46 protein-coding genes and 2 tRNA genes (1 of these 48 cut by a window edge) are annotated in these 57,671 nt (G+C 49.4%); 27 read left to right on the top strand and 21 right to left on the bottom strand.

Features of this window, described 5'->3' with window-relative positions:
• The first annotated feature begins 304 nt into the window (after nucleotides 1-304).
• The 14 genes from J3P35_RS21345 to J3P35_RS21280 all read left to right on the top strand — a co-directional run bounded on the left by J3P35_RS21345 (nucleotide 305) and on the right by J3P35_RS21280 (nucleotide 14,129).
• Nucleotides 305-688 carry an NADH-quinone oxidoreductase subunit A gene (locus J3P35_RS21345; protein ID WP_210466734.1) on the top strand — a complete coding sequence of 128 codons (384 nt, stop codon included), beginning with the start codon at nucleotides 305-307 and terminating at the stop codon, nucleotides 686-688.
• Nucleotides 689-791: 103 nt separating this feature from the next.
• Nucleotides 792-1,346, top strand: coding sequence for an NADH-quinone oxidoreductase subunit B (locus J3P35_RS21340; RefSeq protein ID WP_062543819.1), 555 nt, complete (start codon nucleotides 792-794; stop codon nucleotides 1,344-1,346).
• Nucleotides 1,347-1,349: 3 nt separating this feature from the next.
• Nucleotides 1,350-1,856, top strand: a complete 507-nt coding sequence (locus J3P35_RS21335; protein ID WP_210466733.1) for an NADH-quinone oxidoreductase subunit C — start codon at nucleotides 1,350-1,352, stop codon at nucleotides 1,854-1,856.
• Nucleotides 1,857-1,928: 72 nt separating this feature from the next.
• A complete protein-coding gene (gene nuoD, locus J3P35_RS21330; RefSeq protein WP_210466732.1) occupies nucleotides 1,929-3,143 on the top strand; it encodes an NADH dehydrogenase (quinone) subunit D in 1,215 nt (404 codons plus the stop codon).
• 121 nt (nucleotides 3,144-3,264) lie between these two features.
• Nucleotides 3,265-3,756, top strand: coding sequence for an NADH-quinone oxidoreductase subunit NuoE family protein (locus tag J3P35_RS21325; RefSeq protein ID WP_246850403.1), 492 nt, complete (start codon nucleotides 3,265-3,267; stop codon nucleotides 3,754-3,756).
• The gene (gene nuoF, locus J3P35_RS21320; RefSeq protein WP_149092016.1) at nucleotides 3,738-5,081 is read left to right on the top strand and encodes an NADH-quinone oxidoreductase subunit NuoF; all 1,344 of its coding nucleotides are present in this window, start codon (nucleotides 3,738-3,740) and stop codon (nucleotides 5,079-5,081) included. The genes J3P35_RS21325 and nuoF overlap by 19 nt, the downstream gene beginning before the upstream one ends.
• A gap of 350 nt (nucleotides 5,082-5,431) precedes the next feature.
• Nucleotides 5,432-6,436 carry a 2Fe-2S iron-sulfur cluster-binding protein gene (locus J3P35_RS21315; protein WP_210466730.1) on the top strand — a complete coding sequence of 335 codons (1,005 nt, stop codon included), beginning with the start codon at nucleotides 5,432-5,434 and terminating at the stop codon, nucleotides 6,434-6,436.
• Nucleotides 6,436-7,491 (top strand): NADH-quinone oxidoreductase subunit NuoH, encoded by a 1,056-nt coding sequence (gene nuoH, locus J3P35_RS21310; protein ID WP_210466729.1) that lies wholly within the window; start codon nucleotides 6,436-6,438, stop codon nucleotides 7,489-7,491. Before J3P35_RS21315 ends, nuoH begins: the two co-directional genes overlap by 1 nt.
• A 108-nt stretch (nucleotides 7,492-7,599) precedes the next feature.
• On the top strand, nucleotides 7,600-8,061 hold the full coding sequence (locus J3P35_RS21305) for a NuoI/complex I 23 kDa subunit family protein (RefSeq protein WP_210466728.1): 462 nt from the start codon (nucleotides 7,600-7,602) through the stop codon (nucleotides 8,059-8,061).
• Nucleotides 8,062-8,096: 35 nt separating this feature from the next.
• Nucleotides 8,097-8,612: an NADH-quinone oxidoreductase subunit J family protein gene (locus tag J3P35_RS21300; RefSeq protein ID WP_062543827.1), complete on the top strand. Its 516-nt coding sequence runs from the start codon at nucleotides 8,097-8,099 to the stop codon at nucleotides 8,610-8,612.
• Nucleotides 8,613-8,907: 295 nt separating this feature from the next.
• On the top strand, nucleotides 8,908-9,237 hold the full coding sequence (nuoK, locus tag J3P35_RS21295) for an NADH-quinone oxidoreductase subunit NuoK (RefSeq protein ID WP_062543829.1): 330 nt from the start codon (nucleotides 8,908-8,910) through the stop codon (nucleotides 9,235-9,237).
• A 59-nt stretch (nucleotides 9,238-9,296) separates the two neighbouring features.
• The gene (gene nuoL / locus J3P35_RS21290; protein WP_210466727.1) at nucleotides 9,297-11,252 is read left to right on the top strand and encodes an NADH-quinone oxidoreductase subunit L; all 1,956 of its coding nucleotides are present in this window, start codon (nucleotides 9,297-9,299) and stop codon (nucleotides 11,250-11,252) included.
• Between the two features lie 11 nt (nucleotides 11,253-11,263).
• Nucleotides 11,264-12,712 carry a complex I subunit 4 family protein gene (locus J3P35_RS21285; RefSeq protein ID WP_210466726.1) on the top strand — a complete coding sequence of 483 codons (1,449 nt, stop codon included), beginning with the start codon at nucleotides 11,264-11,266 and terminating at the stop codon, nucleotides 12,710-12,712.
• 40 nt (nucleotides 12,713-12,752) lie between these two features.
• A complete protein-coding gene (locus J3P35_RS21280; protein ID WP_210466725.1) occupies nucleotides 12,753-14,129 on the top strand; it encodes an NADH-quinone oxidoreductase subunit N in 1,377 nt (458 codons plus the stop codon).
• A 354-nt stretch (nucleotides 14,130-14,483) separates the two neighbouring features.
• Here the strand turns inward: J3P35_RS21280 and J3P35_RS21275 are convergent, their stop codons facing one another.
• The 6 genes from J3P35_RS21275 to aspS all read right to left on the bottom strand — a co-directional run bounded on the left by J3P35_RS21275 (nucleotide 14,484) and on the right by aspS (nucleotide 20,145).
• The gene (locus J3P35_RS21275) at nucleotides 14,484-15,212 is read right to left on the bottom strand and encodes a DUF2625 domain-containing protein (RefSeq protein WP_210466724.1); all 729 of its coding nucleotides are present in this window, start codon (nucleotides 15,210-15,212) and stop codon (nucleotides 14,484-14,486) included.
• A gap of 83 nt (nucleotides 15,213-15,295) precedes the next feature.
• Nucleotides 15,296-16,012 carry a LytR/AlgR family response regulator transcription factor gene (locus J3P35_RS21270; RefSeq protein WP_210466723.1) on the bottom strand — a complete coding sequence of 239 codons (717 nt, stop codon included), beginning with the start codon at nucleotides 16,010-16,012 and terminating at the stop codon, nucleotides 15,296-15,298.
• Nucleotides 15,993-16,556, bottom strand: coding sequence for a sensor histidine kinase (locus tag J3P35_RS21265; protein WP_210466810.1), 564 nt, complete (start codon nucleotides 16,554-16,556; stop codon nucleotides 15,993-15,995). Before J3P35_RS21265 ends, J3P35_RS21270 begins: the two co-directional genes overlap by 20 nt.
• A gap of 3 nt (nucleotides 16,557-16,559) precedes the next feature.
• Nucleotides 16,560-17,051 carry a hypothetical protein gene (locus tag J3P35_RS21260; RefSeq protein WP_210466722.1) on the bottom strand — a complete coding sequence of 164 codons (492 nt, stop codon included), beginning with the start codon at nucleotides 17,049-17,051 and terminating at the stop codon, nucleotides 16,560-16,562.
• A gap of 14 nt (nucleotides 17,052-17,065) precedes the next feature.
• A complete protein-coding gene (locus tag J3P35_RS21255; RefSeq protein WP_210466721.1) occupies nucleotides 17,066-17,932 on the bottom strand; it encodes an alpha/beta fold hydrolase in 867 nt (288 codons plus the stop codon).
• 458 nt (nucleotides 17,933-18,390) lie between these two features.
• Nucleotides 18,391-20,145: an aspartate--tRNA ligase gene (gene aspS, locus J3P35_RS21250; RefSeq protein WP_210466720.1), complete on the bottom strand. Its 1,755-nt coding sequence runs from the start codon at nucleotides 20,143-20,145 to the stop codon at nucleotides 18,391-18,393.
• A 420-nt stretch (nucleotides 20,146-20,565) separates the two neighbouring features.
• Between aspS and J3P35_RS21245 the strand changes: the two genes are divergently transcribed.
• The 6 genes from J3P35_RS21245 to J3P35_RS21220 all read left to right on the top strand — a co-directional run bounded on the left by J3P35_RS21245 (nucleotide 20,566) and on the right by J3P35_RS21220 (nucleotide 30,837).
• Nucleotides 20,566-23,049 carry a TonB-dependent receptor gene (locus J3P35_RS21245; RefSeq protein ID WP_210466719.1) on the top strand — a complete coding sequence of 828 codons (2,484 nt, stop codon included), beginning with the start codon at nucleotides 20,566-20,568 and terminating at the stop codon, nucleotides 23,047-23,049.
• A gap of 397 nt (nucleotides 23,050-23,446) precedes the next feature.
• Nucleotides 23,447-24,103, top strand: coding sequence for a hypothetical protein (locus J3P35_RS21240; RefSeq protein WP_210466718.1), 657 nt, complete (start codon nucleotides 23,447-23,449; stop codon nucleotides 24,101-24,103).
• Between the two features lie 247 nt (nucleotides 24,104-24,350).
• Nucleotides 24,351-25,265: an ABC transporter ATP-binding protein gene (locus tag J3P35_RS21235; RefSeq protein WP_210466717.1), complete on the top strand. Its 915-nt coding sequence runs from the start codon at nucleotides 24,351-24,353 to the stop codon at nucleotides 25,263-25,265.
• A 48-nt stretch (nucleotides 25,266-25,313) separates the two neighbouring features.
• Nucleotides 25,314-28,943, top strand: a complete 3,630-nt coding sequence (locus tag J3P35_RS21230; protein WP_210466716.1) for an ABC transporter permease/M1 family aminopeptidase — start codon at nucleotides 25,314-25,316, stop codon at nucleotides 28,941-28,943.
• Between the two features lie 770 nt (nucleotides 28,944-29,713).
• The gene (locus tag J3P35_RS21225) at nucleotides 29,714-30,331 is read left to right on the top strand and encodes a tetratricopeptide repeat protein (protein WP_210466715.1); all 618 of its coding nucleotides are present in this window, start codon (nucleotides 29,714-29,716) and stop codon (nucleotides 30,329-30,331) included.
• Between the two features lie 113 nt (nucleotides 30,332-30,444).
• Nucleotides 30,445-30,837, top strand: a complete 393-nt coding sequence (locus tag J3P35_RS21220) for a hypothetical protein (RefSeq protein WP_210466714.1) — start codon at nucleotides 30,445-30,447, stop codon at nucleotides 30,835-30,837.
• 94 nt (nucleotides 30,838-30,931) lie between these two features.
• Here the strand turns inward: J3P35_RS21220 and J3P35_RS21215 are convergent, their stop codons facing one another.
• Nucleotides 30,932-31,477 carry an RNA methyltransferase gene (locus J3P35_RS21215; RefSeq protein ID WP_210466713.1) on the bottom strand — a complete coding sequence of 182 codons (546 nt, stop codon included), beginning with the start codon at nucleotides 31,475-31,477 and terminating at the stop codon, nucleotides 30,932-30,934.
• Between the two features lie 262 nt (nucleotides 31,478-31,739).
• Between J3P35_RS21215 and mutS the strand changes: the two genes are divergently transcribed.
• The 4 genes from mutS (at nucleotide 31,740) to J3P35_RS21195 (ending at nucleotide 36,364) form a co-directional block, all read left to right on the top strand.
• Nucleotides 31,740-34,379 carry a DNA mismatch repair protein MutS gene (gene mutS / locus J3P35_RS21210; protein WP_394371302.1) on the top strand — a complete coding sequence of 880 codons (2,640 nt, stop codon included), beginning with the start codon at nucleotides 31,740-31,742 and terminating at the stop codon, nucleotides 34,377-34,379.
• Between the two features lie 506 nt (nucleotides 34,380-34,885).
• A tRNA-Gly gene (locus J3P35_RS21205) sits at nucleotides 34,886-34,958 on the top strand.
• 76 nt (nucleotides 34,959-35,034) lie between these two features.
• Nucleotides 35,035-35,118: transfer RNA gene (locus J3P35_RS21200), tRNA-Leu, on the top strand.
• A gap of 250 nt (nucleotides 35,119-35,368) precedes the next feature.
• A complete protein-coding gene (locus J3P35_RS21195; RefSeq protein ID WP_210466712.1) occupies nucleotides 35,369-36,364 on the top strand; it encodes an acyltransferase family protein in 996 nt (331 codons plus the stop codon).
• Nucleotides 36,365-36,521: 157 nt separating this feature from the next.
• Here J3P35_RS21195 and J3P35_RS21190 read toward each other — a convergent pair whose 3' ends face one another.
• The 12 genes from J3P35_RS21190 to J3P35_RS21135 form a co-directional block, all read right to left on the bottom strand.
• Entirely contained in the window at nucleotides 36,522-37,112 is a 591-nt protein-coding gene (locus J3P35_RS21190; protein WP_210466711.1) for a protein kinase family protein, read from the bottom strand.
• A 129-nt stretch (nucleotides 37,113-37,241) separates the two neighbouring features.
• Nucleotides 37,242-37,823: a hypothetical protein gene (locus J3P35_RS21185; RefSeq protein WP_210466710.1), complete on the bottom strand. Its 582-nt coding sequence runs from the start codon at nucleotides 37,821-37,823 to the stop codon at nucleotides 37,242-37,244.
• A 103-nt stretch (nucleotides 37,824-37,926) separates the two neighbouring features.
• Nucleotides 37,927-38,850 (bottom strand): phage/plasmid replication domain-containing protein, encoded by a 924-nt coding sequence (locus J3P35_RS21180; RefSeq protein WP_317195413.1) that lies wholly within the window; start codon nucleotides 38,848-38,850, stop codon nucleotides 37,927-37,929.
• A gap of 35 nt (nucleotides 38,851-38,885) precedes the next feature.
• On the bottom strand, nucleotides 38,886-39,419 hold the full coding sequence (locus tag J3P35_RS21175) for a hypothetical protein (RefSeq protein WP_210466708.1): 534 nt from the start codon (nucleotides 39,417-39,419) through the stop codon (nucleotides 38,886-38,888).
• Nucleotides 39,416-39,718: a helix-turn-helix domain-containing protein gene (locus J3P35_RS21170; RefSeq protein ID WP_210466707.1), complete on the bottom strand. Its 303-nt coding sequence runs from the start codon at nucleotides 39,716-39,718 to the stop codon at nucleotides 39,416-39,418. The genes J3P35_RS21175 and J3P35_RS21170 overlap by 4 nt, the downstream gene beginning before the upstream one ends.
• Nucleotides 39,719-39,846: 128 nt before the next feature.
• Entirely contained in the window at nucleotides 39,847-40,683 is an 837-nt protein-coding gene (locus J3P35_RS21165) for a hypothetical protein (protein WP_210466706.1), read from the bottom strand.
• Between the two features lie 2 nt (nucleotides 40,684-40,685).
• Nucleotides 40,686-41,087, bottom strand: coding sequence for a site-specific integrase (locus tag J3P35_RS21160; RefSeq protein WP_210466705.1), 402 nt, complete (start codon nucleotides 41,085-41,087; stop codon nucleotides 40,686-40,688).
• Nucleotides 41,044-41,772 carry a site-specific integrase gene (locus J3P35_RS21155; RefSeq protein WP_210466704.1) on the bottom strand — a complete coding sequence of 243 codons (729 nt, stop codon included), beginning with the start codon at nucleotides 41,770-41,772 and terminating at the stop codon, nucleotides 41,044-41,046. Before J3P35_RS21155 ends, J3P35_RS21160 begins: the two co-directional genes overlap by 44 nt.
• Nucleotides 41,773-42,096: 324 nt before the next feature.
• The gene (locus J3P35_RS21150) at nucleotides 42,097-43,245 is read right to left on the bottom strand and encodes a hypothetical protein (protein WP_210466703.1); all 1,149 of its coding nucleotides are present in this window, start codon (nucleotides 43,243-43,245) and stop codon (nucleotides 42,097-42,099) included.
• On the bottom strand, nucleotides 43,217-43,648 hold the full coding sequence (locus J3P35_RS21145; protein ID WP_210466702.1) for a hypothetical protein: 432 nt from the start codon (nucleotides 43,646-43,648) through the stop codon (nucleotides 43,217-43,219). The genes J3P35_RS21150 and J3P35_RS21145 overlap by 29 nt, the downstream gene beginning before the upstream one ends.
• An 837-nt stretch (nucleotides 43,649-44,485) precedes the next feature.
• Entirely contained in the window at nucleotides 44,486-45,346 is an 861-nt protein-coding gene (locus J3P35_RS21140; RefSeq protein ID WP_210466701.1) for an SdiA-regulated/phytase-like domain-containing protein, read from the bottom strand.
• Nucleotides 45,347-45,791: 445 nt separating this feature from the next.
• Nucleotides 45,792-48,713, bottom strand: coding sequence for a PAS domain S-box protein (locus J3P35_RS21135; RefSeq protein ID WP_210466700.1), 2,922 nt, complete (start codon nucleotides 48,711-48,713; stop codon nucleotides 45,792-45,794).
• 352 nt (nucleotides 48,714-49,065) lie between these two features.
• Here J3P35_RS21135 and J3P35_RS21130 point away from each other — a divergent pair, with 352 nt between their 5' ends.
• The gene (locus tag J3P35_RS21130) at nucleotides 49,066-49,824 is read left to right on the top strand and encodes a sterol desaturase family protein (protein WP_210466699.1); all 759 of its coding nucleotides are present in this window, start codon (nucleotides 49,066-49,068) and stop codon (nucleotides 49,822-49,824) included.
• Between the two features lie 150 nt (nucleotides 49,825-49,974).
• Here J3P35_RS21130 and J3P35_RS21125 read toward each other — a convergent pair whose 3' ends face one another.
• A complete protein-coding gene (locus J3P35_RS21125; protein ID WP_246850401.1) occupies nucleotides 49,975-50,970 on the bottom strand; it encodes a glycoside hydrolase family 43 protein in 996 nt (331 codons plus the stop codon).
• Between the two features lie 226 nt (nucleotides 50,971-51,196).
• On the bottom strand, nucleotides 51,197-52,738 hold the full coding sequence (locus tag J3P35_RS21120; RefSeq protein WP_210466698.1) for an alpha-N-arabinofuranosidase: 1,542 nt from the start codon (nucleotides 52,736-52,738) through the stop codon (nucleotides 51,197-51,199).
• Between the two features lie 626 nt (nucleotides 52,739-53,364).
• Between J3P35_RS21120 and J3P35_RS21115 the strand changes: the two genes are divergently transcribed.
• The gene (locus J3P35_RS21115) at nucleotides 53,365-56,442 is read left to right on the top strand and encodes a SusC/RagA family TonB-linked outer membrane protein (RefSeq protein ID WP_210466697.1); all 3,078 of its coding nucleotides are present in this window, start codon (nucleotides 53,365-53,367) and stop codon (nucleotides 56,440-56,442) included.
• Nucleotides 56,443-56,483: 41 nt separating this feature from the next.
• Nucleotides 56,484-57,671, top strand: partial view of a RagB/SusD family nutrient uptake outer membrane protein gene (locus tag J3P35_RS21110; RefSeq protein WP_210466696.1) — the 5' portion only. 369 nt of this gene lie beyond the right edge of the window; 1,188 of the gene's 1,557 nt are visible here — the first part of the coding sequence; the start codon lies at nucleotides 56,484-56,486; its stop codon lies off the right edge, out of view.

The raw sequence follows: 57,671 nt of genomic DNA, 5'->3' as shown, positions 1-57,671 counted from the left end.
TTTATCGGTTGAAGAAAACTTACTTAAAATTTAGCAAGTGGGGAAATGGAGGGGCATTTCTCCGCTTGCGGGAGTGTCTTCTGAACACTCATTCTTATTGGTGTATGAATTTTAAGAAATATTACAAGAATCCCTAATTATTTCTGTTTTTTTTAAAATACATCGATTTCGTTCCGTTGATTTTGCAAAATAACTAGAACAATTGTTCGTTTGTTTAAACAGAAATCCAAACCAGAAGGCAAACGTCTTTTTAGTTTGAATCTTAGGTTTAAGTGCCTACTTTTGCACCAAATAGCTTTATAATATGGAAACAACTGCCCCTGCTCAATATTTACCGGGAGATTATCTTCCAATAGTTATTCAATTTTTGGCGGCCCTTGGTTTTGTGGTGTTCTCTATGGTGGTGACCCACCTGATTGGCCCAAAACGCAAAAGCGCAGTGAAAAACGCCTCTTGGGAGTGTGGTATTGAATCGAAAGGCGATGCCCGTGCCCCAATTTCTATCAAATATTTCCTGATTGCCATCCTGTTTGTACTTTTTGACGTGGAAGTAATCTTCCTCTATCCTTGGGCCGTGAATTTCAGAGCCTTGGGTCTGGATGGCTTCGTCTGGATGCTCATGTTCATGGGATTGCTCTTGACCGGATTCTACTACGTGATCCGGAAAGGCGTTCTCAAGTGGGAATAGCGTCAATAATCGTCGCGAAGGCGGCAAACTTTTACAAGCGATAACGTGTTCAGAAAGAGGCCGGTTTTTGGCCTGTTTTTCTGAAACCAAGCGAAAAAGACTCATGAGCGATAACAATAGCAATTTAACCATGGTAGACGCCCCAGAAGGGGTAGAAGGAACCGGCTTTTTCGCCACTTCCCTGGAGAAAGTAGTAGGTCTGGCCCGTAAGCACTCTTTGTGGCCGTTGCCGTTTGCTACCTCCTGCTGCGGTATTGAGTACATGGCTACCATGGGCTCGCATTATGATATTTCCCGTTTCGGGTCTGAGCGCCCAAGCTTCTCACCCCGTCAGGCCGATTTGCTGATGGTGATGGGTACCATTGCCAAGAAAATGGGTCCGGTGGTGAAACAGGTGTACGAGCAGATGGCTGAGCCCCGTTGGGTGATTGCCGTAGGTGCCTGCGCTACCAGCGGTGGTATCTTTGACTCATACAGCGTGTTGCAAGGCATTGACCGCATTGTACCGGTAGACGTGTACGTGCCTGGTTGCCCGCCACGCCCTGAGCAGATTCTGGATGGCTTGATGCGCATTCAGGACCTAGCCGAGAACGAGTCGCTCCGCCGCCGGAACTCCCCGGAATATCAAGCATTACTGGCTTCTTACAACATTAAATAAGGCATGGCCGAACTAACCAACGAACTGCTGGTGCAATCGCTGCAAGAGAAATTTGGCGACCAGTTGTTTGATATCCATGAGCCTTACGGGCTTGTGACCGTGACCACTACCCGGGAAAACATCATCCCAATGCTGCAAGCCTTGTATGATGATGCCTTCCTGCAATTCCAGTTCCTGACCACTATGTGCGGTATCCATTACCCAGATAACAAGGGCCAGGAATTAGGCGTTATTTACCACCTGCACAGCCTGGTGCACAACGTGCGGCTGCGTATCAAAATCTTCTTCCCTGAGGATGATGCCGTGGTGCCTACCGCTACCAACCTGTACGCCACCGCCAACTGGATGGAGCGCGAAACCTTTGACTTCTACGGCATCCGCTTTGAAGGGCACCCCAATCTTATCCGCATTTTGAATGTGGAGGAGATGGAGGCGTTTCCTATGCGTAAAGAGTTTCCGCTGGAAGACCAGACCCGCGAAGACAAGATTAATACCTTCTTCGGAAGATAAACCTTATAAGCGCCAACGGCTTTGTTCACAGGACAAGGCCGCCGGCGTTTCTGCTTACTACTAAGTTCCCACATGGAGTTAGCCAAACAGAATACACAGATAGTTACCCCAGATTCCTACATGCAGGAGCTCACCACCCTGAATTTAGGACCTACGCACCCCGCCACGCACGGTATCTTCCAGAACATCCTGCAAATGGATGGCGAGAAGATTGTGTCCGGCGTGCCGACGATTGGGTACATTCACCGCGCCTTCGAGAAAATCGCGGAGCGACGTAACTTCTATCAAATCACCCCGCTCACTGACCGCATGAACTACTGCTCCTCACCCATCAACAACATGGGCTGGTGGATGACGGTAGAGAAGCTGTTAGGCGTGACCGTTCCCAAACGTGCCGAGTACATCCGGGTAATCGTGATGGAGTTGGCCCGTATCGCCGACCACTTGATTTGTAACTCAATCCTGGGGGTAGATACCGGAGCCTTCACGGGTTTCTTGTACGTTTTCCAAGAAAGAGAGAAAATCTACGAAATCTATGAGGAGATCTGCGGTGCCCGCTTAACCACCAACATGGGTAGAGTAGGCGGCATGGAGCGTGATTTATCCCCGGTAGCTATCCAAAAAATCAGAGATTTCCTGCGTGACTTCCCTAAGGTATTTCGCGAGTTTGAAACCATGTTCAACCGTAACCGGATCTTCATTGACCGGGTGGAGAACGTGGGACCTATCACCGCCGAGCGCGCCTTGAACTACGGCTTCACCGGTCCTAACCTGCGGGCCGCGGGCGTGGATTATGATGTGCGTGTCATGAACCCTTACTCTTCTTACCAAGACTTCGATTTCGAAATTCCGGTAGGCACCAAGGGCGATACCTATGACCGCTTCATGGTTCGTAACGAGGAAATCTGGCAGAGCTTGCGCATCATCCAGCAAGCCATGGACAACCTTCCTGAGGGTCCGTTCCACGCTGATGCGCCTGAGTTTTACCTGCCGCCAAAGCAGGAGGTGTACCGCAACATGGAAGCCTTAATCTATCACTTCAAGATTGTGATGGGTGAGATTGATGCTCCAGCTGGCGAAGTGTATCACTCAGTGGAAGGCGGAAATGGTGAGCTTGGTTTCTATTTAGTGTCTGACGGAGGCCGCACGCCGTACCGTTTGCACTTCAGAAGACCTTGCTTCATCTATTACCAGGCCTATCCAGAAATGGTGGTGGGCACACAATTGTCAGATGCGATTGTAATCCTTTCTTCCATGAACGTGATTGCCGGCGAGCTGGACGCTTAAGCCATTCTTATTAGAAACAGATTATTCCAAGCCTGCCATAAGGCAGCTTTATATACTACCGACCATTGACCAAATGGATCAAACAGCAAGCGTAAATCAAGTACAGTTCTCGGAAGGGGCCATGGCTGAAATCCGGCGCTATCTTTCCCATTATCCCGCTGACCGTCAGAAATCAGCCATTTTACCTATCCTGCACATCGCGCAAGCGGAGTTTGGCGGCTGGGTGAGCCCCGAGGTAATGGATAAAGTGGCCGAGATCCTGAACATCCAACCCATAGAAGTATACGAGGTAGCCACCTTCTATACCATGTTCAACCTGAAGCCGGTAGGCAAGCACGTGCTGGAAGTATGCCGCACGGGCCCTTGCATGCTGCGGGGTTCTGACCAACTCATTGAGCACTTGGAGAACCGTCTGGGCTGCAAAGTAGGCGAGACCTCTGCCGACGGAAACTTCACCTTGAAAACTGTGGAATGCCTGGCCTCTTGCGGCACGGGCCCAATGTTGCAGGTGAGAGAACAATTTTACGAGAACTTGGATGCCGCCAGCGCTGACCAGATGCTGGAAGACCTGAAAGCCTTAACCGTAAGGAAACCATGGGAAGAAAATTATTAACTGAACATATCAACGTTGAAGGCATTCACACCTTTGACGTGTACCGCAAGCACGGCGGCTACGCCTCCGTAGAGAAAGCTTTGAAAACCATGTCCCCCGAGGAAGTGGTGGAAGAAGTGAAAGCCTCAGGCTTAAGAGGCCGGGGTGGTGCCGGATTCCCTACCGGGATGAAGTGGAGCTTTTTGGCCAAACCAGAAGGCAAGCCCCGCTACTTAGTATGCAACGCCGATGAATCAGAGCCGGGTACTTTCAAAGACCGGTATTTGATGGAGAAACTACCGCACCTGTTGATTGAGGGGATGATTACCTCTAGCTACGCGCTGGGTGCCCGTACCTCTTATATTTACATCCGCGGGGAGTTGTTGTACGTGCTGCGCATTCTGGAAAAAGCCATTGCTGAAGCCTACGCGAACGGTTTCTTGGGCGAGAACATCTTAGGAAGCGGTTATTCATTGGACTTGCACGTGCACCCAGGTGGTGGCGCGTACATCTGCGGCGAGGAAACAGCATTGTTGGAATCTCTGGAAGGTAAGCGTGGTAACCCAAGAAACAAGCCTCCTTTCCCGGCGGTTTGGGGTCTTTACGGCTGCCCAACTGTGGTGAACAACGTGGAGTCTATTGCTACTGTTCCGTGGATTATCACCAACACCGCTGCTGAGTACGCGAAATTCGGTATTGGACGTAGTGCCGGTACGAAACTGATTTCTGCTGGTGGTAACATCAACAAGCCAGGCGTGTACGAGATTGAGTTGGGTGTTCCTGTAGAGGAATTCATCTACTCAGACGAGTACTGCGGTGGTATCTGGAAAGGCCGTGACATGAAAGCAGTTATTGCCGGAGGTTCTTCCGTTCCGATTCTACCGAAAGAGTTAATCCTGAAAACCGCGGCCGGTGAAGATAGATTAATGACGTACGAGTCGCTTTCTGACGGAGGTTTCGCCACGGGTACCATGCTGGGTTCCGGCGGGTTCTTCGTGATGGATGACCAGACTTGTATCGTGCGCCATACCTGGACCCTGGCCCGTTTCTATCACCACGAGTCCTGCGGGCAGTGCAGCCCGTGCCGTGAAGGAACCGGTTGGATGGAGAAAGTATTGCACCGCATTGAGCACGGCCACGGCCACATGCACGACATCGACCTATTGGTAAGTGTTGCCAAGCAGATAGAAGGTAATACTATCTGTCCATTGGGTGATGCCGCTGCTTGGCCAGTTGCCGCCGCCGTTCGTCACTTCCGCGAGGAGTTCGAGTGGCACGTGAAACATCCGCAGGCAGCTACGGCTCCCGGCGCGGTGTTCAACAAAGCTGAATCTGTATTAGCATAAATTATTGTTTCAGGCCTGTTTTAGAGAAAGCAGGTCTGAAATATACATTCCCGGTAAGTCCCCCTTTGAAGGGGGTAGGGGATGACAAAGAAGCTAGAAGAACCGAAAACAAGCGCTAAAAGCGAATGGGAAACGATTCTCGGGAATGCAAATATCAGCACGAGTAATCATCCCCCTACCCCCTTCAAAGGGGGACGAAATGCGTGAAGCTGGTTCTTACTAAAAGCTAAAATCAATTGCCGTTTAGAGGCCGTTTTTCTGAAAAGAGGCCCTAAGCAGAAATACATATAAATAGCCTGTTGCTGTGTGTCAAGAACAATTGACAACCAGCAATCAACAATAAATTTAACATGGTAAAAATAACGTTTGATGGCATAGAGGTGGAGGTAGAGGAAGGAACTACCATCCTCAACGCAGCCCGTAAAATCGGCGGCGAGGTGGTGCCCCCAGCCATGTGCTACTATACCCCTTTAAAAGGAACCGGCGGGAAATGCCGCGCCTGTATGGTGAAAGTGGCAGCCGGTTCTGCGAAAGACCCGCGCCCGATGCCTAAATTGGTAGCGAGCTGTATCACTCCGGTACAAGACGGCATGGTGGTGGAAAACACGACTAACCCAGATGTACTAGCTGCCCGCAAAGGAGTGGTGGAGATGCTGTTAATCAACCACCCACTGGATTGCCCTATCTGCGACCAGGCCGGGGAGTGTGATTTGCAGAACTTCGCCTACGAGCACGGAACGTCCGGTACCCGTTACGAAGAAGAGCGCCGTACTTTTGACAAAATTGACATCGGTCCGTTGGTGCAACTGCACATGACGCGTTGCATCTTATGCTACCGCTGCGTGTACACCGCCGACCAGTTAACCGAGAAGCGTGTGCATGGTGTGTTAGGCCGTGGCGATGCTGCGGAGATTGGAACCTACGTTGAAAACATCATTGATAACGAGTTCTCTGGGAACGTCATTGATGTGTGTCCGGTAGGAGCCTTGACTGATAAAACCTTCCGTTTCAAAAACCGGGTGTGGTTCACCAAACCGGTAGATGCGCACCGCGATTGCCCTACTTGCTCCGGTAAAGTAGTGTTGTGGATGCGTGGTAACGATGTGTTGCGCGTAACGGCCCGCAAAGACGAGTACAACGAGGTGCAGGAGTTCATCTGTAACACCTGCCGCTTCGACAAGAAAGACCCGAACGACTGGACCATTGAAGGACCGCGCAAGATTGCCCGCACTTCGGTGATTTCTGCTAACCATTATGAGTTACCGGTGCTGAACGTAGACGTGATTCCGAACTTACCAGGATCCACCGAAGAAGACTTACAATCCACTCCTTTTAACCTAGGAAGACAAGTATAATGGAGCTATCCTTATTATTAATCAAAGGGCTCATCATCTTTGCCGTTTTCGGTATTACGTTGCTGATTGCCACTTACTCCACCTACGCTGAACGGAAAGTGGCAGCCTTCATTCAGGACCGTGTAGGCCCTAACCGTGCCGGTCCGTTTGGTTTGGCGCAGCCATTGGCAGATGCCGTGAAGCTCTTCTTCAAAGAGGAGTTTGTACCGGCTAACGCAAACAAGTTTTTGTTCATTGCCGGTCCATCTCTGGCCATGTTAACGGCCTGTATGTCCAGCGCGGTAATTCCGTTTGGCGGTACCTTAATCATTGGCGGCGAAGCTATTCACTTACAGGCCATTGAGGTGAACATCGGGATTCTGTACGTGTTCGGGATTGTGGCTTTGGGCGTGTACGGCATCATGATTGGGGGCTGGGCTTCCAACAACAAGTTCTCCTTGTTAGGTGCTATTCGGGCGGCTTCCCAGAACATCAGTTACGAGCTGGCCATGGGTATGTCTATCATTGCCTTGTTGCTGGTAACCGGTACGCTTTCTATGCGTGACATTGCCGCGCAACAAGGACAGGAGCTGTTTGGGGTGTCTGGGTTGAACTGGAACATCTTCTATCAGCCGGTAGGCTTTTTGATTTTCATCATCTGTGCCTTCGCCGAGACCAACCGCGTTCCTTTTGACTTACCTGAGTGCGAGACAGAGCTGGTAGGTGGGTACCACACCGAGTATAGCTCCATGGGTATGGGCTTGTACCTGTTCGCAGAGTACGTGAACATCTTCGTAGCCTCGGCGGTAATGGCAACCCTTTACTTTGGCGGGTACAACTTCCCGTTCATGAACCAATTAGGTTTGCCGCACAACTTGGTGACCATCCTGGGAACGGTAGTGTTGTTCGCTAAAATCTTCTTCTTCATCTTCTTCTTCATGTGGGTACGCTGGACCTTGCCGCGTTTCCGCTATGACCAGTTGATGAACCTGGGCTGGAAAATCTTGATTCCGTTGTCCATCGCCAACGTGATTATCACCGGCGGAGCCATTCTGTTAAAAGCAGAGTTGTTCTAAGCACCCTATGAGTAGGAGAGGAGTGTACGCTCCTCTGCCCATCTTTTAAAGAGTATAAGAGACATGCAATCACTTAGTAATAGAGCGAAAAAGCTGGAGAAGAAACCCATGAATTTTTCCGAGAGAATGTATCTTCCGGCAATTTTCCAGGGTTTGTCTATCACCATGCGTCACTTCTTCAAGAAGAAGGCGACCATTAAATACCCAGAAGAAACCCGCCCGATGAGTGCGGTGTGGCGTGGTTTGCACGTGTTAAAGCGTGACGAGAAAGGTAGAGAGCGTTGCACGGCCTGTGGTCTGTGTGCCGTGGCGTGTCCGGCTGAGGCCATTACCATGGTAGCCGGTGAGCGCAAGCGGGGCGAGGAGCATCTGTACCGCGAGGAGAAATATGCGATTAGCTACGAGATTAACATGTTGCGTTGCATTTTCTGCGGCCTGTGCGAAGAAGCTTGCCCTAAGGCGGCCATCTTCCTGCAGAACGACAAAGTGGCTCCGGCCCGTTACGAGCGCGATGAGTTCATCTACGGCAAAGACCGTCTGGTAGAGCCCATGCCTATTCAAAACCAATAATTCTCCGCAGCAAGCGCACATCATCCTAAACCATTATGACGGGTAATTTCTTTTACTTTCTCACTTTCTTAACGCTGTTCGCGGCCATTGGGGTAGTTGCCTCTAAAAACCCGGTGTACAGCGTTCTGTTCATGATTCTGACGTTCTTCGCCTTAACCGGACACTACATTCTGTTGAATGCCCAGTTTCTGGCGGCGGTAAACTTCATTGTGTACATGGGCGCCATCATGGTGTTGTTCCTCTTCGTGATTATGTTCCTGAACATGCGCGAAGACACCGAGCAGCACAAGCCTTTGCTGAGCAAGATTGCCGCGGCCATTGCCGGTGGTATCTTGTTTGTGGTAATGATTGCCGCTTTGAAAGACGTAGACACCCAAATGAAAGCTACTGCTGTGTTTGACTCGCAGATTGGAATGGTGGAGAACCTGGGGAAAGTGCTTTTCAGAGATTACCTGTTGCCGTTTGAGTTGGCATCGGTGTTGTTCCTGGCGGCTATGGCCGGCGCCGTGATGCTGGGCAAGCGCGAGCCGGGTGAGCAAAATAGATTCTAAGTCTCTTGCAAGAGGCTGAAAAAGGACAGCTATCCACGTTGTCCTTTTTTATTGCCATGGCTGCAAGCTATTTCAAGGCTGATTTTCTGAAAACCGGCCGAAAACAGGATTGCAGCTGTGGCAGGAAGTTAACCGTTTAAGAGGCATTTTCTCTAAAATAGCCCTGAAACGCCAAAAGAAGAGTACAGGCTGCCTGGTAGAGGGTGGCTTTTCATATGGTTTTACCAAAAAATGGGAATAACTTTGGGCACTGTTGTCAAGCGCGTCCAACGCTTATTTCACCAACGTATTTATCATGAATGATATTCCTGAGGTCATAAGGACCATCCCGCTGAACTATTACCTGTATTTCAGCACCGCTCTTTTCTGTATCGGGATTATTGGGGTTCTCACCCGCCGCAACGCCATCATCATCTTTATGTGCATTGAGCTGATGCTCAACTCGGTGAACCTGTTGCTGACGGCTTTCTCGTCTTATCGCTCAGACCCCAACGGGCAGATTTTCGTGTTCTTCATCATGGCGGTGGCTGCTGCCGAGGTGGCCGTGGGCTTGGCCATTATTGTGATGATTTACCGGAACGTGCGCTCCACAGACATCAACATCCTGAACAAATTGAAATGGTAAGGCGGGTTTCCTGCTCTACTGAATCTCTAAAGAATACCGTTCCATTTACGTTTTAACAAATGCAAGAATTTATTTTGCCGGCAAACAACGCTGAGATGACCTGGGTGTGTTTGCTGATTCCGCTCCTGCCGCTAATCGGGTTTCTGATTAACGGGTTGGGTAACCGGAAATTGCCGAAAGGGCTGGCGGGACTGGTGGGTTGTGCCACCGTTATCGGTTCATTCCTGCTGTCACTGTACCTGTTCTTCGGGTTTGAAGGCTACGGCAACCGTCCGTACACCACCGATATCTTTAACTGGATTCACGTGGGTGCCCTGCGCATTCCGTTCTCCTTCCAGATTGACCAACTATCGCTCATCATGCTGCTGTTGGTAACGGGTGTAGGTTCTGTAATTCATATTTACTCGGCAGGCTACATGAGCCATGACGAGAACTTCGGTAAATTCTTCTCCTTCCTGAACCTGTTCGTGTTCTCCATGCTCCTGCTGGTGATGGGGTCTAACTACGTGATGATGTTCGTGGGTTGGGAAGGCGTGGGGCTTTGCTCGTACCTGCTCATCGGGTTCTGGAACAAGGTCACACCTTATAACAACGCCGCTAAAAAAGCTTTTATCATCAACCGCATCGGTGACTTAGGCTTCCTGCTGGGTATTTTCCTGATTTTCCAGACCTACGGTAGTGTAGTCTACGGCGAGGTGTTCAACCAGGCTTCTCAATTGAGCGAGGTGAACGACGGTGTAGTAGTTGCCATCACCTTATTGCTGTTTGTGGGCGCTATGGGTAAATCGGCGCAGTTACCGCTCTACACCTGGTTACCAGACGCGATGGCGGGTCCAACTCCGGTTTCCGCTTTGATTCACGCGGCTACCATGGTGACCGCCGGTATTTACATGGTCATCCGTTCAAATGTGTTGTACACGCTGGCACCAGACACTTTGGAGATTGTGGCCATCATTGGTTTAGCTACGGCATTATTTGCCGCTACCATTGGACTTTTCCAAAACGACATCAAAAAAGTATTGGCTTACTCTACGGTGAGTCAGTTAGGCTATATGTTCCTGGCGCTAGGCGTGATGGCGTATTCTTCTTCGCTGTTCCACGTATTAACGCACGCGTTCTTCAAAGCATTATTGTTCTTGGGTGCGGGTAGCGTGATTCACGCCATGAGCGGCGAGCAGGATTTGCGTAAAATGGGCGGACTGAAGAAAGCTTTGCCTGTTACGTTTATCACCTTCTTAATTGGAACATTGGCTATTTCTGGTATTCCGCCGTTTGCCGGTTTCTTCTCTAAAGACGAGTTGCTGGCGCACGTGTTTGTGCATAGCAAAGTGATGTGGGCTTTCGGTCTTTTGACTTCGTTCATGACGGCTTTCTACATGTTCCGTCTGTTGTACCTGGCGTTCTACGGAAACTTCCGGGGCACTGAGGAGCAGCGTCATCACCTGCACGAGTCCCCTGCGGTGATGACCATTCCGTTGATTATCCTGGCTATTCTTTCCACCATTGGTGGGTTCATGGGTTTACCGCCTGTTTTCAGCGAAAACCACATGCTGGGGAACTTCCTGTCGCCGGTGTATGAACTGGCTAGAAGAGCCGTACCAAGCGCGTTTGAAGCGCATCACCTATCCCACTCGACGGAATACATGCTGATGGCGGTATCCGTAGGGGTGGCAGTAGTTGCTATTATCCTGGCGTACTTCATCTACGGGAAGAAAAGAACGGTTCCTGCCGAGGAAGGAGCTGCTTTGTCTCCGTTGCACAAATTGGTGTACAACAAATACTACGTGGATGAATTCTACAACGGGCTGTTTGTGAAACCAGTGATGGGCTTGTCTACGGGGCTGTACCGCTTCGTGGAGAAAGGCATCATTGACCCCATTGTAAACGGATTCGGGAAAGCCACGTTAGGCGGCGGTCGCTCATTGCGCTATGTGCAAAGCGGAGCCACCGGTTCTTATCTGCTCCTGATGGTGCTGGGCATCGCGTTAATCTTATTGCTGAACTTTATTAACTGATATTGCCAAACATGTTAACCGCTTTAATAATCTTATGGCCCGCGTTGGCCGCACTGCTGGTACTGTTGGTAAAAGGACAAGGAGCCCGCAAAGTTGCTTTCGGAGCTGCCTTGGTGGAACTGGTGCTAGGCATTTGGGCCTGGATTAACTTCGTTCCGAACGGAAGTACCCAATTCCTGCTGAATGAACCCTGGATTGCCAATGCCGGCATCATGTTCAAAGTAGGCATTGACGGCATTAGCTTACTCATGGTATTGTTAACCGTGTTCCTGGTTCCATTGATTATCCTGTCTACCGCCAAGCATACTTACGAGAAGCCTTCTTCTTTCTACGCGCTCATCCTGTTCATGCAAACAGGTTTGCTGGGCGTATTCACCGCCTTAGATGCGTTTGTGTTCTACTTCTTCTGGGAGGTAGCGCTTATTCCTATCTACTTCATCGCTGGTATGTGGGGCGGGGAGAACCGCGTGCGCGTGACGTTCAAGTTCTTTATCTACACCGTTTTCGGGTCTTTGTTCATGCTGGCTGCCTTTGTGTATCTGTATTTTCAGACGCCGGGCACGCACAGCTCTGAGGAAGTTGCCTTCTACCAATTAGTGCTGGATGCCGGTACCCAAAGCTGGTTGTTCTGGTTCCTGTTCATTGCCTTTGCTATTAAAATGCCGGTGTTCCCGTTCCATACCTGGCAGCCTGATACCTACACCACAGCTCCGGCCGCCGGTACCATGCTTTTGTCTGGTATCATGCTGAAGATGGGTATTTACGGCGCCTTGCGTTGGTTATTGCCAGTAGTTCCGTTGGGTGTTAGCCAATGGGCGAACGTGGTGTTGGTACTAGCCATCATCGGGATTATCTACGGAGCTATCATCGCCATTCGTCAGCAGGACATGAAACGTCTGGTGGCGTTCTCTTCTATCTCGCACGTAGGCCTGATTGCCGCTGGTTTGTTCACTTTGAACCACCACGGCTTGCAGGGCACCATGATTCAGATGCTGAGCCACGGTGTGAACGTAGTGGGAATGTTCTTCATCATTGACATTATCCAGAGCCGCACCGGTACCCGCGAGATTGCTGCCATGGGTGGTATCACGCAGAATACGCCGTTCTTGTCGGTGACGTTCCTAGTGCTGTTGTTAGGTACTGTTGCGCTTCCGTTGACCAATGGGTTTGTGGGCGAGTTCCTCCTGTTGATGGGCGTGTATCAATACAATGCCTGGATGGGTGCCGTTGCCGGCTTGACCATCATCTTGGGAGCCGTGTACATGTTGCGCATGTTCCAGCGCGTGATGTTTGGCGAAAAGAACGAAATCACCCAAGGCTTCACCGATTTGACCTTTAACGAGAAAGCCGTATTGGTACCGTTGGTAGTAATGGTGTTCTGGATTGGCTTGCACCCGAACACGTTCTTAATGATTTCTGAGCCCGCCGTTCTGAAACTACTGGACGTGATTAAACGCTAACCCTGACGCTTTTTTAAAACCCAGGAGAAATTACCTGCTCATGACCTCAATCATTCTACTCTCCATATTCGGTATCCTGAACCTCTTCGTGGGGTTCATGAAATCTAAAAAGGCGCTCATGCCTGCGGTGCTGCTGTTTTTGGCGGTATCTCTGGGCGCGACCATGTTTGACTGGAACCAGCCGCAAAGCTATTTCAGCAACATGCTTTCCACCGACAACTTCTCTGTGGGCTTTACTGCGGTGATGGTGGTGTCTACCTTGTTCATTCTGCCGTTCTCCCGCAGCTACGTGGTTGCTGAGAACTCTAACCTGGCGGAATATTACTCTTTGTTGCTGTTCTCTTTGGTGGGCGGCATCATGATGGTGTCCTATGAAAACCTGCTGATTCTTTTTGTGGGCATCGAGATTATGTCCATCAGCATGTACATCATTGCTGGTTCTGACAAGCGCAACATCCTATCTAACGAGGCTTCCATGAAGTATTTCCTGATGGGTTCGTTCTTCACCGGGATTATCCTGTTCGGGATTGCTTTGTTGTACGGAGCTACCGGTGCCTTCTACCTAACCGACATTGCCGCTGCTGCGACCAATATGGACCCAGCCACATCTCCGTTGCTCTTAATGGGTTTATTGCTGGTGCTGATAGGCGTTACCTTCAAAATAGGCGCCGCGCCTTTCCACTTCTGGACCCCAGACGTGTACGAAGGAACGCCAACCGTTTTCACCAGCTACATGTCTACCGTAGTGAAGACAGCAGGTATTGCCGCTTTCTACAAACTGATGTCGGCGGCCTTTGGAGGGGTGTACGACCAGTGGTTCCCAACCGTAGTAGCCATCACCGTTCTAACCTTGTTGATTGGTAACATTGGGGCCGTGGCGCAGAACAGCATGAAACGGATGCTGGCTTACTCCAGTATCTCGCACGCCGGTTACCTGATGATTGCCTTGACTTCCTTCAACGACCGCTCAGAGAACGCCATTTTGTTCTACTCGCTGGCGTATGCCGTAGCGACCATTGCTGCCTTTGGCGTGTTGAAGTACGTTTCTGATGAGCGGGGTTCAGATGAGTATTCTGCCTTCAATGGCTTAGGCAAAACCAACCCATTGCTTGCCTTCGTAATGACGGTTGCCATGCTGTCCTTAGCGGGTATCCCGTTGACCGGTGGTTTCTTCGGAAAGCTGTTCCTGTTCTCGGCTGCTCTGGAGCAAGACATGGTCTGGCTGATTATCGTAGCCGTGCTGATGTCTGCCGTGGGTATCTACTACTACTTCAGAGTCATCATCGCCATGTACATGAGAGACGCAGAAGGAACCCGCATCGCCGTTGATCCTTTGGCTACTTTCACCTTGATTTCGCTGGTGGTGTTGACCGTGTTGATGGGCGTTGTACCAGGCTTGTTCAATAACTTACTTTAAGAGAGCAAAGGCTTTTGTGATAAAGCAGAAGAGGCACCCAAGGGTGCCTCTTCTGCTTTATGCCTAATTTATGGAAAACGAACCTGAATCGTAGCGTCGTTACCCTGTAACGCCGTGTCTCCATAGAACAAAAGCCTATGACTCACATCAAACCTTTATTCAAAGCGACATTGGTAAAAAGGTTCTTAACAGGTTGGAATGTTATTGCTGCGTAGAACCACGTCGTTACAGGGTAACGACGCTACCCTTCTATAGTGCGGAAGTTACTTCTGTGAATAACAAATAAGGAGAGCACAGAAGCAAGTTCCTCACCAAAGAGGGAAATGCGTCCTAATGACAAAGCATGTCTCGTCTCTATTTCTTTTGGCCACTATACAGAGACCACAGTTCTTGGATGGGTATAGCTTTGCGGCTAGCTTGGTCAATGCCCTTGCTTTCCTTGCTCCACAGGTAAGGGTAACAATGAATACCCTGGTTTCCGGTGATTTTCTGGACGTCTGCCCGCCAGTTCTTCCAGCGCATGCCCTCATAAAAGCTCTCTAGGTTTCCAGAGAAGCAGAACTGCAGGAATTCTGAGTAGCCCAACCCAGATGATTCCCAGAGCAGGTTGTCTGGCGAGATGTAGAAAACCTTCCCAATCTCCTCTTTGCTCAATCCGCCAGAATTTACCGCGAAGAATCCTCCCAACACGTCATCGGCTACTAAGAGAAAGGAAGGTTTTTGTCCGTCTTTCAGGTAAGATTTTCCTTTGTTCCAAGCCATTAAGCTGCGGGGAAGACGGGGTGAGCCCGAGCCCAGAATCCTAAGCCAGCCACCGTCAATCAGGATGCCGCCTGTTTCATAGATCACAGCACCCATGGGAGAACGGGTAGTTACCTGTGCCTGGAGCAAAGCCGCGTTAGCGTTGGCTTGGGTTTTAGGCAAGACTTCCACGTTGTTTTTGGCCCCTTTTATCCAACCTTTCACCGAACTCCAACCTGATGCCTTGGGGTCAATAAGTTCTTTTAAAGGTTTTTTGGACTGAGGCTGACTGTAGCTCAGAAAATAGATAAAAAGGAAGAGGCAAGACAGAAGATATTTCATAGATGAAGGTAGGTCAATGGGAAGATACGCAAGAATGTGTTTTCGATCTACTTTTCAGAAAAGAAGCCTGAAATGAGATCGGGTTACAAACTCATCAGCTCCTTGAACACCTGCGTCTGCCGGCGCGAGACTTCCACTTCTTCACCGCCTTTTAACTGAATCTTGATGCTGCCGCTGAACCATGGATTAATCTGCTCAATGAAATTGACATTGATGATTTGCTGGCGGTTCGCCCGGAAAAACACTTTAGGGTCCAGGCGGCTTTCCAGGTAGTTCAGGGTCTTGAGAATGCAGGGGCGCTCGTTCTCAAAGTACAGGAAAGCGTAGTTGCCGTTAGACTCCATCATGCGTACCTGTTTCAGGGCCACAAACCAGCAGCGCTCTCCGTCCTTGACAAACACCCGGTCTTCTTCCCTCAGCAGGGAAGTAGGAGCGGCGGGTTTCGTTGACTCGTACTTTGCCATGGCTTTCTCTACGGCCTGGCGCAGGCGACTTTCCTCAATGGGTTTCATGAGGTAATCCAGCGCATTCCGTTCGAAGGCTTTGAGGGCGTATTGGTCGTAAGCGGTGGTGAAGATAACCTGCGGCGTGTACTCCAATGCTTCCAGCAGTTCAAAGCCGTTTTTCTGGGGTAAATGGATGTCCAGGAAAAGTATATCAGGCCGAAGCGACTCAATCAATTCAATGCCTTCTTCGGCGTTTTCGGCTTCACCCACTAGTTCCAGGGCAGGGAATTTAGCTAAGAGGTGCTTCAGTTCCAGGCGGGCCAGCCGGGAGTCTTCAACGATGCAGATTTTCATAGTCTTTCCAGGGAAGAGTAAGCGTGGCGGTCACGCTGTTGTCGCTTGTTTGGGTGAGGGCAAAGGTGCCGGGTTGGTCTAAGGAATGTGCCACGCGTTCCAGCAGCCGTTGCAGGCCAATACCATTAGAAGCAGAGGATGCATCCAGGATGCCGGTATTCTCTACCTGTACCCGTAAGTGGCCATTCTGCCGGTGCAGAGACAGCTGAATTTTTCCGCCTCTGGCTTGGGTCCCGATGCCGTGCTTGATGGCGTTCTCCACCAGCAACTGAATGCCCAGCGGCGGAATGGCCGCGTTCTTAACCGATGCTTCCATGTGCGAGGAGAAATCGAGCTTATCTTCAAAGTGAATCTTCTCCAGCGCCACGTAATTATCTAGAAAATCCAGTTCCTCAGCCACGCTCACCAGATTATTCCGGTTGTAGCCAATCACGTAGCGCATCATGGCCGACAGGCGGGTAATCATCTCCCGCGCCTTGGTCTGGTCCACCAGCACTAGGGACCGGATGTTGTTGAGGCTGTTAAACAGAAAGTGCGGGTTCAGTTGCTACCGGATGGCTTGTAATTCAGCCTCCTTCAAAGACAGTTGCAGCTTCCAGGTTTCCACTTCTTTCTCCTTCCAGCGCTGAATGGCCTGGAACGCAAAGTAGATGGTAGACCAGAAACTAAGAATCACCAGCCCGTTCGCCGAGTACATGACCAGATACCCAAAGCTGAATTCCTTCAATGTGAACATGCCAATGCTCAGCATGAAAAGGCAGACCAGCAACTGGCACGTAATTGACGCCACCGCATTGTAGGCCAGCACCAGCAAGACCATTTTGCCCAGCGGAAGCTCCAGCCAGCGATGCTTTCGGTTCAAGTGCCGTTGCAGGTGCGTGGTGCCGAAGAAAATAGCGGTGCCCACAAATTGCACGGCGTACATGCCCGCTTGCTTTTTGAAGAACAGGAAACTCATCAGGAGTCCTATAAACAGGTAGCAGGTCCAACCAATTGCTTGGCAGACCCAATACCATTTTTGCTGACGTGAGGCGGTCATTAACGAGGGGTTGTTTAGTTCTTCAGGAAAGCGTCCATCTGCGCGAACATCCAGGTGGGCTCATCATACATGATGAAGTGCTTGGCGGTATCGGCTATTTTCACTTGGGCGCCAGGCAATTTAGCAAATTGTGCTTTATACATGTTGGTGGTGATGTCTTTGGTGACGCCGTAATTTTTGTATCCGGCCCAGGCACCCAATACCAACACCGGTGCTTTGATAGTGGCAACGTCTTGGCGCAGGTCAGAGAGGTACATCTCGTACATGGCTTGGCCGGTGGTGTTATAGTCAGATTTTCTGCCCCATTCAATAATCTTCTTAATGTGCGCCGAGTCGGTGGCCATGGAGATGCCGTAGCTGGCTTCCTGCTGTTGTTGCGCAGAGGGGTTCGGCGTTGCCATGGCCTTGCGGAACTGGTCGGCCATCGGTTTGATGGTTTCTACCGTGGCGGTAGGATTCTGAACAGCCCCAATGAAAGGCAAGCCGTCTACCACCACCGTCTTCCCGAATAACTCAGGCGCTTTCACGTTCAGGGCCAACGCCATGTAACCGCCCAGGCTATGCCCCACCAGTACCGGCTTTTTCAGCTTGTTTTCCTGCACATAGGCGATAATCTCGTCGCGCACTGAATTCAGGAAATGGTCTGTTTTCACGGCTGGCTGCCCCGCGAAACCAGGTAAAGTCAAGACATAGCAGGTGTAGTTTTTCTGGTAATGGGCCACCGTCTCGTCCCACACTTCCCCCGCCGAGTTCAAGCCCGGAATCAAAATCATAGCAGGTCCTTTGCCCGATTTCACAACTTTGAACGATGGCGTTTTAGCCTGCACCTGTATGGCGAGGAACAAGAATAGAACAAGGATAGAAGTAATTTTTGCTTTCATGGCTTTATAAGGTTTAGTTGTTTCCGTGATTGATTGAAACAAAGGTGTCACCTCAAAGCCTGATGTAGAAGTGAAATATGATGAGCGGTAAAAGGCCGGGGTGAACGGCGTTAGGATTGGGAGCTGCCAAGTATCAATTGAGATTCAAGCCTTTTTTTGAAAAGGAAGCCGCAAATAGGGAGGTTGATTTGCAACAGAACTGTAGCGTCGTTACACCGTAACGACGTGTTTCGATGAAACAAAGGCAGCGTTATTAAGAGAAATGCCTCCATACAAGGCACCTGCCATGAAAGGTTCTAAATAGTAGAGATGTTTTCGCTGCGTAGCACCACGTCGTTACGGTGTAACGACGCTACATTTCTGGCCTTTTTCCGCGAATAGCCCTAAAACAAGAAAGCCGGTGAAGTCTCCATGACCTCACCGGCTTTCTATAGCCATCAGCAATAAACTAGCAGCAATTACCCCTTCAAACGAGTGTCAATCTGCAGTTCATCCAACTGCGCTTGGGCAATAGGCGACGGAGCATCAATCATGACATCACGGCCCGAGTTGTTTTTAGGGAACGCGATGAAGTCACGGATGGAATCGGCGCCACCGAAGAGTGAGCACAGACGGTCAAACCCGAAGGCGATACCACCGTGTGGAGGCGCGCCGTATTCAAAGGCATCTAACAGGAACCCGAACTGAGCCTGTGCTTCCTCAGTGGTGAAACCAAGTAAGTCAAACATGCGGGACTGAACGGCCCGGTCATGGATACGGATAGACCCGCCGCCTACTTCCACGCCATTGATGACCATGTCATAGGCATTGGCGCGCACGGCACCGGGGTTGGTGTCAATCAGGTCCATGTCCTCCGGCTTGGGCGAGGTGAACGGATGGTGCATGGCGTGGTAGCGGCCGCTTTCCTCATCCCACTCTAGGAGCGGGAAATCCAGTACCCACAGGGTAGAGAACGTCTCTTTGTCGCGCATGCCCAGGCGGGTGCCCATCTCCAGACGAAGCTCGTTCAGAGCTTTGCGGGTTTTATCGGCACCGCCTGCTAAGATTAACAGCAAGTCGCCGGGTTGAGCGTTGAAGGCTTGGGCCCATTGCTGCAGATCCTCGGGTGAGTAGAATTTGTCCACGCTTGATTTCACGCTGCCGTCTTCCTGCACGCGGGCGTACACCAGACCGGTAGCCCCTACCTGCGGACGTTTCACAAAATCGGTGAGTTCATCCAATTGTTTGCGGGTAAAATGGGCGCTGCCGCTGGCATTGATGCCCACTACCAGTTCGGCGTCATCAAATACTTTGAAGCCTTTGTTTTTCACCACGTCGTTCAGCTCCACAAACTGCATCCCGAAACGGGTGTCCGGTTTGTCTGAGCCGTAGAGGCGCATGGCATCGGCGTAGGTCATTCGCGGGAAATCGGACAGTTCTATTCCTTTTACCGTGCGGAACAGGTGCTTCACTAAGCCTTCAAATGTGTTCAGGATGTCTTCCTGGGTCACGAAGGAAAGCTCACAATCAATCTGGGTGAACTCCGGCTGACGGTCGGCGCGCAGGTCCTCGTCTCTAAAGCATTTCACAATCTGGAAGTACTTGTCAAAACCAGACACCATCAACAGCTGCTTAAATGTCTGCGGCGATTGTGGTAAGGCATAGAACTCACCGGGGTTCATGCGGCTAGGCACCACAAAGTCGCGGGCACCTTCGGGGGTAGATTTAATCAATACAGGCGTCTCTACCTCAATAAAGCCTTGGCCATCCAGGTACGAGCGGGTTTGCTGGGCCATGCGGTGGCGCAGTTCCAGGCTCTTGCGCACCGGCGAGCGGCGCAGGTCCAGGTAGCGGTACTTCATGCGGAGGTCATCACCGCCGTCGGTCTCGTCCTCAATCAGGAACGGAGGCAGTTTGGCGGGGTTTAGCACCTCCAGCGCGGTTACTTTTATTTCAATGTCGCCAGTGGCGATTTTGTCATTCTTAGACACGCGCTCTATGACGATGCCGGTGGCCTTCACCACGAACTCACGACCCAGCGTACGGGCAGTGGTGAGAACCTGCGCATCAGAAACACCTTCCTCCAGGCTCAGCTGCGTGATGCCGTAACGGTCGCGCAGGTCAACCCAAAGCATGCCGCCTTTGTCGCGTGATTTCTGTACCCAACCGGTCAGGGTCACTTCCTGACCAACATTCTCGAGGCGCAATTCGCCGCAGGTGTGTGAACGAAGCATTGTATCTGTTCTTTAGAAACTAAGCCCCAAAGGTAACGATTGTTTCATTAGTTGCCGAAACCCGTTTCAGGCCTGTTTTCAAGAATTAACCAGGAAAATGGCGGCAGGCTATCAAGTCTTCTTTTAAGCTTCCCTTAACCAAAAAAGCAATAATCAGTAAGCCGCTTTCCCTTTTCAGAGAGGAGAGAAGATCCTTAACCAACTTTTTAAGGGATTTTTTGTCGGCAAATGTAAGTGTCCAAAATCGAATATTACTGTTCGGGATCGGACAATGCTAGAGCTATGTTGTGTTTGTAAATAATTGTAAATCAATAATATAATAATTTGGCATTGCTCTTGTCTTAGGTGTTGACGAAGGCAGACTCCTTCCGGAGACAGTCTATCTGAATAGCCATTTTTTGAGAAACGCACCCAAACCTTATGCACACTAAGAAATTTACTCTACTCGTAACTTTCTGGCTTTTATGCCTCGCCCCGCTGGCTTGGGCGCAGGAAAACTCCTTTGACCTGAAAGGTGTGGTGAAAGGCGCCAAAGGCGAGCCTTTGCTGGCCGCTAACCTGCAGTTGGTGAAAGACTCCAGCCAGGTGCTGGTGAAGGTAGAGGTGAGCGGTCAGGACGGGTCTTTCCTGTTCAGCGGCATTCCGGCAGGCAAATACAAGCTCATGGTGCTGCATTATGACTACGCCCTGTACACCTCAGAGGCTATTCAACTGCAGAAGAACACTGACCTGGGGGTAATTTCCTTGGCTGAGCGGGCGGTAGCCTTGAAAGAGGTGAAGATTGAGGCGCAGAAGCCTTTTGTGGAGCAGCACTTTGACAAAACCGTGCTCAACGTGGAAAACAGCATTTCCTCGGCGGGCAGTAACGTGCTGGAGGTGCTGGAGAAAGCGCCCGGCGTGCGGGTAGACCAGAACGATAACATCAGCATGCGGGGCCGGTCTGGCGTGATGGTGATGATCAACGGCAAGCGGGTGCCTATGTCAGGCACGGAGCTGGCCACCATGCTGCGAGGCCTAAACGCCAATGAGGTGGCCAAGATTGACCTCATCACCAACCCCTCGGCGAAATACGATGCGGCCGGAAACGCCGGGATCATTGACATCAAACTGAAAAAAGATGACCGCGTGGGCACCAACGGCAGCATCACCTCGTCCTTCGGGCAGGGACAACGCTTCAAGTCCAACCAGGGTCTGCAGCTGAACCACCGCACCGGAAAAGTAAACGTGTTTGGCTCTTACAACTACGTGCACCGCAAGGATTTCAGCAAACTGGACATCTACCGGGAGTTCTTCTCCTTAAACGAAGCCCGTAGCCTGCAGGGGATCAACGACCAGAAGAACCATTTCTCGCACCAGATCAACTCGCACAACGGGCGTGTGGGATTTGACTGGAATGTGACCCCCAAAACTATTGTGGGTTTGGTAGCCAACGGGGTTTTCTTAGATATAAACCGAGCCACCGCCAATACCTCCCAGTTCTTTGACCGCAACCGGCAGTATGATAAATACACCACTACCAACGCCATCAGTGGGACCAACCGGAATTCACAGGCCCTTAACTTCAACCTGAAGCATACCATAGACACCACCGGCAAAGAAATCAGTGCCGATGTGGACTACGCCGCCTTTCAATCAGACGATATCCAGGACTTCACTACCCGGTACTTTGACACCGAGAAACCCATGCCGGACTCTCTCCTGTACGGTGATCTGGACGGGAAACTCACCATCAAATCGGTGAAGGTAGATTACTCCCAGCCCCTGAAATCCATGGGCGCGAACCTGGAAGCCGGGCTCAAAAGCAGTCTGGTAGACGCCGACAATGACCTGCGTTTCTATGACCGCACCAGAGGCCGCAATACCTTGGACACGAACCGGAGCAACCACTTCATATACCGCGAGAATATTAACGCGGCGTACCTGAACGTGAACAAGAAATGGTCTAAAGCCAGCCTGCAGTTAGGGTTGCGGTTAGAGAACACCATTGCCAAAGGCGAGCAGGTGGCGGAGTACGCCCAGGTAGAAGGGGAGCGCTCCTTTGACCGGAACTACACCCAGCTTTTCCCCAGTGCTTTCTTAGGGTACACGCTGAACAAGACGCATGACCTGGGACTCTCCGTAAGCCGCCGCATTGACCGGCCTACCTATAACCAGTTGAACCCCTTTGTGTACTTCATTGACCCCAGCACCAAATCGGCGGGTAACCCGTTTCTGTTGCCGCAAACCACGTACGCCTTTGAGTTTACCCACACCTTGAAGGAGAAGTACGTGACCAAGCTCAGCTACAGCCGCACCACTGACAATATCATTTCGGTGTTGTCACCAGAGCCGCGCCCAGTGCCAGACCCTAATCCAAACCAGATCCCGGTGGTAATTCAGCAGGACCGTAACCTTGCCAAGTTCCACTACTACGGGGCCAGTTTCTCAGTGCCGGTTTCTGTGGCGCGTTGGTTCACCAGTGCCAACAACATTGAGGCATACTATGGGCTCTACCAGGGCAACCTGGCCAATACCAACCTTAGAAACGGCCGGCCTACTTTCTCCATCAACTCCACCAACTCTTTCCAGCTGCCCAAGAACTGGTCAGCGGAGTTGATTGGGGTCTACCGGAGCCGTGAGATCTACGCTTTCCTGGACATCCAGCCCGTGCGGTTCCTGACCCTGGGTGTGCAGAAACAGTTCCTAGACAAAAAGGCTAACGTGAAGCTGAACGTCACCGATGTCTTCTACTCAAACAAGATAAGAGCCACCACCGCTTTGACTGGATATTATGAGAAGTTCTACCAACGCCGTGATACCCGTGTAGCCACCCTCAGTTTCACCTACAGATTTGGCGGTACCCAAGTAGCCCCGGCCCGCCGCCGCACCGGTGGCGCCGAAGATGAGAAACGCCGGGCTGGGTAAACCCTTGTCCTCAGAAATCAGCCGCAAAACAGCCCTGGAACTTTCCGTTTCAGGGCTGTTTTTTTGTTTAAAGGCGCTAAACAGATGAGAGAATATGAGAAGCCAAAAAGGCTTGTTTGAACCTGAAAAGTAGCTTTATAAGAGCCCTAAATCTTGAGAAAAGCTGAATAGGATATATCCTTTTTTATATTGAAGACTACTTAAAACTGAGGACAAGGTTTTAGTATAAAAGAGGAACTTATTGGAAAGTTTAAAGAAGTGCTTTGAGGCTTGGGAAAACCATCTTAAATAGCTTAAGAATAAGTGAAATAAAGTAGCTAAAGCGCAAAATTGAACTTATTCAATGGTAAACTCTGATTTAGTTCATTTAAGGCTATATTGTTAAAAATTATTAAAGATGTTTAATTCTGTCTGGAAAACACTGGCGTTGAGAAAATCTAAGAACAGATTAGATGTGGGAGGATTGTCTAAAAAGGATTATTTTGATAGGGTGAATTATGTGCGCACCGTTGCGGGGCTGCGTAACGCTTTGTCTGCTCCTAAACAAGTACAAACCAATACCAAGCGGGAGGTTACTTTCAGAGGCTTGGCTTTTGGGGCCTCTCTGCGGGATGCCAGGCGCCTGTTGGGCAAACCCGAATTCCACGTGCATCAAGACTTGGATGTGGTGGGCCACGAAGTTCTTTTCTACTTCTCTTCCATTGGGTCAGCGAAGGTGACGCAATGCCTGCACTTCCTGCACGGTCAATTCATCATGTGCCAAAGCATTGTGAAAACCCCTAAACCAGCCAGATGCAACGCTATCATCAAATCGGTGCTGGAGAAGTATAACTTGCTGCCTGAGGCGCAGGAGACTTTTGACCTGGAGAACATGTTCCCGATTTGCGATGCGTCCCAGAACCGCATTGAGATGCACTACGCCTTTGACCTGACCTTTACCTACGCCACCGGCGATGCGCAGGTGCTGCCCATGATCCAGAAGGTGCAAGCCGTAGAGAAAAGTAGATCAGCTTTCTGGAAAGGTGCTTTCCAGGAGCAAGTGCGCTACGTATAGCGCAACTCAAAATACTTAGAAAAGCCGATGCCCTTTCTTCAACGGAGAAAGGGCATCGGCTTTTTGTTTGGCGAAGGTCAGGGTAGAAACTTGGTTATGCCTGTTTTCTGCGCGATTCAGTAAAAAGGGCTCTAAACAGCGTGAAAGAAAATAGGATGGAAAGGTGGGTTCTCTGTAACTTTTCTTAACTTCTTTCTACTAATCCTCTAGAAACCAATCGCTCTACCTAACCAAACCCTTTCACACCATGGAACTCATCATCCAGAACCTTTCCAAAACCTACCCCAACGGCGTGCAGGCGCTGAAAGATGTGAACCTCACCATCCCCACCGGCATGTTTGGGTTGCTGGGACCCAATGGGGCGGGGAAGTCATCGCTCATGCGTACCATCGCCACGCTGCAGGAGGCGGACAGCGGCAGCATCAGGCTGGGGGATTTGGATGTGTTCCGGGAGAAGGACGAGATGCGGAAGGTGTTGGGCTATCTGCCGCAGGAATTCGGGGTGTACCCCAAGGTGAGCGCCGAGGAGTTGCTGGACCATTTTGCGGTGCTCAAGGGCATCCACAACAGCAAAGAGCGGAAAGAGACCGTGGCCTCGCTGCTGCAGCAGACCAACCTCTACGAAGTGCGCAAAAAGAACCTGGGCGGCTACTCCGGTGGGATGAAACAGCGCTTCGGGATTGCGCAGGCCTTGTTGGGCAACCCCAAGATCATCATTGTGGATGAGCCAACTGCCGGTCTGGACCCCGCCGAGCGGAACCGTTTCCATAACCTGTTGAGCGAGATCGGGGAGAACATTATTGTGATTCTGTCCACGCACATTGTGGACGATGTGAGCGACCTGTGCCGGAACATGGCTATCATCAACAAAGGCGAGGTGCTGGCCACCGGCGAGCCGCTGCAGGCCATTGAGCAGATGCAGGGGCAGATCTGGCGGAAGTTCATCAAAAAAGAAGAACTGGCGCAGCACCAGGCTGAGCACGCCGTGATCTCGTCCAGGCTGTTCGCCGGCAAAACCATCATCCACGTCTACGCCGATGCCCGCCCCGGTCTGGAGTTTGAGCCGGTGCAGCCCGATCTGGAGGATGTGTACTTCGCGACCATCAGCGGGGTGACCCGGAATGCACCGCAGCAGAGACCCGAGGCAGAAGTAATCGGATAGGCCGTTTTGAGGCTATTTTATACAAATCAGACCTAAAGCGACGAAGCTATGTTCCTGAATATATTCCTCTTTGAGCTGAAGTACCGCCTGAAACGGCCAGCTACTTATATCTATTTCTTCCTCTTCTTCCTGATGGCTTTGCTGTGCGTGTTTGGCGTGAGCGGGGTCTTTGGCGGCACGGTGATCATTGGCGGGGGCAGCAGTGTCTCAGTGAAGGCCAACTCGCCCTACCAGATAAACTGGGTCATCACCATCCTGAGCTGGTTTGGCGTGCTGGTGACCTCGGCCATGATGGGTAACCCCGTGTACCGTGATTTTGAGCACAAAACGCATTCGCTGTTCTTCACCACGCCTATCTCCAAGTGGAGCTACCTGGGCGGGCGTTTCTGGGGATCGTTCCTGGTGACGCTGCTGGTGTTCTCCGGCATTGCGTTCGGTTACATCTTCGCCTCGGCGGTGGCCCCGCTGTTCCCTTCGGTGGAGGCGACCAGGTTCGGGCCGTTCAACGTCATGTCCTACGTGCAGCCTTTCCTGCTCATCGTGATCCCTAATTTGCTGCTTACGGGCGCCATCTTCTTCACCCTGGGCACGCTGACCCGCAACATGCTGGCGGTGTACATTGGGAGCGTGCTGGTGCTGGTGCTGTACGGCGTTTCCAGTGCCCTCACCAATGACCTGGACAATGACTTGCTCGCGAACCTGGTGGACCCGTTCGGGGCCTCGGCGGTGTACCAGACCACCCGCTACTGGACGGCCGCTGAACAGAACACGCTGGTGCTGCCCTTGAGCCAGCAAATTCTTTGGAATCGTTTGCTGTGGGACGGGCTTGCCGTTTTGCTGCTGATTATCTGTTTCTGGCGGTTCAGCTTCTCTTTCTTCGCCTCGGAGGGTAAGGTGCGAAAACTCCGTCGGGAGGAAGCGCCGGGCATCATCGCCACCGCGCAGCGGATTTCTTTGCCCAAGGTAAGCCAGGAGTTCTCATTCGGGCGCAGTTTCGGGCAGTTCTGGAAGCTGACCAAGCTGGAGTTCAAGGGCATTGTGCGCAGCGTCTATTTCATTGCCATTGTGGTGGCGGGAATTATTTTCCTGCTGTCTACCGCTTCGCAGATCGGGAAGATCTATGATACCAACACGTATCCGGTGACCTCGGAGGTGGTCGCGATTCTGGGTGGTACGTTTGCGCTGTTCATGCTCATCATCATCACATTTTACTCCGGTGAATTGGTGTGGCGCGAGCGCGATGCCCGCATGAACCAATTGTATGATGCCTTGCCTATTCCCAACTGGGTGCCGTTCACGTCCAAACTAGTGGCGCTGATGGGTATTCAGGTGGTTTTGATGGCGGTGGTGCTGGTATGTGGCATTATCATTCAGGCAGCGAAGGGCTATTTCAACTTTGAGCTGGGGCTGTACGTGAAAGCCTTGTTCGGGCTGCAGTTGGTGGATTACCTTTTGATGTGCGCGCTGGCCATGCTGGTGCAGGTGCTGGTGAACAACAAGTACCTGGGGCACTTCATCATGGTAGTGTATTACCTGGCCAACATCTTCAAGGGGCAGCTGGGCTTTGAGCACCTGCTGTACTCCTATAGCTCAGATCCGGGTGCTCCGTACTCGGCCATGAACGGCTACGGGCATTTTGTGGGGCCGTTTTTGCTGTTCAAGGTGTACTGGGGCGCGTTTGCCATTATCCTGGCGCTGGTGTCTAACCTGCTGTGGGTGCGCGGCACTGAGGCCCGCCTCAAAGGGCGCTTCAAGCTGGCGGCGCTGCAACTGAACAGATCCACGCTTGTGGTTTTGGGTGGGGCGGCCACGGTGTTCATCATTTGCGGCGGCTTCATCTTCTACAATACCAACGTCCTGAACGAGTACCGCGACGCAGACGACAACGAGCGTTTACAGGCTACTTTTGAGAAAACGTACAAGAAATACCAGCACCTGCAGCAGCCCCGCGTGGTAGATGTGTACCTGGAGACCGACCTGTACCCCAAGGAGCGCGAATTCCACTTCAAAGGCTATTACTGGCTCAAAAACAAGACCAACGTAGCCATTGACTCGGTGCATATTATGCTGGATGATAACGCCGTGATCAAACAGCTGGAATTCGCCCGTCCGGCCAAAACGGTGCTGTTCGATAAGACCATGGGCTACCACATTTTCCGGTTGGCCCAGCCGCTGGCGCCCGGCGACTCCGTGAAGCTGAACATGGATTTGCTCTACCAGACCAAAGGCTTCAAGCAGCGCAGCTACAACACTGGCATCGTGTACAACGGTACTTTCATCAACAGCCAGCTGCTGCCGCACATCGGGTACCAGGAGGCGTTGGAGTTAGCCGATGATGATACCCGCAAGGAAAACGGCCTGAAGCCGAAGGAGCGCATGGCTAAGGTCAATGACCTGAAAGCCCGCCAGAACACCTACATCAGCAACGACGCCGACTGGATCAATTTTGAAACCGTGGTAAGCACCGTGCCCGATCAGATTGCCCTGGCGCCCGGTTACCTGCAGAAGGAGTGGACCAAAAATGGCCGCCGCTACTTCCACTATAAGATGGATTCGCCTATCCTGAACTTCTACTCCTTCCTTTCCGCTGACTACGAGGTGAAGAAAGACAAGTGGAACGACGTGGCCATTGAGGTCTATTACCAGAAAGGCCACGAGTACAACCTGGACCGCATGATCAAGGGCGTGAAGAAATCGCTGGATTACTACACCGCCAATTTCAGCCCGTACCAGCACCGGCAGGTCCGCATTTTGGAATTTCCGGGCTACAGCGCCTTTGCGCAGGCGTTCCCCAACACCATCCCGTTCTCGGAGTCCATTGGGTTCATTGCCGATGTGGATGACAAAGACCCCGAGGACATTGACTATCCGTTCTACGTGACCGCCCACGAGGTGGCGCACCAGTGGTGGGCGCATCAGGTCATCGGGGGCGATGTGCAGGGCTCCACGCTCATGTCCGAGACCATGAGCCAGTACTCCGCCTTAATGGTCATGAAAAAGGAATACGGCCCCGAGCGGATGAAGAAGTTCCTGAAGTACGAGATGAACAATTACCTGCTGGGTCGGGCCGGCGAGCGGAAGAAAGAACTGCCGCTGGCGTTGGTGGAAAACCAGCAGTACATCCATTACCGCAAAGGATCGGTGGTAATGTACGCCCTGGCGGATTACATCGGCGAAGACAAACTGAACGCGGCCCTGAAGGAGTACGTGCAGAAAGTAGCGTTCCAGCAGGCGCCGTATACCAACTCAGTGGAGTTTTTGAGCTACATCCGCAAAGCCACGCCAGATTCTTTGCAATACCTGGTAGACGATATGTTTGAGAACATTACCCTCTACGAAAACAAAGCCACCGAGGCCTCTGCGGTGAAGCAGAAAGACGGTTCTTATAAAGTTTCGCTCACTGTGGACGCCAAGAAATTCCGCGCCGATAGCCTGGGGAACGAAAGCCCCGCCCCACTGAATGACTACGTGGATGTGGCGGTGATCACCCGCAAGAAGATTGCCGGCATCTGGCAGGATTTTCCGCTGTACCTGCAGAAGCAGCGCATCAAGGCCGGCCAGAACAAGATTGAGGTTATCGTGAAGGAGAAACCAGAGCGCGCCGGTGTGGATCCCCTGAACAAGCTCATTGACCGCAACCCCAATGACAACACCAAAGAGGTGACGGTGAAATCATAACCACTTAATCTTCACGATGCTTTTGGAAAGGCCCGGCTGTTTAGTCGGGCCTTTCCGTTTTTGGGGCTCTAAACAACTGACGGTAGCAGTGTCAAGCCACTAGGTAATTGCAATACTGGTAAAGCAGAAGGCTAGCATGTGAAAGAAAACTTCCTCTCTGGAGGGGGTAAGAGTGGAGCTTTTCTAGCTCAAATTCATGGTTGTTTACTGGTGCTTCTTGCTGTAAAGTGCTGTAGACGATTTTAGCTAGATTGTTTCTGGATTTATCCAATTTTTTGGGAAGGTGAGGTTTGAATGGTTCGGAATGAAACTGTTTGTTTAAGATGCTGCTATTCAGTGTGATGAAAATAAATATTGGTATTGTTAAAAGTTTGAGTCAAAGGTTTTTGGCTTAAGTTTAAATTGATTTTGATTGGAAAAACATAAGTTTTAAAGGTTTAATCATAAGCACTTAAAAATGATATGATTTTCCCGCTGCGATTTTAGCCTTTTTTACTGCTGTATAGGGTAGTTCTGGTACGAAATCGAAAATTTTTCACAAAAAGTTTTCCTTCAAAAACCTCATTTAAATCGTTTAGAGGCTGTTTTTGTAAAAAAGTTCCTTTTTTTATATATTTTTTCATATAAACTCTTGCTTTGCGTATAATTGATCCCCTATATTTGTCTCATTCTAGTAAGGAATTGTAGTATTTTAATCCAGTGAAATAGCTGTCAGCCTTACCGGGAAATCAGGTTAAAATTACGGTTTCATTTAAGGTTTAAGGGGAAAGATGCAACGGATAAAGGTTGTGGTGAGCATGTTGGTTCTGGTAATGGCTTCTTTGCAGACTTCTGCCTTTAATCTTCAGCTTTCTTCCGGGGCTGGAGCTAGAATCAAAGAGCTTACGCAGCTTATTAAGCAGCAACCGGGCAATGTCCAGGCCTATGGCGAGCGAGCTGCGGCTCGCATGGAGGCCAGGGATGTTTACGGGGCTATCAAAGATTACACCTTCGCTCTTACACTGTCTGAAGTAGATAACCAGACATATCTGCTGGGCCGGGGAAACGCTTATCTGGAGATAGGTGCCTACAAAGAGGCCTTGCGAGACTTTGACGCCATTCTGATGAATGGAAACTCTACCGATGCTTTGTACGGCCGGGCGGTAGGCAAGTATTACCTGGATGATTTCTTTGGAGCAATCAGGGACTTGGATGAAGTAGTGGCGGTTGCCCCCCAGCACTCAAAGGCGCTGTGCAACCGTGGAATTGTGAAGTTGGAGCTTAACCAGTTAGAGGACTCTGTCACGGATTTGACGCTTTTTCTGACGCATTATCCAGACCACCAGGAGGCTACCTATGCGCTGCAGGTGGCAAAAAGCAAATTGCAGCGGCGTACCGCCAAGCGCTGACCTTTAGCGGCTGTTTAAAGGCACTTTACTTACCAGAATCCTTACCTGACACCTTTGAGGGTGCTGCTTTCTACCATATCGTAAAACAACAATCAAACAAAAAACTTACAATTATGAAAAACGCTTTACTTACTTTTTGCTTTTTATTCGTGTTGGTGATGAACGCCGTGGCCCAGACTGGCCCTGCTAACCCAGCCGTAGAGAAAACCTGCAACTCGGTGACTCGCCTGATGGTGCAATCCATAGGTCTGAACGAGAGTGAATACCTGCATCTGAGAGTTCTGAACCAGCAGCGCCTGGTGAAAGCCGCTGAGGTTGCCAAAATGTACAGCAACGATGCCGACATGCGCGATGCCCGCCTGAAAGAAATTGAGACCACTTTTGAAACCGAATTGTTCAAACTGCTCAACAGCCGCCAGGTAGAAGCTTACACAGAATTCAAAGCCAAGCCAGAAGGCAATTTCCTGTCTATGGTGAAAGAAGTAAGCAAAGCCGGCAAGAACTAGCTGTCAGCCAGATCATAAAAAGAGAGGCCTGCTCCCCCGGAGCAGGCCTCTCTTTTTATGTAAGTAGGGGTAAGGTTTACCCTGAGATTCTCCCTTAAGACTGCGGTTTCTGGGCCAAGGTCTTGCTCAAGACATCCCATACAACTACACCTACGGTCACGGAAATATTCAAAGAGTGCTTCGTGCCGAACTGCGGAATCTCCAGCACGCCATCTGCGGCTCTGATCACCTCTTCCTCTACGCCAAACACCTCGTTCCCGAAAACAAACGCGTATTTGCCCTCGGCCCACGGCCGGAAATCTGCCAGCGAGGTGCTCCCCTCGGCCTGTTCCACGGCCCACACCTGGTAACCGCTGCTTTTCAGGCCTTCCACCGCCTCCAGGGTAGAGGGTACATGTATCCATTCCACCGATTCTGTGGCCCCCAGCGCAGTTTTGTGGATTTCTTTGTTGGGCGGCGTGCCCGTAATGCCGCACAGATAAATCTTCTCCACCGCAAAGGCATCGGCGGTCCGGAAAGCCGAGCCCACGTTATGCAGGCTGCGCACGTTGTCCAGAACCAACACCAACGGATTTTTTTGCTTATTTTTGAAGTCCTCCACCGAATCGCGCTGGAGATCTTCCATGCTTAGTTTACGCATAGTTGAAAAGGTAATCGGCCGTGGGCCGGAATGTCCTGCAAAGGTAACACATTGTGGGCATAGGAACGTTTTTGCCCCGTGTCAGGAAAATCGGGCTGAAAACCTGTGCTCTGGAGAAAGGCTCAAAGAGAAGAGGACCCTGTTTTAGGGTTGTTATTAAAAAAATCAGGCCTGAAACAAGGCCGCCAAACAACAGAAGGTTGTGGAGGCTAATCTAGAATTAGCACATCAGCACATTACATAATTAGCACATTATACCGCTTTGGCTAAGACAACCGCAGAGTTCAGCGCCACGCCGCTGATGAAACAATACAACGCCATCAAGGCGAAATACCCGGGGGCGCTGCTGCTCTTCAGGGTAGGGGACTTCTATGAGACCTTCGGGGAGGATGCCATCAAGGCCAGTAAGATCCTGGGTATTATGCTCACCAAGCGGGGCAACGGCTCGGCCGCAGAGACGGCGCTGGCCGGGTTTCCGCACCATTCGCTGGATACCTACCTGCCCAAACTGGTGCGGGCCGGGGAGCGCGTGGCTATCTGTGACCAGCTGGAAGACCCCAAAACCGTGAAGGGCATTGTGAAGCGCGGCGTGACCGAGCTGGTGACCCCCGGCGTGTCTTTCAACGACCAGGTGCTGGAGCAGAAACGCAACAACTACCTGGCCTCACTGCACTTCGGGAAGGGGACTTTGGTGGGCATCGCCCTGCTGGACGCCTCCACCGGCGAGTTCCTCCTGGCCCAGGGCGATGTTGGGTACGCCGCCAAGTTGCTCCAGAATTTCAGCCCCGCCGAGGTGCTCTTCTGCAAAGGCAAAAAGGAGACGTTTTTCCAGACCTTCGGATCTGATCTCTGCCATTATGCTTTGGATGAGTGGGTGTACAGCTATGATTTCGCGCTGGAGGCGCTCACCAAGCAGTTCAATACCGCCTCCCTGAAAGGGTTCGGGGTGGAGAACCTGACCGAGGGCATCACCGCCGCCGGCGCCATCCTTCATTACCTCGCTGAGACCCAGCACCACGACCTGCGCCACATCACGACCCTGGGCCGATTGGAGGAAGACAAATACGTGTGGCTGGACCGTTTCACAGTACGTAACCTGGAGCTGATCTACCCGCAGCACCCCGAGGGCGTGCCCCTGATTGACGTGCTGGACCACACCATTACGCCCATGGGCGGACGTCTGCTGCGCAAGTGGCTGGTGTTGCCGTTGAAAGACGCCGCCCAGATCCGCCGCCGCTTAGACACGGTGGAAGCCCTGCAGGCCCGTCCGGATTTGTTACAGGATATCCATCATTACCTGAAGCAGATCAATGACCTGGAGCGCCTCATCTCCAAAGTGGCCGTGCGCCGGGTAAACCCACGCGAGCTGCTGCAACTGGCAAGAGCGCTGGAGGCCACGCTGCCCATCAAAGAACTGCTGGCGGTGAGCGGTGTACCGGCATTACAAAAACTGTCAGACCAACTCTTGCCCTGTGAGTCTATCCGGGATGAAATTCAGAAAACCCTGAAGCCGGATGCGCCCATGCTCACGAACCAGGGCAACATGGTGCAGACCGGCATTGATGCGGAGCTGGACGAACTGCGGGCCATCGCCTTCTCGGGGAAAGATTACCTCTTGCAAATCCAGCAGCGCGAAATCCAGAATACCGGTATCTCTTCGCTGAAGATCGCCTTCAACAAAGTGTTCGGTTATTACCTAGAGGTGACGCACGCGCACAAAGACAAGGTGCCCAGTTCCTGGATGCGGAAACAGACGCTGGTGAACGCCGAGCGCTACATCACCGAGGAGCTGAAAACCTACGAGGAGAAAATCCTGCATGCCGAGGACCGCCTGTACGTAATTGAACAGCGAATTTTCAATGAGTTGGTGCTGAGCGCCGCCGAGTTTGTGCCCCAGATTCAACAGAATGCCAAAGCCTTGGGTATGCTGGACTGCCTGGCCAACTTTGCGCAACTGGCTACCCAGAACAACTACGTGAAGCCCGAGGTCAACGACAGCACCGTGCTCAACATCACGCAGGGCCGTCACCCGGTAATTGAAAAGCAACTGCCTTTAGGGGAGCGTTATGTGCCTAATGATATCCGGCTGGACAACGAGGACCAGCAGGTGATCATTATCACGGGACCAAACATGGCCGGTAAAAGCGCCTTGTTGCGGCAGACGGCTTTGATTGTGCTCATGGCGCAGATAGGATCGTTTGTGCCCGCTGAGGCTGCGCAGATTGGGGTTATTGACAAGATATTCACCCGCGTAGGCGCCTCAGACAACCTGAGCCGGGGCGAGAGTACGTTCATGGTGGAGATGACCGAGACGGCCAGCATCCTGAACAACCTCTCGGATCGCAGCCTGGTGCTTATGGACGAGATCGGACGCGGTACCAGCACTTATGACGGCATTTCCATCGCCTGGGCCATTGTGGAACACCTGCACAACGCGCCCAAAGGTCGCGCCAAAACCTTGTTCGCAACCCATTACCATGAATTGAACCAGCTTACGGAGGATTTCCCGCGGGTGCGCAACTTCAACGTGAGCGTGAAAGAGAGCAACGGCAAGATCCTGTTCATGCGCAAACTAGTGGAAGGCGGCAGCGCCCATAGTTTCGGGATACAGGTGGCGCAGATGGCGGGCATGCCCAACAGCGTCGTGATCCGGGCCAACGAGATCATGCACCACCTGGAGCAGGAGAAAATCGCGCACCCACACCAGGACCCGCAGGAAACCCTTAAAAGCCTGCCCAAGCAGCCTTACCAGCTCAGCATGTTTGAGCTCAACGATCCGCAGCTGGTGCGCATCAAGGAGGTCTTCGAGAAGCTGGACATCAACACCATCACCCCGGTAGAAGCGCTTTTGAAACTAAATGAGCTGAAGATGCTGGTGGATGGCAAAAGGGAGAAGGTCTAAAGGAGTTCTGAGTCAATAGTCCTGAGTCCTGAGTTCGGGATGAGAAAGCCGTTTCGGGGCTGTTTTAAGCAAAACAGTCTCGAAACGGCATTTGTGCTTCATGGCTTTGCCTTGGGTCCACCATTTGCAGCTAGGGGACTTTGGCTTACGGATGTGGAAGGTTAAAAGCAATAATTTTTATCAACTCAGAAGCAGCTTAACCCCTGATGTAGCCAAAAGAAGGGCTAAAAAGAGTCCTTTAGCAGGGCCGGAACGACAGATTTTTATCATTGAAGCAGTTTTTTGCGCACTCTCCTGCTGCACTCCCGGAAAATGCCGGTCTGTTTCAGGCCCGTTTTCCGGAAAACAGCCTTAAAACAGGTATAGGGCAATAAAAAGTGTAAAATTTTTCTCCCTGATTTTCAGTAGGATTGGCTATTTGTAAAGATTTTTTTTGGGTCAGGGCTTGACTTCGTGATTTTTGTGCTTACCTTTGTATCACTAATTCAAACAGCGAATTAGAAAACGCGAAAGTAGCTCAGTTGGTAGAGCGCGACCTTGCCAAGGTCGAGGTCGCGGGTTCGAACCCCGTCTTTCGCTCAAAGTTAAAAGACGTTACCTCGGTAACGTCTTTTCTTTATCTGCCTATTTCGTTTCCTGCTTGGGAAATGAGGTCGCCGGGATGGTGGAACTGGTAGACACGCAAGACTTAAAATCTTGTGACCATTAGGTCGTGCGGGTTCGATTCCCGCTCCTGGTACTTATTAATTATTATAAAGCCCTGTAAATCAATTATTTACAGGGCTTTTTTGTTTGGCGAGTAACAAACCAGTAACAAGTTTTACTTGGATTTAAAGGGTAGATAACTTTAAGGAAGTTTATTCCTAAGTGCTGTGTCTGTTTCCCATTTGCCTATCTGTAACAGAGACTTTGTTTTTGGATAACTTAATTTCCTGCATCCTCTTATGTGGATATTTTGCTTCCCAGAAGGTTGATTTTTGCAATGCATTATGAGTACGGTTATACTGAAAGAAGGCTCTCAAAGGCAAAGTAATATAGATTTGCTAAAAGGGGGTTTGATCTTGTTTGTGATTATAGGCCATGTGCTCCAGGGCACCCTTTATGACAATGTTTGTAGGTATATCATCTACAGTTTCCACATGCCTTTATTTATTGGCATCAGTGGGTACCTGTTCAACTACTCTAAGTGTGGCTTTGCCTCATTGAAAGAAATTATCTTAAAGTATCTTTTCAGGGTTATTGTTCCATGGGTTGTTGCTGTCTTGGTTTATATTCCTCTAGTAAACCTGGTGAACCTCCCAAGCGAGGATTTGCTTAAGCTTACTTTTGATTCGTTCATAAAGCCATATTACCATCTGTGGTTTATTCCCGGGTTCCTAAGTTGGATATTGGTGACCTGGATTGCAGGAAAGGTAAGAGTATCAGTTGAAAAGCTTTTGGTTTTGAGTTGTGTCATTTCTATCGCTTCTTTGGTGCTCAAAGAGTATCCTGCTTTATACTTCAAGATACCTGTCCTGGGAAAAGTAATAGATCTTGTGCTTTATACCTTTAGACCTTTTTTCTATGTGTTCTTTGTGTTTGGGATTTACCTTAGATCTAAGCCATTATTATCTTATCTGAGGCTAGATGTAGGCATGGCTTTGGTTGGAGCTATAGGAACCCTATTATTATTCTATTACCCAAGCAAAATTGCCAGTATTCCTCTTTTCTTCCTGTTTAACCTTGTTTTACTTAGGGTCTCAATAAAAATTTCTAGGAAAGGTCTGCTTCCCCGCTCTGGATGGATAGAATGGGTTGGGGTGAATTCTTTAGGGTTTTACCTTTGGCATGTTGTCCCAATAATTGTTGTGAGATTATTTGTTGGAACAGAAGATTTAACTCGCTTTTATGTAGTTCTCTGCATATGTGAGCTAATTTTTGCAGGTGCATTGGTGCAGATGACGAGAATTAAGCTTATTAATAAGTATCTGTTTGGCATGGGATAGTGGGCTCATCAGGTAAACAAGTCCCCCGTTTTAAGGGATTGAACTTACCCCCTTTAAGTCCATTATGGCATAATGAAAGTTTTGCTAGCCTTGCGGTTACTTGTCTAGGTCTGCTAGAGATTTGCCATGCCCTACCTTAGTGTAGGAAAGTCTAGCGCTATATACAGGAAATCAGCTTTTCAACTTCAGCATAGTTTATTCCTTCTGCTTGCTTGAGTTTCTCTTGGATTGTTAGAAACCGCTTAGTAGGCTTGCCAGCATAGTGGCTTTTAAAGTGTTTGCTGTATAACTGTTCATAAAGCTTATCAGTGCCAAAGACTTTATCCAGCAGCCGGTGCAGGTTCCTGTTATTGTGGCTCAGGGTTTGTGATTCATACAGGCAGCCGGTATAGGCGAGCCGGTGCAGAAACCTGTTCCCTACCATGTACAGGGTTCTGCATAGCTTCTGGGTATGTGGGCAAATGAAATACCATACATGCCCTCTCCCGATGTTGGCCGGCCGTTGGGTTAGCTGCACCTTATAATCATAGGGCGTTCCATTGCAGGTATAGCTGAGCTCCATGTAGGGGCTGCTGGATATGATATTGACTGCAATGCTTATGCTGGAAGTCTTTTGGCCGTTCCAACTCCAGGTAATAACCCCGCTTCTGTGGCTGTCGGGCTTTAGGTACTCCCATTTTTTGAGGTTGGTGATAGTTATTGTTTTAACATCATCTAATAGGGTTGGTGATGTGGAGTGTCTTGGCATATCGCCTGAGTTAAGGGTGAAATCTGAAACCTAAATCCTTAAGGAATATGAACTATATTAAGCTATAATATAACCGCTTTTTGAGGTATAAGTCATTGGTTATCAGGGTAAATATAAATTATATAACGACTATTGCCATTCTGTAAATCGGGAACCATTGCATTCAAAACATACACCATCTTTATGATAATCATATTCTGGTAGATATCCTGTTCCTAAGCATTTACTACAAGGTGTCAGGTTTGTATAGAAACCAAAGTCTGCATTCTCATATACCTTTATCACTTCTTCCTTATGTATTTCATAATGGCACTTATGGCATACAAGCATCAGGCTTTCATTAGGGTATTGCCAAGGATGCCTATTCTTTAAATAGTAAGTATGATGGATTTGGGCAATGTGAGGATCTTCTTGGGTAACCGGCTGGATGGTAATAGTTGTATAAGTATCATCTACTTCTATACCAGAAGTAGAAGTTATTGGCAATTCTATTTCTACTTCTTCCCATATAACAGGTTGATATATGGTAACCAGCCCATTAAAAGTAGGCATCCATTCTTCTATACAATAGGTTTTGCACTTCTCACAAGTATTGTGCTCTCTTCTAATAATTTCTTCTCTCTTACTTTTCCATTCCTTTAAACCAAGGAGAACTGCATAGGGAATTCTTCCTCCAATGAATTGATCTTTTATGTCTGCAAGATTTGGCATAGACTACTTATTGTTGGTGGAGTAGTTAAGTGTTTCAATCATTCAATTAATATAATGAATAATTGAAGGTTTAATGTAGTAGGCGGATCCGGTTTATAAACAATTACCTGTAATTCTGCTTTACTCTGGCTACTTTCTTGTTAAGCTCCTGTATCAGTTCAGGGGTGTCTGCTGCTGGGCCTTTGGAAAGCCTCTTTATCTCTGTCCTTAGCCTAGAGTAGTATTCTGGCTTATCAAAGGTGTCCAGTTCTCTGAGCAGGTCTACATGGTGCAGGAAAGCATCCAAGCCCTTTTCTTGTATGGTTAAGGCTAAGACCTGCTTTAGGTAATCTTTGGGTGATTTTATTTTAGATGTGTCCATGTTTATCAGTCCTACTTTTTGAATTACCTCATACTCCTGCAATACTTTATCAATCAAGCCCATGTAGAAGCCTTCCTCTGTCAGGGTGGCCGGTGTGATCAGGGCTTGGTTAAACTGCTTAGGTAGGCGTTGCATATAGCTTACCTCATACCTCAGCACGTTTCTGCCTTGGTAAATGGCAGGTATAGGCCCGCCCTTGCTTTTGCTCTCAGCTATCTTATTGTAGAATTGCTTTAGCCTTAACCCGTTCTTATAGCTTATGCTTTTGGGCTGGGTTAGGCGCTGGTAGTAGCTGCTGGGGCCTAGATAAGGATAGTAGAGCTCTGGCTTATAATCAGTCATCAGATTCAAGCCTGCATCTACCCTGGTAACGGTTGCCTTCCTGACTGGCAAGTGCAGGGTATCTTCCATCATTTCAAATGCCCTTCTGCTGTCGCTCCTGTTCAGGGTATGCAGGTTGTCGCCTAAGTAGAACTTGGGCAGGCTGCCTTTGATAAAGAGCCCGCTTTCTGACAGGTAGGCTCTGCAGTTGTTTAGGTGGCCGGTGAAGTATACCTGCCCATCTTCTTTGCAGGTTTCTGAGAGCTCGGTAAGGTAGGGCAGGCAGTCCCTTAGGTTACTGCCCGCCTGTTCCTGGCTTAGTCTAAGGTGTACTGTATCCAGCATCTCTCTTGACAAAAAATGTAGTAGTGTACCACTTGCTATATAGCACTTCCATAGTCATAGAATGGCTTTGCTTGTTGCCTAAGCGTCTGCACCTCTTGATCAATATCCCCATCTATCAATCGTTGGTAGTATAGATTGACTAGGTTTCTCCCTCCAGTAATAACCAGTATCTCTATTTGGCTTAGATCTGGATTGGTAAGGAATAGGTAACAGTCATTCCTAAATGAAAATAGGGGATTAGGGCTTCCATTGGCTAGCAGTCTGTTGGCATTAGGGTAACCATAGCCGCATTCAGGATAATCAATATCCTCAAAATAAATACTTGAGAAGTTAAGGTTACCATTTGTTAGGCTCCACTCGGCTATTCTTCTTTTGTCTGCCTTTACAAACTCCTTTGCCGGTGTTTTATAGAAAGCTATTTGCCCTTTGCAATTGACAAAATCTGTCAATCCTGTATAACCTCTTACATTAGTATGGGCAATGCAGTCTAATCTAGCCTTACTCCTGATTTTGTTTAATTCTTTTAGTCTGTCTGACAGAACCTCAAACCGGTAGTATGCAGCTATCATCTTACACCTCCCATTTTCTTTAGAGTAATGTAAGTCTCTGCTTGCTCTTCTATGCTTGAAGCATCTAAGGGCCCGCTAAGGTTTCTTTGCAGCCATTGGTCTAGCTCAGCCTTGCTGAAGTAGATGTGCTTGCCTTGGGGCTTAAAGTGGGGAATGCCTGCTGCCGAGGTTAGCTTATACAGATAGCTTTTAGACAATCCGGTATAAGCTGACACCTCCTCAAAGGTCAGTACTGTTTTTTGGGCAAGGAGTAAAGACTCAATATTCTGTAGCCTTGCATCTAATTGTTGTAGATCCATTTCTGTCCTTATTAAAAGTTAGAGAAATGGATAGCGCTATCCTTATGCTGTTAACGAGGGTAAAGTTCAGCAAAGAAGTAAAGGAAAAGAATGGACCGCTATTTACCGGTAAAGGATAGGTAAAGAACTTATAAGGAGTTTATTATATTATCAATAAGCTCAAAACCATCAGGCTTAGATACGCTATTATTTAAATAGTTCTGCTTGGCTTGCTTTAAATTTTTTATGTCTTTAAAACAAGACTCTGCAATACTCCAAAGATTGTCACTAAGTGGAATCTTCTTATTGCCTTGAAGTTGATTAAGCAGATAGGCCAGAAGGTTTATGTTCTCCAGCCATATAATAGGCTGTATGCTATTCATGGGCTTCCCAGTGAATAAAGCTTGAAAGTTATCCTGATCAGTATTATTTGGCAAAAATCCTCCTTTTACAAGTTGACTGTAAAGCGGTACTAATTCTTCAGGATTCCCTTTCCATTTATATGTAACCCCTTTAAGAGTTTTCAACCTATTCTTACTTAATATTTCCTTATTTAAAGCTTCTTGCTTTTGCTGCTTCCAGTAACAGAAACTGTGTAAATCTTTTTCAAGAACTGAGGGAGTCTCTATCTTGTCAAGATCAGGAAATTTGAAATGTATTTTCACTTCGGGATATAATTCACCTGTTTTGAAGTTGCTGGTTCCTTCAAAAACAATTTCATAACTACCCACTTTGTTGAGTATAAACCAATTAGCAAAATCTTTTGTAGTGGGATTGATTCTGTAGTTATCTACAAGCCACAGGTTTATCCCTTCTTTGATTTCCTCAAACTCTGGTTTTAACTTACTCACTTGCTCTTCAAACCATTGGCTATACCTTACAAGTAAAGGTTGAAGCTTATAAGCAACATCACTAGATTTGATATCGACAATGAGTTTTGCTCCAGTCTCTACATTCTTTAATTCAAGAGAGATTTTATCTTCCATATCTAATAGTTTAAGTCAGGTAAGGCGTTAACCGCCTGGCCCTTTCTCTCATCTGCAATGCTGAGGTACTTTTGTGTATGCTTAATAGAGGTATGCCCTAAAAGCTGAGAAAGGGTTTTGATGTCATAGCCTAACAGCAGGATATTGGTAGCAAAGGAATGCCTGGCACTGTGCCATGTAATGCGTTTTTCTATACCGGCCCTGGTTGCCCAATTCTTGATAGTTTTAGCTGAGCCATTAAAAGAGGGCAAAGGGAAAATTAGATCTTTAGGGCCGGCTTTCTCTCCTATGAGTTTTAAGGCGTTGTGGTTAAGCCTAAGCCTGTTCACCTCCTGGGTTTTGCTTTGCCTTAGGGTTAGCTCAGTATTGCTTATATCCTGCCATTTGAGCTCTGATGTCGCCAAACCTCAGGCCGGTATTGCAGGCAAAGAGAAAGGCCCGCTTGATGGTATCGCTGCCGCATGGTGTATTTGATAGGAGCTTTATCTCTTCCAGGCTCAGCACTCCTTTAGTCATGCCCCCGCTTTTAAATTTCAGGTTTTCAGGCAGCGGATTCTTTGGGAATAGGTTTTCCCTAATGCCATGCTTTACTACTTTCCTGAACCGGTTGAAGTAGGTGAGGGGCCCCTCTCCTGTATGGTGGGTTTCCAAATAGTCCTTGAAGCCAATAATCAGATTTTGGGTAAGGTCTTTACAGGCTAGCTTTTCCTTATCAAACCTTTCCAATAGGTAAGCTTGGAATTTCTTAAGGGTGGCACTCAGTACTCGGTTATCTTTTTTGGTGTAATGGGTAATGTATGCCTGGTAGAACTTTATGAAATCTGTATGGCTCAGGCTCTTTGCCTGTAAGTCAAAAGTACCCATCAGGGCCTCTTCTGTTCTTTTAGCTTTGATGCGTTGAGCTAGCTCTAAGTTGGCCTGATTTGCCTCTTTATCTAGCGGGTTCTTAGGTTTTGCTATCAAATAGAGCTTTAAAAACTCATACTGTCTTTCTCCTGCTTTGTAATAATCTAAGTACAGGCTTATGTTACCGCTGCTTAGCTTTTTCTCCCTAAGCCTTACAGGTTCTTTGTTAGCTGCTTTTTTCACTTCTTACCCCTTTGTTTTCCTTTGTTATCTAATATAATAAAAGGAATTGAAGCGAGTAACAAACGAGTAACAAACTGGTAACAAAATTTACTAAAACAAGGGAAAGTAAGAGAAAATAGAAAGGAGCTGAAAAGTGAAAAACCGCCTTAAAACATATTTTAAAGCGGTTTTTATTTATTGTTGTTTTCCTATGTTAGCGGGTTGTGTACCCGCTCCTGGTACGAACACTAAAACAAAGAGACCCCGTAAGTTCAAGCTTACGGGGCCTCTTTGTTTTAGCTAAGTTCAAGGAAGCCTGGATTGTATAAAGTTCTTCTCATTGCTTTAAAACTGTGGCTCCAAAACAGGAACTATCTCCTTGTTAGGCTCTCTGATGGTTGCGGTGGGCCGTCGGTGGAGCAGGCTTCTGGCGATTAAAATGATGGCAAAGATCCAAAGCAGGAGGCCTAAATAAAGTTTCAGTTCTGTCTTGTCACTTGGGGATAAGAGGGCAGCGGAAGTGTCCAGATAATAAGCTTCCTTTCCTCGCATGATGAGCAGAAGTACAATGGCGCCGGTCCCAAGGGCTTTTACATAGGACCGTTTGAGTAAATTGCTCATTTTTTCATAAAGCCAGGTGAAATCGGTGAAGGCGAGGTACACCATGCTGTTGGCGATGAAAGGGATGTTGAGCAAAAACGTGTTGGTTACATGAAAGGTGCAGGCAATGAGGAGCCACAGCCGCCACGCTTTCCGGGAGTGGAGAAGAAAGAACAACGGGGACAATTCAAAAACTACGGCTGTATAGTCAAAGACCTCTAGCAACAAAGGCGGGAAGTAGTTGACATAGTCCGCTAAGAGATAATGCCGGTCAAGGGTATAATATCCGTCATTGAACCATCCCAGAAACCCGTTTTTTGTGGGATCAAAGTCTAGCCAACTGAGTGCCTTTTCAAAACCTGCCGAGAACATAGCAAAGCAGAGTAAGATGCTAAGCAAAGAGAGACTTTTGGAAGGAGAGTCAAACCTTGATGCTTTGTCTGGGAGCACCGCTAAGTGTCTTCCCCAACCGGAGAAAGACATGCATAGCAGTAAGGAATAGATCAGGATGGAGTGGTCTATTTTCCCGAAGGAGAAGTTGAAACTCAACCCAATAAGGCAGGCAAGAAGAAAAACCAGGGTAGAGATTCTTGCCTTGACTCCAATTGTGAAGCAAACCAAGCTGAGCAGGACCACGCCGTCTAGCAGGTAGAAAAAGGTTGGTGCCGGAAACCCGCCAAAGAGGTTGGCTAAGCTGAGCAAAGGAGGAGTGAAGAGTGCCTGGGGAGCCCCTGCGATCCAACTAAAACTAGGTACGTAGATGGCTAGCATAAAAAGGCCTACCACAATCCGGAAAGCACTTAGGGCTTTTACATTTTCAGGGGTGGTAGACAAGCAGACTCTTTCCCAAAAGAGCGTATTTACTTTATTGGTCCAGGCGTAAAGTGTTTTCATATGCTACTCTGCTGTTTAATTTTCGGCCATCCGGAATAGAGATAGTTTTCACCGTTTGAACCACCTTGAGGCTGGACTCCTGGAAATTCTGTTGCTTCAGCTTTTTGCCTAGCCACGCTCTTGCCTCCTTCTTGTCCTGCTCCGTAATTTGCTTAGCCCAGGCCATGCTTAGGTTTCCGGCCAGTTCAGATTGTATACCGGGCCTAATGGCTCCAGCATTTTCTTTGAGGCCAAATTCCTTCGCCAGGATAGGGTTTAAGTATTGAATAGGAATAGGGTAAAGCAGGCGTGCGTTGTCAACCTTGCTCCAAGTGCCCTCCGTGTTGAGGGCATATAAAGAGGTGAATTTTACCTTTGTTTTGTCTGGGTCTACATCCACTGTGCCCGATCCGGATGGAAGCATCACTGCCGGATAAGGCTCTAAAGCAACTCCATACTTAGACCTCAGGAAGTATGGTATAAGCAAAACAGCCAGAAGCACCAGGGTAAATCTTAGGGAGAACATACCAAAAAATCTTTGTCTTTCTAAAGACTGATACCAGGTGGTAACTAAAACATTCTCAATTTCTACAAGGGCCGGCTGCCATTCTTACAAAGTAAGGATGGTCGGGTATTGAGCGGATTTGCTCTGCTTGGGCCATGCGCGGTATTGCTATTGCTTAAAGATTCTAAAATATTTCAGCCATATCCTGTCCAAAAGTGAAGGCCAATAATGAGAATAAGGTTTAGGGCGGCTCAACTGCTCAAGATGAGGCGCATACTAATAAGTTTGGGAGTGATTAATATGATAAGTAATACAATTGAGCGGGTCAAGTTAAATTTTATACGTATAAAATGCAATTATATGTTTTGTAAATGTCTATTTCCTAGGCGTTTATAAAGGCAAAACTACAAATAACAAACCCAGAAGAATTGTTTAGTAATAGGATTATTAAAAGTTTGGTTGTTGGAAAAGTTTATCTGTAAACATCTAGATGAGATACACTAAGCTTACTAATAAAATTGAGGTGATATGAAAAATGCAATAATGTTAAAAAAAGTTATAGTATTACTGGCATGTATGTAGCGTGTTTATATTCGCAGATGGGTCATCCAAGTGCCGTTCTGATTAAAACAATGAAGTAGCTAACGGAAGTTAAAGGTGATAATAATTCAATTATTAATAGGTTGGGCGAAGTTGAAATGTGTTTTTAGGAAAATCCGGAAGAGCTTTTTGCTTAGTTACAGCGTGTATCACCTGCTATTTTTTCTTGTAAAAGTAAAGATTTACAGCCGAGGCCAACCCTTTTTCGCTTAAGGTGAAGTAGCCAGAGTCTGCGGCGGCAAACGTGACAGCCTCTCCCTGGGGCTCAATGGTGTAAGGCAAAGTATTGAACTCCTTAAGAAGGTATTCTTCCAGCGGTTCGTTGCCTTTTTGCTGGTAATGGTATAAGGCAGAGTAGGTTTTTACAATTGCTTCCTTCCCGCTGCCAGAAAGGGAAGCGCTTACCACGTAGGAGTAGGGTAGATTCCCCACTAATTCTGCCGTATTCATGGTCGTAGAGGAGAAGGGGTAATTTAGTTTGTAGACCCGGGAAAGCGTGTCTGTTTTGGTAATGATTAAAATGTTCCTGGTTTTTGGGTCAATAAGGAAAGCCTCTGCATCATGCGAGCCATCGGGGTATTTGAATTTGACCACCGAGATGTTCCTGATGGTGTCTGTTGAGGCCGAAGGTTCTTTAAAACTGTAGAAAGCATATTCCCGGGCGGTTTTGTTGTTGTCGCCAATATCTGCCAGGTAAATCTGGTCCCCAAAGATAGCTATGTCTTCCCAGTCTCGGTTTTTGGCGCCTTTCAGGGGTATTTTTTTCAAAACGGCCCCTTTGTGGCTGAGTAAGTACAACTGGGCCGGATTTCCGCTGTCTTCCTGCACCCAAAGATGACCCGGTACGGATTTGCTATCGGCAATGCCAGAGGCCTCATTGATGATGGGAACAACCAGGGTTTTGGTGGGTTCCTCGTTTTGGTCCGGGGTGATCTTGGTGGTATCCTCCAATTTGCTGCAACCCATTAGCCCCAGCAGCAAAGAAAAGAAAAAGTCAAGCAGCAGGTATGTCTTCATAGGAATCCCTTTAAAGCAAGAATATGGAAGATTTACTTTGATTGAGGAGACTTGCGGGGGACGTAAGTTTACAGTTTCTGGCCGGCTTAAGGGCATACAAAGGCCTTTAAGACGTAAGTCTATTTGATTCCCAGAAAGCGTTAGATTTAAGAGTAAGTTAATTTATAAAATCTGAAATCCAATAAATTAATGGATTAAGCTTATAGTTCTATCTGTTCTGTTGAATTTTTGGAGAGAGAAGGAATGAGCCTTCAGCAAAAGGGAGAAAGGAATTCAGAAGATACAGACCAATTAAATAACAGGTAGATAGCGAAGCATGGATTCCCATCCAAACAATGGGTTTCTGCTTAGAAGCAGGCTGTCTGTATTTTAGGGCTGTTTTTGATAAATTAGCATAGATAGGCTTCCTGGAAGATGCTTGAGTTTTCTCCTTCCAAAAAGCCTTTTACGTGTAGGCCTCTTCAAATTCAATAGAAAATTCCGTGCCTTGGTTGAGTTCGCTCTGCACATGAATTTTGCCGCCTAAAGCCTCTACCTGCGTTTTCACCATGAACAAGCCCATTCCTTTGCCATCGGTGTGGAAGTGGAACCGCTTGTAGAGACCAAAGATTTTATGCTGATGGCTCTTCAGGTCGATGCCCAATCCATTATCGCGGAAGGTGATGATGTTTTTGCCGTCTTTTTTGCAGCCTTGGATCTCAATGGCCGGCTTTTGGTTTGCCTGCCGGTATTTAATGCTGTTTGAGATAAGGTTGGAGAAAATGCTGTGCAGATAGCTTTTGATGGTGTAAATCTTGTCCAGATCAGAGAAGTCCGTTTTAATGGACACTTTTTCCTTGGTCATGACGCTGGAGGTCATTGACCGGATATCGTCTACCAACTGGTTCAGGTCCACCTGCTCTTTGCGTTCGTTTACTTCCTGGCGCACCTGCAGCACGTTGTTCAAGTCAATGATCACCTCATCCAGTTTGTCTACCGAGGTCCGCAGTCCCTCCATGGATTTATGGAAGAGCGGATTTTCCGGGGCAAGCGTCTTGATGAGGTTTGAGAGCCCAATGATGTTGGCCACCGGCGCCCTGAGGTTATGCGACACAATGTAGGCAAACTGCTCCAGGTCTTTGTTCCGCTGCAGCAAATCTGCGGTGATGCGCTCTTTCTCAATCTGGGTCAGTCTTTCCTGGGTCACGTCCTGCACAATGCCCAGCAGCTTTTCCCGCTGGCCCAGTTGGTTTGTTTCCTTCTCAAACTCATGGAAGAGGTACCTGATATCGCCATTCCTGCGCACTATGCGGCAATCAAAGTGGCAGGATTTGGCCGTGGTAGAAGCCAGCGTGTTTCTCACCAATTCTTTCACCCGGTCTACATCCTCGGGGTGGATGAACTGCATGAAGGCGAGAAAGGTGGGCTCCGTCTGGGCAGGTGTGGTGTCCAGAATCCGGTAAATCTCCTCTGACCAGATGGTTTCCCCGGTTACTAGGTTATATTCCCAGCTTCCCAGGTGAGACAGGGCCTGGGCTTCTTTCAGGCGGGATTCGCTTTTCTCCAGTTCCTTGAAAGCCTGGAGCAAAGCGGCCTCGGCGTCTTTTTCTGCGGTAATGTCCCACCTGATGACCAGGAATTGGTGCGGAGCGCCTGTGTCGTCTTTGATGGGGACAATGGTGTTGGCTGTCCAGTAGGTGGCTCCGCTTTTAGACATGTTTTTTATTTCGCCCTTCCAGATATTGCCGCTGTAGAGCGTTTCCCACATCTTTTCATAAAACTCCTCTGAGTGGTAAACTGCATCATTGATGCGGTGGCTCTTACCTATGAGCTCGTCTTTGCTGAAGCCAGACAGTGCGCAGAAGTTGTCGTTGGCGTAGATGAGGTTTTTGTTCTTGTCCGCGATGGCTACAATGGAAGATTGATCCAAGGCGTACTTGTAGTCAGAAATCTCTTTGATTCTCGCCGCCAGGTTCTTCTCCAGCGAAACGTTAAGGCTTTTCAGGAGTTCATCGGCTTCTTTCTGCTCATTGATGTCTACGAACGCCGTCACCAGGCATTCACGGCCGTCCAGGTGCACCAGGTCGGCGTGGGCGGAGATGTGGCGGATTTCCCCGTTTTTGGTTCTGGCCTCCAGTTCCAGGGACCGTAACGGACCCTTTTCGCGCAGTTCCTTGATCAGCATGGGGCGGTCCTCAATCCGTTTCCAGATGTTCAACTCAGCGCTGTTTTTGCCTATAAATTCTTCCTTTTCGTAGCCAAAGAACTGCGCGTAGTTGTCGTTCACTTCCAGGTAAACACCCGTTTCGGCCTCTGAGATGCACTTCATGATAGGGCTCTTGTAGAAGATTTGCGAGAAAAGGGCCTCGCTGTCCTTCAGTTTCTGCTCGGCTATCTTGCGGTCGGTGATGTCTTCAAAAGCCAGAAGCAGGCACTCCTGGTTGTTGAGCAACACTTTTTCAATGTTGTAGAGAACGTCTCTTGTGCGGCCTTTGGCCTTTACCTGCATCTCAAAGCCATTTACTTTCTGATCCTGGGTTAACCGCTCCATGAGGGCTTTCCTGGCCGAATTGTCAACAAAGATACCGGCGCTCTCCGCAGTTTTGCCAATAACCTGTTCCCGGGTATGGCCGAAGAAACCGAGGGCGTTGTTGTTAGTGTCCAGGATGTTTCCGGTGGTGGCATCTACCAGTGAAAGCATGGTGGGACTTTTGTAGAAAAGGCTGGAGAAGATCTGCTCTTTTTCCCTGAGCGCCTTGGCGGTGCGGCTGCGGTTTACCAGGTGCTTGTTGATGAGCCAGTAAGTGGCAATGAAAAAGATAAACATGATGGCCGAGAAAGCCGCGAAGGTGGCAAACATACGTTGCGTTCTTTCCGTGGCGTCCGCATCAGCGAAATGGAGCATGCTCCGTTCTTTTTCCTCTACCATGTGCACCAGGGCTTTTATCTGGGCCAACTGGCTTTTCAGGTGCAGGGCAGAGGCGCCTGGTTTTATCGGATGGTGCTTAGCCTGAGAAACCAAGGATGCCGCCTGGCGGGTGAAGACTTCTGCACGGGCGGTAATATTCCTGATCTGGGCGGTTTCCTGACTGTCTGTGACGCCAGCCTGCTGCAGGGCCTGCAGGTGCCGTGGGTAAAGCGAAGCGCCTGCCTGGTACTGCGCAAGTGAGTTCTGCTGCCCAGATGCCAAAAAGGTGGTGGTACCTTCTTCTATGTCCTGCAGGTTGTTGTACAGGCTTTCAATTGATTTGAGAACCCGCAGGGAGACTTTCTCCTGGCGGTCTATGGAATCATTCTCCTTCAGGTTGAAATAAGCAAGTACGGTGAAGAACAGCAGGCTCAGGAAAGCTACCAGGAAAACACCAAACAGGGTACGTTGAATATGCATGACCAGAAAGCGTAATGAAATTTAATATGGAATATGATAGAATAAATATTTGAAGGTGGGTCTGTAAATTTGGCTTCCGGGGCAGATTGCAGCAGAAACCAAATCTCGGGGAAAGGGGAGGGTTGGCGTATGTTTCTGCGAATTTAAGGCTTAGTTTTGGTAAAATAGTCCCAGTGTCAACGCAAATTCTAGATTTATTGTATAAAATATTATCTCTGGTGGGGAAAAATGATAGCTGCAGACTACCTAATCCATATTTTCTGACTTGGGGGTAAACTAATCAAAGCGCCAGAAATGTTCCGAGGGAGAGAGTCAATGTTAGCCAATCAATCAAATTCATCTGCCATCTGAAATGGATGCACAATTCTGGTTTTTCTATGCAGTGTTAGCCGCCCGGTACCTGGTTATTGCGGGATTGGCTTTTGTGTTGTTCTATATTTTCTTACCTAAGAAATTCGCAGGCCGTAAGATACAGGCCTTATTTCCCCGCCGCAAAGACTACGCGCGCGAAGTGGGGTATTCGTTCTTTACTTTTCTGGTGTTTGCGCTATATGGGGTGTTGCTGTCTTCAAAGTACGTCCTGCCGCACACGCAGATCTATACCAATATTTCCGCGTATGGCTGGGCTTATTTTGCCTTGAGCGTGGTGCTGGCGCTGGTGATCCATGATACCTACTTCTACTGGACCCACCGGCTCATGCACCATCCCCGCCTGTTTAAGCTGTTCCATCTAACGCACCATAAATCGGTGAACCCCTCGCCATGGGCGGCTTTCTCGTTTAGTCCGCTGGAGGCAGTGGTGGAAGGCGGGATCATCTTTGTGGTGGCTTTGCTCATTTCCATCCATCCGCTGGCCATTGCCCTGTTTCTGCTCCTGATGACCGTGTACAACGTGTATGGTCACCTGGGCTATGAGATTTACCCCGCTTGGCTAGTGGACAGCCCGGTGGGCAAATGGCTGAACACCTCCACCAACCATAACATGCACCACAAGTTCTTCAAGGGCAACTACGGGCTCTACTTCCGGTTCTGGGACGAATGGCTGGGCACCACCCATGCGAAATACAAAGAAACCCTGTCCAAGCTGGTGAGCTCAGGCAAACTGCAGTAATTCAGACGGCCGGTTTTACGTCATGAGCCAGTTCTCCTCTGGTAAATAGAAAAAGCGCCTCGCTAGTCAGACTCGCGAGGCGCTTTTTTATGCTTTTTTACGAAATCAGCTTCTAAACAGAAGCTGCTTTTTAGGGCTGTGGTCAGGTGCTTACTTGGCTGGTTTCACTCCCTCTGAGGTCATGACCACTCGTTTCAGGGAGCCGTCTTTGTTGTAGTTCAGGTAATCAATGCAGACGGAGCGCCGGAAACTGCCACCCCCCGGCTGGATGCCACCGTTGTGATAAATGAAGTAGCTTTTGCCTTTGAAGTCTATGATGGCCTGGTGGTTGGTATTGGAGTTACCCGCCAGTTCGTTCAGTATGCCTTTGTACTCCCAGGGGCCTTCAATGCTTTTGCTCGTGGCGTAGGCGGTTTTCTCGGGGAACTGGTAGGCGTAGGACAGGTAATACAGGCCATTTTTCTTGTGCACCCAGGGCGCTTCGGTGAAGTGCGGGAGCTTGATGGTTTTAATAGGGCCGTCCAACTCGGTCATGTTCTTCTTGAGCTTGGCGTAATGCAGGGTGGTGTTGCCCCAGAAAATGTAGGCCTGGCCATTGTCATCAATAAACACCGCCGGGTCAATGTCATCCCAGCCAATCTTGATGTCGGTGGTCATGTCATTGGTGATGAGGGCAGAGCCGCGGGCATCCTTGAATGGTCCGATAGGGCTGTCTGAAACGGCTACTCCGATGGCTTTCCCGGGAATGGTGGCGTGCTCCACGGTGGAGAACCAGTAGAATTTACCGTCCCGCTCCACTACGTGCGAGGCCCAGGCTTCGCCTTTGGCCCAGTTGAAGTCTTTGGCCCGCAACGGCACCTTGTGCTCGGTCCAGGTCACCATATCCGGGGAGGAGAAAACAAGCCAATCGTTCATGAAATACCCCTCGCGCTGGGCCTCATCAAAACCGGCGTACAGGTACACCTTGTCTTTGTACACCAGGGCCGCCGGATCTGCGGTGTATTTGTGGGTAATAATGGGGTTGCTGGTAGCTTTGAAAGTGGTATCTGAGCCTGCAAGAGTTGAAGCCGAGGCCGCACCTGTAAAGCAGCCCATGAGCGCCGCCGCAACAGTGGCTTTGCCAAGTGTTGTAACTATATTTTTCATGCTTATTGAGGAGTGGGTGAACAGATAGTCAGGTGCCCGATGCGTTTCGGGCCTTCTTTCTAGAAAACAGGTCACAAGTGGAAACTTGGGTAATTTGTTTGGGGGTTATTTTTAGAAAATCAGGCTTAAAACAGAAATTGGATACCTGATGGCTGATCTTGGGAAACTCAAAAGAAAAAGCGTGGCCAGAGCGCATAATCTTGCTACTGACCACGCTTTGGAAAGATTACTTCATCTCCAGCACCACCACCGAGAATGGCGGAAGCTCTACCTGCAAGGTTTTGCCTTTCAGCTTGGCGCCTTTGAAGGCAGTTGGTTTGATCAGGTCTGGTTTGGCAAAGGTGTTATGGTCCTGCAGGTTTTTGGAGGCCAGCAAGCGGCCGGAAACGGACTTGTAGGTGGCTCCGTCAATATCAATGGAAATTTCCTGCTTCTTTTTAGGGTCAATGTTCACCAGAGACACGTGGGTAACGCCGTTCTTGTCACGGGAGGCCGATCCGTTCACCGCAGTCAGTTTCTGGTCACCCAGGGTGTAGTCAGTGCTTTTCACCGTGAGGGGCAGGTAAGTGGCATCCTGGTGCACGTTGTACATCTCCATCACGTGGTAAGTAGGCGTCAGGATCATTTTCTCCTCATCGGTGAGGATTACGGCCTGCAGCACGTTGATGGCCTGCGCTAGGTTGGCCATACGCACGCGGTCAGAGTGGTTGTTGAAGATGTTGAGGGTAGAACCCGCGATCATGGCATCACGCATGGTGTTCTGCTGGTACAGGAAGCCTGGGTTGGTACCTGGTTCCACTTCGTACCAACCACCCCACTCGTCTACTACCAGGGCTACTTTTTTCTCTGGGTCATACTTGTCCATGATGGCAGAGTGCTTCTGGATAAGCTCGTCCATGAACAGCGCCTGTTTCATGGTGGTGAAGTACTGCTGCTCATTAAAATTCACGGCCGGGCCTTTCTTGTCCCAGTTGATCACCGAGTAGTGGTGCAGGGCCACGCCCTCAATGAGGTTTTTAGGGATTACCTTCATCAACGTCTCGGTCCAGTTGTAGTCAGCCGAGTTAGCGCCGGAGGCAATGCGGGTCAGGCCGCCGGAGTTGTTCCAGTCAGATACGAAGGTGGCGTACTTGCGGTACTCGTTGGCATAGTACTCAGCGGTCATGTTGCCGCCGCAGCCCCAGGCCTCGTTCCCGATTCCCCAGTACTTCACTTTCCAGGGTTGCTCACGGCCGTTCTTCTTGCGCAGGGCAGACATAGGGCTTACGCCTCCAAAGTTCACGTACTGTACCCAGTCGGCCAGTTCCTGCACGGCGCCGCTGCCCATGTTGCCGGCCAGGTAAGGCTCGGTGCCCAGCAGTTCGCACATATTCAGGAAGTCGTGCGTTCCGAAGCTGTTGTTCTCGGTTACGCCTCCCCACCAGGTATTCACAATGGTAGGGCGTTGGTCTTTGGGCCCGATGCCGTCTTTCCAGTGGTAGGTATCGGCGAAGCAGCCGCCTGGCCAGCGCAGGTTAGGAATCTTCAGTTTCTTCAGGGCATCCACCACATCGTTCCGCACCCCGGCGGTGTTAGGGATTTTGGTGTTGTTTTCGCCCACATAAAACCCGCCGTAGATGCATCGGCCCAGGTGCTCGGCAAAATGCCCATAGATGTGGCGGCTTATGGTTCTGTCTGGCTTGGCAGGAACGGTAAGAGTGGCCGTGTTTTGTCCGTAAGAGCCTAAGGAGCTCAGCAGGAGAAGAAAACTCAGGATTGCGTACTTCATACTTTAGGGCTGTTTTGGTAGGGGTTCTCTGTTAAATTTTAAAGCTAGCTGATTTTTATTCGTAAAATTTGCAATAAATATAAGTGTATTTATTACATTTATACAACCATTTTTTTAAGTTTGAATCCACAAACTTAACCCATGGCCGAAAAAGTTGGCGCCGGGTGCTAAAAACTAAGGATAGAGATTGTCCAGACCCGCCATAAAGAATTGGGTTGGCGCAACAGGAACAGCAGTTAGGAGCGGTTACCTACTCCTGGTAAACCACAGGGTTCTGCAAAGTATAAATTTCAGCCATATATATAATGTGTAGGTGCCAGAAGCCTGGAATGAGATAGTTGGAGCTAGCGGAGAGAGCAGGGTTGCTATGCGGCGGAAAAATATGGGAGGCATAAGCCCTTGCAGAAATGGTCTCAACAATGCCTTCCATATAGAAAAGTGCTTTAATTGTCAAAATGGCACTTTAAAAAATAATTTATCTCTTTTTGTTGTTAAAAATATAAACCAAGGCTACTTTTATGGAAATTTAATAAATGTCAAAACAACATTTAACATCTGAAACTTACCTCTGTTAGAGTCCCGCGAGTCTGATTTGTTTCACAATCCCTACCCATTTTCATAATCCTATGCAGCAAAGATTACTTAGTAAGAAAGGTTGGATGCTGGTCCTCTTTCTAATATATGGTTCAATAATAAGTGCAGTGGCGCAAGGCCTTGCCATTAAAGGAAAAGTGACGGATGCCAGTGGAGCCGGTTTACCAGGTGCTTCCGTTGTGCTGAAAGGTACCACCACGGCCACCTCTACAGACGTAGACGGTAATTTTACCTTAACAGCGCCCAGCCCTAGCGGAACCCTGGTGGTTTCTTATATCGGATACCTGTCTAAAGAAGTCGCTTTCAACAACCAGACCTCTATTAATGTTGTGCTGGAGACAGACGCCAAGGCCATTGATGAAGTAGTAGTGGTGGGTTACGGTACCCAACGCAGATCAGACATCACCGGATCGGTGGCGGTGGTAAACGTAGCCGATATGAAGAAAGTTTCTACCAATGATGTAGGGTCCATGCTTCAGGGCCGCGTTTCAGGGGTAAGTGTGAATACCGATGGTCAGCCAGGGGCGTTTCCGCAGGTAAGAATCAGAGGGATAGGTACTTTCGGGAACTCAGACCCCTTGTACGTGATAGACGGAGTGCCTATCAGCGGGGTGCCGCGCGATTTTAACCCTAATGATATTGAGTCTATGCAGGTGTTGAAAGATGCTTCTGCCGGGGCTATCTACGGTTCCCGGGCCGCTAACGGGGTAGTGATCATTACCACCAGACAAGGTAGAAAAGAGACCCCGCTGCAGATTGAATACAACGGGTATTACGGAATAGATGAGGTTTGGCAGAAAATGCCGGTAACCAACCGCGCCAACTACCAGACTTTGAACAACGAGTCCCGCCTAAGATCAGGCACCAAGCCGCTTGCGCCGGCCAACGACCCTGAGAATCCTAGATACGTGAACAACATTGATACCGACTGGCAGGAAGAAGGCCTGAAGACCGGAAACCGTCAGAACCATAACATCAACCTTTCAGGGGGCGGTACCAGCAGCACGTACAACATCTCCCTTGATTATTTTGGCAACGAGGGTACTTACAAAGGCAACGGCCCATCTTATGAGCGTTATACCGCCCGTGTGAACTCATCGGTGGAGAAAGGCATCTTCAAATTCGGGCAGTCTCTGTTTTATGCCCGTTCTCATGAAAACGGCCTTGTAACAGGAGACGGGGTACTGGCCGGTGGCCGCCCGCCTTTGATCAATGACCTGGTGATTGCCATCCCTACCATGCCCGTGTATGACCCTACCAAAGAAGGTGGTTTTGGCGGAACCCTGCAGGAAAGAGAAGATGCGATCTCTCTCAACGGGATTGGATACAACAGCCTCATCAACAGCACTACAGATGTAGACCGCATCTTTGGTAGCGGTTACGGTGAGCTGCAGTTGCTGAAAAGAACCAACCATAGCCTTAAGTATAGACTGAACCTGAGCTATGACGTGGTAACAGCGCGTGACAAGACTTTCATCCCAACCTTCAATCTGGGATATTTCTTTCCTAACGCCATCGCCCGCTTAAATGACAACTCAAGAAGATACGAGACCTCTCTGATTGAGAACACCCTGAACTACGAGGCTACCTTTGGCAAAAGCTCCCTGGCGGTGCTGGTAGGTCAGATGTTCCAGAGAGAGAAAGGTATTTTCAGACAAGGATACGCCGAGGGGTTCACCAAACCGTATTTCCCTGTCCTGAACAATGGTGCTACCAGTACTTCTTCCGGAACCGAGGATGCCCACGTACTGGCCTCTTTCCTGGGAAGGGTGAACTACAGCTTTGATGACAGATACCTGTTAACGGCCACACTCAGAAGAGACGGGTCGTCCCGCTTCTCTCCGGTGAACAGATACGGTTACTTCCCTTCTCTGGCCCTGGGCTGGAAAATCTCTAATGAGGAGTTTTTTACCGTGCCGAAATCCATTGTGTCTGACCTGAAATTCAGAGCCAGCTGGGGTAAGTTAGGTAACGAGAACATTGGTAACTACCTCTACTCGCCCGCTATCAACTCCAACGTGGTGTACACTTTCAACAACGGCGAAAGGGTGTTAGGTGGCTTGCAAACGAACGTGGTGTCTGAGACCATCAAGTGGGAAGAGAAAACCACCTCTAACGTAGGTTTTGACGCCGTCTTGTTCGATGGTATGATTGACCTGTCTGCTGAATACTATTACAGCAAGAGCGAGGACGTTCTGGTGAACATTCCAATCCCGGCCTCAGTAGGGTCTGTGAACTCCAGCCCGGTGGTAAACGGCGGAACCTTGAAAAACACCGGGTTTGAAGTAACAGCCGGTTACAACAAAACCATCGGCGACTTCACCTTTGGGGTATCAGGGAACTTCACTACCCTGAAGAACGAAGTACTGGATCTGGGAACCAACGTGAAGTCAAGACTGGGTGTTGGGTCCATCACTGAGCTAGGCGGTGAGGTTGGCCGTCATTACGGCTGGGTTGTAGACGGTATCTTCCAGTCACAGGAAGAGATTGACCAGCACGCCTTCCAGAAACCAGGCACCGCTCCGGGTGACCTTATCTTCAGAGACATAAGCGGTCCCGAAGGTACCCCAGACGGCGTGATCGATACTTATGACCGTACTTACCTGGGCAGCGGTATTCCTAAATACACCTACGGCTTGAACCTCAACGCCTCTTACAAAGGCTTCGATTTCACCATCTTCGCCTCCGGAAAAGGTGGTTACCTTATCAACAGCCGTCTGTACAGAACCCTCATGCACACCGGTGGCGATGACAACTGGCACGAGGATATCCTGGACCGGTGGACCTCCACCAACACCGACACAGACATCCCACGTTTGATCTGGACCGACCCTAACGAGAACGGCAGAGATTCTAACAGAGAAGGCTGGTTGCAAAGCGGAACCCACCTGCGCATCAACACGGTGTCTCTGGGTTACAACTTCAAAGAAGGCCTGGTCAAAGGAATAAACAAGGCACGGGTGTATGTAACCGCCCAAAATCTTTACACTTTCCAGAAATACAAAGGATACAATCCTGATTTCACCGCTGGCGTGTTTGAGCCTGGTTTTGATAACGGTTCTTTTCCTAAACCAAGAACCGTGATGTTGGGAGTACAGGTTGGTTTCTAACCTGTTAGTTGAGAATTAGACAAACATAAAAGATGTTTAAGATGAAAAAGATCGCATATTATGTAATCGCAATGCTGTTTTTGAGTAGCTGCGATGATGAATTAGATATCACCAACCCTAACCAGGAAACAGCGGCCACCTACTGGACCACCGAGGCGCAGGCCTTTGCCGGGGTAACCGCGGTATACAACGCCTTAACTACCGACGGAACCTACCAGAGAACTTTTCCCAGCTTCAGTGACAGCCGGGGAGACGATATGTATGGCGACAGCCCGGCGGTGTACCTGGAGCTGGGTGGTCAGTTTACACTGCCTACCAACGCCGGGGAAACCCAGTGGATCTGGAGAGACCATTACATGGTTATTTTCCGGGCCAACCAGGTGATTCAAAACGTAGGCAAGATGGGCACTGACATCATCAGTGAAGAAGCCAAACAGCGGATCATTGGCCAGGCCTACTTCCTGCGCGGATTGGCTTATTACAACCTGGCCATCACTTATAAGCAGGTTCCGGTAATCACCACCCCGCCGGCAGACCAGAATGATTACTACCCAGCCACAGCCACCGAAGAAGAGCTTTGGAACCAGGTATTCAGTGATCTGAAAAACGCGGAGGGGTCACTGCCTGTCAACTATGACGCAGTAGTTGGTCCGGACAGAGGGCAGAAAGGCCGTGCCACCAAAGGAGCCGCTACTGGTCTGCTGGGCAAAGCCTACCTCTACCGCAAAATGTACACCGAGGCCGAGGCGCAGTTTGCCAAGTTCTTCACCGGTCCTTTGCAAGGGGTTTATTCTTTGGTGCCTAACTACAGAGACAACTTCACAACCACCAACGAGAACAATGCTGAGTCTTTGTTTGAGGTGCAGTTCAGCGCCACCGGAGGTTCGGTAGGAAACTGGACCGGAGAGCCAACCGCCAACTGGAGGCAGTTCAACGCGCTGCCGGTAGCCTACGGCATGCAGGGGAAAGCCTGGTCAGATTACCAGCCTACCCAATGGATCTACAATGAGTACAGACAGGAAAGAACCACTGACAACCAAGTAGACCCAAGACTGCCCGCCACCATTCTGTACTACAACCCGGCCGAAGGCAATACCACCGCTTACGGCGTGGCCTGGCCAGACAATATCCGCGACCAGATCTATCCAAGAAAATACACCATGGAAGGCCAGGGCGTGCCGTTTGAGACCCCAGAAACGGGTGGTAATAACTATCGAGTGTTGCGCTAC

The organism is Rufibacter roseolus, from assembly GCF_017916365.1.
GTDB classification, from domain to species: Bacteria; Bacteroidota; Bacteroidia; order Cytophagales; family Hymenobacteraceae; genus Nibribacter; species Nibribacter roseolus.
The sequence above is the reverse complement of the archived record's forward strand: the minus strand, read 5'-3'. Positions and strand labels throughout refer to the sequence as shown.

Bases quoted from the DNA above. Each gene is read 5' to 3' on its own strand.
- J3P35_RS21345 (WP_210466734.1), top strand. From the start codon at position 305: ATGGAAACAACTGCCCCTGCTCAATATTTACCGGGAGATTATCTTCCA.
- J3P35_RS21340 (WP_062543819.1), top strand. From the start codon at position 792: ATGAGCGATAACAATAGCAATTTAACCATGGTAGACGCCCCAGAAGGG.
- J3P35_RS21335 (WP_210466733.1), top strand. From the start codon at position 1,350: ATGGCCGAACTAACCAACGAACTGCTGGTGCAATCGCTGCAAGAGAAA.
- nuoD (WP_210466732.1), top strand. From the start codon at position 1,929: ATGGAGTTAGCCAAACAGAATACACAGATAGTTACCCCAGATTCCTAC.
- J3P35_RS21325 (WP_246850403.1), top strand. From the start codon at position 3,265: ATGGCTGAAATCCGGCGCTATCTTTCCCATTATCCCGCTGACCGTCAG.
- nuoF (WP_149092016.1), top strand. From the start codon at position 3,738: ATGGGAAGAAAATTATTAACTGAACATATCAACGTTGAAGGCATTCAC.
- J3P35_RS21315 (WP_210466730.1), top strand. From the start codon at position 5,432: ATGGTAAAAATAACGTTTGATGGCATAGAGGTGGAGGTAGAGGAAGGA.
- nuoH (WP_210466729.1), top strand. From the start codon at position 6,436: ATGGAGCTATCCTTATTATTAATCAAAGGGCTCATCATCTTTGCCGTT.
- J3P35_RS21305 (WP_210466728.1), top strand. From the start codon at position 7,600: ATGAATTTTTCCGAGAGAATGTATCTTCCGGCAATTTTCCAGGGTTTG.
- J3P35_RS21300 (WP_062543827.1), top strand. From the start codon at position 8,097: ATGACGGGTAATTTCTTTTACTTTCTCACTTTCTTAACGCTGTTCGCG.
- nuoK (WP_062543829.1), top strand. From the start codon at position 8,908: ATGAATGATATTCCTGAGGTCATAAGGACCATCCCGCTGAACTATTAC.
- nuoL (WP_210466727.1), top strand. From the start codon at position 9,297: ATGCAAGAATTTATTTTGCCGGCAAACAACGCTGAGATGACCTGGGTG.
- J3P35_RS21285 (WP_210466726.1), top strand. From the start codon at position 11,264: ATGTTAACCGCTTTAATAATCTTATGGCCCGCGTTGGCCGCACTGCTG.
- J3P35_RS21280 (WP_210466725.1), top strand. From the start codon at position 12,753: ATGACCTCAATCATTCTACTCTCCATATTCGGTATCCTGAACCTCTTC.
- J3P35_RS21275 (WP_210466724.1), bottom strand. From the start codon at position 15,212: ATGAAATATCTTCTGTCTTGCCTCTTCCTTTTTATCTATTTTCTGAGC.
- J3P35_RS21270 (WP_210466723.1), bottom strand. From the start codon at position 16,012: ATGAAAATCTGCATCGTTGAAGACTCCCGGCTGGCCCGCCTGGAACTG.
- J3P35_RS21260 (WP_210466722.1), bottom strand. From the start codon at position 17,051: ATGACCGCCTCACGTCAGCAAAAATGGTATTGGGTCTGCCAAGCAATT.
- J3P35_RS21255 (WP_210466721.1), bottom strand. From the start codon at position 17,932: ATGAAAGCAAAAATTACTTCTATCCTTGTTCTATTCTTGTTCCTCGCC.
- aspS (WP_210466720.1), bottom strand. From the start codon at position 20,145: ATGCTTCGTTCACACACCTGCGGCGAATTGCGCCTCGAGAATGTTGGT.
- J3P35_RS21245 (WP_210466719.1), top strand. From the start codon at position 20,566: ATGCACACTAAGAAATTTACTCTACTCGTAACTTTCTGGCTTTTATGC.
- J3P35_RS21240 (WP_210466718.1), top strand. From the start codon at position 23,447: ATGTTTAATTCTGTCTGGAAAACACTGGCGTTGAGAAAATCTAAGAAC.
- J3P35_RS21235 (WP_210466717.1), top strand. From the start codon at position 24,351: ATGGAACTCATCATCCAGAACCTTTCCAAAACCTACCCCAACGGCGTG.
- J3P35_RS21230 (WP_210466716.1), top strand. From the start codon at position 25,314: ATGTTCCTGAATATATTCCTCTTTGAGCTGAAGTACCGCCTGAAACGG.
- J3P35_RS21225 (WP_210466715.1), top strand. From the start codon at position 29,714: ATGCAACGGATAAAGGTTGTGGTGAGCATGTTGGTTCTGGTAATGGCT.
- J3P35_RS21220 (WP_210466714.1), top strand. From the start codon at position 30,445: ATGAAAAACGCTTTACTTACTTTTTGCTTTTTATTCGTGTTGGTGATG.
- J3P35_RS21215 (WP_210466713.1), bottom strand. From the start codon at position 31,477: ATGCGTAAACTAAGCATGGAAGATCTCCAGCGCGATTCGGTGGAGGAC.
- J3P35_RS21195 (WP_210466712.1), top strand. From the start codon at position 35,369: ATGAGTACGGTTATACTGAAAGAAGGCTCTCAAAGGCAAAGTAATATA.
- J3P35_RS21190 (WP_210466711.1), bottom strand. From the start codon at position 37,112: ATGCCAAGACACTCCACATCACCAACCCTATTAGATGATGTTAAAACA.
- J3P35_RS21185 (WP_210466710.1), bottom strand. From the start codon at position 37,823: ATGCCAAATCTTGCAGACATAAAAGATCAATTCATTGGAGGAAGAATT.
- J3P35_RS21180 (WP_317195413.1), bottom strand. From the start codon at position 38,850: ATGCTGGATACAGTACACCTTAGACTAAGCCAGGAACAGGCGGGCAGT.
- J3P35_RS21175 (WP_210466708.1), bottom strand. From the start codon at position 39,419: ATGATAGCTGCATACTACCGGTTTGAGGTTCTGTCAGACAGACTAAAA.
- J3P35_RS21170 (WP_210466707.1), bottom strand. From the start codon at position 39,718: ATGGATCTACAACAATTAGATGCAAGGCTACAGAATATTGAGTCTTTA.
- J3P35_RS21165 (WP_210466706.1), bottom strand. From the start codon at position 40,683: ATGGAAGATAAAATCTCTCTTGAATTAAAGAATGTAGAGACTGGAGCA.
- J3P35_RS21150 (WP_210466703.1), bottom strand. From the start codon at position 43,245: ATGAAAACACTTTACGCCTGGACCAATAAAGTAAATACGCTCTTTTGG.
- J3P35_RS21145 (WP_210466702.1), bottom strand. From the start codon at position 43,648: ATGCTTCCATCCGGATCGGGCACAGTGGATGTAGACCCAGACAAAACA.
- J3P35_RS21140 (WP_210466701.1), bottom strand. From the start codon at position 45,346: ATGAAGACATACCTGCTGCTTGACTTTTTCTTTTCTTTGCTGCTGGGG.
- J3P35_RS21135 (WP_210466700.1), bottom strand. From the start codon at position 48,713: ATGCATATTCAACGTACCCTGTTTGGTGTTTTCCTGGTAGCTTTCCTG.
- J3P35_RS21130 (WP_210466699.1), top strand. From the start codon at position 49,066: ATGGATGCACAATTCTGGTTTTTCTATGCAGTGTTAGCCGCCCGGTAC.
- J3P35_RS21125 (WP_246850401.1), bottom strand. From the start codon at position 50,970: ATGAAAAATATAGTTACAACACTTGGCAAAGCCACTGTTGCGGCGGCG.
- J3P35_RS21120 (WP_210466698.1), bottom strand. From the start codon at position 52,738: ATGAAGTACGCAATCCTGAGTTTTCTTCTCCTGCTGAGCTCCTTAGGC.
- J3P35_RS21115 (WP_210466697.1), top strand. From the start codon at position 53,365: ATGCAGCAAAGATTACTTAGTAAGAAAGGTTGGATGCTGGTCCTCTTT.